The organism is Pseudomonas sp. KH_050, assembly GCF_057838875.1.
The window spans coordinates 3,417,172-3,474,842 of record NZ_CM174478.1; the positions used below are offsets into that span (position 1 = coordinate 3,417,172).

At 55.4% G+C, this 57,671-nt stretch carries 48 protein-coding genes and 3 pseudogenes (2 of these 51 only partly in view); 22 read left to right on the forward strand and 29 right to left on the reverse strand.

Annotation, left to right across the window (positions count from 1 at the left end):
* Nucleotides 1-284, forward strand: the final stretch of a protein-coding gene (locus AC3IUA_RS15655) for a HupE/UreJ family protein (protein WP_489355133.1). It extends 715 nt beyond the left edge of the window; the window shows 284 of its 999 coding nt (coding positions 716-999); the start codon falls outside the window, past its left edge; its stop codon occupies nt 282-284.
* Between the two features lie 39 nt (nt 285-323).
* A complete protein-coding gene (locus tag AC3IUA_RS15660) occupies nt 324-2,540 on the forward strand; it encodes a DUF3604 domain-containing protein (protein WP_489355135.1) in 2,217 nt (738 codons plus the stop codon).
* A 138-nt stretch (nt 2,541-2,678) separates the two neighbouring features.
* Here AC3IUA_RS15660 and AC3IUA_RS15665 read toward each other — a convergent pair whose 3' ends face one another.
* Both AC3IUA_RS15665 and AC3IUA_RS15670 read right to left on the reverse strand, forming a co-directional pair.
* Nucleotides 2,679-3,008: a hypothetical protein gene (locus AC3IUA_RS15665; protein WP_489355136.1), complete on the reverse strand. Its 330-nt coding sequence runs from the start codon at nt 3,006-3,008 to the stop codon at nt 2,679-2,681.
* 38 nt (nt 3,009-3,046) lie between these two features.
* A complete protein-coding gene (locus tag AC3IUA_RS15670; protein ID WP_489355138.1) occupies nt 3,047-3,793 on the reverse strand; it encodes a GntR family transcriptional regulator in 747 nt (248 codons plus the stop codon).
* A 117-nt stretch (nt 3,794-3,910) separates the two neighbouring features.
* Here AC3IUA_RS15670 and AC3IUA_RS15675 point away from each other — a divergent pair, with 117 nt between their 5' ends.
* The 4 genes from AC3IUA_RS15675 (at nt 3,911) to AC3IUA_RS15690 (ending at nt 7,766) form a co-directional block, all read left to right on the forward strand.
* The gene (locus AC3IUA_RS15675; protein ID WP_489355140.1) at nt 3,911-5,266 is read left to right on the forward strand and encodes a class-II fumarase/aspartase family protein; all 1,356 of its coding nucleotides are present in this window, start codon (nt 3,911-3,913) and stop codon (nt 5,264-5,266) included.
* A 73-nt stretch (nt 5,267-5,339) separates the two neighbouring features.
* The gene (dctA, locus tag AC3IUA_RS15680) at nt 5,340-6,641 is read left to right on the forward strand and encodes a C4-dicarboxylate transporter DctA (RefSeq protein WP_489355141.1); all 1,302 of its coding nucleotides are present in this window, start codon (nt 5,340-5,342) and stop codon (nt 6,639-6,641) included.
* Nucleotides 6,642-6,814: 173 nt separating this feature from the next.
* Nucleotides 6,815-7,024: a hypothetical protein gene (locus AC3IUA_RS15685; protein WP_489355143.1), complete on the forward strand. Its 210-nt coding sequence runs from the start codon at nt 6,815-6,817 to the stop codon at nt 7,022-7,024.
* Between the two features lie 133 nt (nt 7,025-7,157).
* The gene (locus tag AC3IUA_RS15690) at nt 7,158-7,766 is read left to right on the forward strand and encodes a trimeric intracellular cation channel family protein (RefSeq protein ID WP_489355145.1); all 609 of its coding nucleotides are present in this window, start codon (nt 7,158-7,160) and stop codon (nt 7,764-7,766) included.
* Nucleotides 7,767-7,854: 88 nt separating this feature from the next.
* Here AC3IUA_RS15690 and AC3IUA_RS15695 read toward each other — a convergent pair whose 3' ends face one another.
* The 13 genes from AC3IUA_RS15695 to AC3IUA_RS15755 all read right to left on the reverse strand — a co-directional run bounded on the left by AC3IUA_RS15695 (nt 7,855) and on the right by AC3IUA_RS15755 (nt 21,831).
* Nucleotides 7,855-8,781, reverse strand: coding sequence for a 2-hydroxyacid dehydrogenase (locus tag AC3IUA_RS15695; RefSeq protein ID WP_489355146.1), 927 nt, complete (start codon nt 8,779-8,781; stop codon nt 7,855-7,857).
* Nucleotides 8,782-9,071: 290 nt separating this feature from the next.
* Entirely contained in the window at nt 9,072-10,565 is a 1,494-nt protein-coding gene (locus AC3IUA_RS15700) for an aldehyde dehydrogenase (protein ID WP_489355148.1), read from the reverse strand.
* Nucleotides 10,562-11,467 carry a dihydrodipicolinate synthase family protein gene (locus AC3IUA_RS15705; RefSeq protein WP_489355150.1) on the reverse strand — a complete coding sequence of 302 codons (906 nt, stop codon included), beginning with the start codon at nt 11,465-11,467 and terminating at the stop codon, nt 10,562-10,564. The genes AC3IUA_RS15700 and AC3IUA_RS15705 overlap by 4 nt, the downstream gene beginning before the upstream one ends.
* Before the next feature lie 35 nt (nt 11,468-11,502).
* The gene (locus AC3IUA_RS15710; protein WP_489355152.1) at nt 11,503-12,834 is read right to left on the reverse strand and encodes an MFS transporter; all 1,332 of its coding nucleotides are present in this window, start codon (nt 12,832-12,834) and stop codon (nt 11,503-11,505) included.
* 180 nt (nt 12,835-13,014) lie between these two features.
* The gene (locus AC3IUA_RS15715) at nt 13,015-14,334 is read right to left on the reverse strand and encodes an NAD(P)/FAD-dependent oxidoreductase (RefSeq protein WP_489355154.1); all 1,320 of its coding nucleotides are present in this window, start codon (nt 14,332-14,334) and stop codon (nt 13,015-13,017) included.
* A 105-nt stretch (nt 14,335-14,439) separates the two neighbouring features.
* Nucleotides 14,440-15,162 (reverse strand): GntR family transcriptional regulator, encoded by a 723-nt coding sequence (locus tag AC3IUA_RS15720; RefSeq protein WP_489355156.1) that lies wholly within the window; start codon nt 15,160-15,162, stop codon nt 14,440-14,442.
* Between the two features lie 221 nt (nt 15,163-15,383).
* On the reverse strand, nt 15,384-16,367 hold the full coding sequence (locus AC3IUA_RS15725; RefSeq protein WP_489362368.1) for a GlxA family transcriptional regulator: 984 nt from the start codon (nt 16,365-16,367) through the stop codon (nt 15,384-15,386).
* Nucleotides 16,368-16,502: 135 nt separating this feature from the next.
* Complete coding sequence (locus AC3IUA_RS15730; protein WP_489355158.1) at nt 16,503-17,501, reverse strand: 4-hydroxyproline epimerase; 999 nt, start codon at nt 17,499-17,501, stop codon at nt 16,503-16,505.
* A gap of 12 nt (nt 17,502-17,513) precedes the next feature.
* Complete coding sequence (locus AC3IUA_RS15735; protein ID WP_489355159.1) at nt 17,514-18,362, reverse strand: ABC transporter permease; 849 nt, start codon at nt 18,360-18,362, stop codon at nt 17,514-17,516.
* The gene (locus AC3IUA_RS15740; RefSeq protein ID WP_489355161.1) at nt 18,359-19,207 is read right to left on the reverse strand and encodes an ABC transporter permease; all 849 of its coding nucleotides are present in this window, start codon (nt 19,205-19,207) and stop codon (nt 18,359-18,361) included. The genes AC3IUA_RS15735 and AC3IUA_RS15740 overlap by 4 nt, the downstream gene beginning before the upstream one ends.
* Nucleotides 19,204-20,322 carry a quaternary amine ABC transporter ATP-binding protein gene (locus AC3IUA_RS15745; protein ID WP_489355163.1) on the reverse strand — a complete coding sequence of 373 codons (1,119 nt, stop codon included), beginning with the start codon at nt 20,320-20,322 and terminating at the stop codon, nt 19,204-19,206. Before AC3IUA_RS15745 ends, AC3IUA_RS15740 begins: the two co-directional genes overlap by 4 nt.
* A gap of 76 nt (nt 20,323-20,398) precedes the next feature.
* The gene (locus AC3IUA_RS15750) at nt 20,399-21,247 is read right to left on the reverse strand and encodes a glycine betaine ABC transporter substrate-binding protein (protein WP_489355165.1); all 849 of its coding nucleotides are present in this window, start codon (nt 21,245-21,247) and stop codon (nt 20,399-20,401) included.
* A gap of 161 nt (nt 21,248-21,408) precedes the next feature.
* Entirely contained in the window at nt 21,409-21,831 is a 423-nt protein-coding gene (locus AC3IUA_RS15755) for an FCD domain-containing protein (protein ID WP_489355166.1), read from the reverse strand.
* A gap of 675 nt (nt 21,832-22,506) precedes the next feature.
* Between AC3IUA_RS15755 and AC3IUA_RS15760 the strand changes: the two are divergent.
* The 5 genes and pseudogenes from AC3IUA_RS15760 to AC3IUA_RS15780 all read left to right on the forward strand — a co-directional run.
* A pseudogene (locus tag AC3IUA_RS15760) lies at nt 22,507-22,861 on the forward strand (GntR family transcriptional regulator); the annotation flags it as partial.
* Nucleotides 22,862-23,032: 171 nt separating this feature from the next.
* Nucleotides 23,033-23,932 (forward strand): aromatic amino acid DMT transporter YddG, encoded by a 900-nt coding sequence (gene yddG, locus AC3IUA_RS15765; protein WP_489355168.1) that lies wholly within the window; start codon nt 23,033-23,035, stop codon nt 23,930-23,932.
* Nucleotides 23,933-24,089: 157 nt separating this feature from the next.
* The gene (locus AC3IUA_RS15770) at nt 24,090-25,028 is read left to right on the forward strand and encodes a LysR substrate-binding domain-containing protein (RefSeq protein WP_489362370.1); all 939 of its coding nucleotides are present in this window, start codon (nt 24,090-24,092) and stop codon (nt 25,026-25,028) included.
* A 149-nt stretch (nt 25,029-25,177) separates the two neighbouring features.
* A complete protein-coding gene (locus tag AC3IUA_RS15775) occupies nt 25,178-26,434 on the forward strand; it encodes an aromatic ring-hydroxylating oxygenase subunit alpha (RefSeq protein WP_489355170.1) in 1,257 nt (418 codons plus the stop codon).
* Between the two features lie 9 nt (nt 26,435-26,443).
* Complete coding sequence (locus AC3IUA_RS15780) at nt 26,444-27,586, forward strand: FAD-binding oxidoreductase (protein WP_489355171.1); 1,143 nt, start codon at nt 26,444-26,446, stop codon at nt 27,584-27,586.
* Between the two features lie 406 nt (nt 27,587-27,992).
* On the opposite strand, the gene AC3IUA_RS15785 is transcribed toward AC3IUA_RS15780, so the two are convergent.
* From AC3IUA_RS15785 to AC3IUA_RS15800, 4 genes are all read right to left on the reverse strand, one after another.
* Nucleotides 27,993-29,246, reverse strand: coding sequence for an OprD family porin (locus AC3IUA_RS15785; protein ID WP_489355173.1), 1,254 nt, complete (start codon nt 29,244-29,246; stop codon nt 27,993-27,995).
* Nucleotides 29,247-29,334: 88 nt separating this feature from the next.
* A complete protein-coding gene (locus AC3IUA_RS15790) occupies nt 29,335-30,639 on the reverse strand; it encodes a CitMHS family transporter (protein ID WP_489355174.1) in 1,305 nt (434 codons plus the stop codon).
* 142 nt (nt 30,640-30,781) lie between these two features.
* On the reverse strand, nt 30,782-32,101 hold the full coding sequence (dctA, locus tag AC3IUA_RS15795) for a C4-dicarboxylate transporter DctA (RefSeq protein WP_489355176.1): 1,320 nt from the start codon (nt 32,099-32,101) through the stop codon (nt 30,782-30,784).
* 48 nt (nt 32,102-32,149) lie between these two features.
* The gene (locus AC3IUA_RS15800; RefSeq protein WP_489355178.1) at nt 32,150-33,232 is read right to left on the reverse strand and encodes a 4-oxalomesaconate tautomerase; all 1,083 of its coding nucleotides are present in this window, start codon (nt 33,230-33,232) and stop codon (nt 32,150-32,152) included.
* Nucleotides 33,233-33,399: 167 nt separating this feature from the next.
* Between AC3IUA_RS15800 and AC3IUA_RS15805 the strand changes: the two genes are divergently transcribed.
* On the forward strand, nt 33,400-34,290 hold the full coding sequence (locus AC3IUA_RS15805; RefSeq protein ID WP_489355180.1) for a LysR family transcriptional regulator: 891 nt from the start codon (nt 33,400-33,402) through the stop codon (nt 34,288-34,290).
* Between the two features lie 582 nt (nt 34,291-34,872).
* Here AC3IUA_RS15805 and AC3IUA_RS15810 read toward each other — a convergent pair.
* Nucleotides 34,873-35,337 carry a hypothetical protein gene (locus tag AC3IUA_RS15810; RefSeq protein WP_489355182.1) on the reverse strand — a complete coding sequence of 155 codons (465 nt, stop codon included), beginning with the start codon at nt 35,335-35,337 and terminating at the stop codon, nt 34,873-34,875.
* On the opposite strand from AC3IUA_RS15810, the gene AC3IUA_RS15815 reads away from it, so the two are divergent.
* The 5 genes and pseudogenes from AC3IUA_RS15815 (at nt 35,336) to AC3IUA_RS15835 (ending at nt 39,661) form a co-directional block, all read left to right on the forward strand.
* Nucleotides 35,336-36,391 carry an AraC family transcriptional regulator gene (locus AC3IUA_RS15815; protein ID WP_489355184.1) on the forward strand — a complete coding sequence of 352 codons (1,056 nt, stop codon included), beginning with the start codon at nt 35,336-35,338 and terminating at the stop codon, nt 36,389-36,391. The genes AC3IUA_RS15810 and AC3IUA_RS15815 overlap by 2 nt on opposite strands.
* A 735-nt stretch (nt 36,392-37,126) precedes the next feature.
* On the forward strand, nt 37,127-37,402 hold the full coding sequence (locus AC3IUA_RS15820) for a hypothetical protein (protein WP_489355186.1): 276 nt from the start codon (nt 37,127-37,129) through the stop codon (nt 37,400-37,402).
* A 171-nt stretch (nt 37,403-37,573) separates the two neighbouring features.
* Nucleotides 37,574-38,347: a ParA family protein gene (locus AC3IUA_RS15825; RefSeq protein ID WP_489355188.1), complete on the forward strand. Its 774-nt coding sequence runs from the start codon at nt 37,574-37,576 to the stop codon at nt 38,345-38,347.
* Between the two features lie 258 nt (nt 38,348-38,605).
* Nucleotides 38,606-38,842 (forward strand): annotated as a pseudogene (locus AC3IUA_RS15830) (ATP-dependent Clp protease proteolytic subunit); the annotation flags it as partial.
* A 303-nt stretch (nt 38,843-39,145) separates the two neighbouring features.
* On the forward strand, nt 39,146-39,661 hold the full coding sequence (locus tag AC3IUA_RS15835) for a hypothetical protein (protein WP_489355190.1): 516 nt from the start codon (nt 39,146-39,148) through the stop codon (nt 39,659-39,661).
* 116 nt (nt 39,662-39,777) lie between these two features.
* Here AC3IUA_RS15835 and gfa read toward each other — a convergent pair whose 3' ends face one another.
* Together gfa and AC3IUA_RS15845 are read right to left on the reverse strand one after the other, a co-directional pair.
* Nucleotides 39,778-40,356 (reverse strand): S-(hydroxymethyl)glutathione synthase, encoded by a 579-nt coding sequence (gene gfa, locus AC3IUA_RS15840; protein ID WP_489355192.1) that lies wholly within the window; start codon nt 40,354-40,356, stop codon nt 39,778-39,780.
* A gap of 63 nt (nt 40,357-40,419) precedes the next feature.
* Nucleotides 40,420-40,661 (reverse strand): annotated as a pseudogene (locus AC3IUA_RS15845) (S-(hydroxymethyl)glutathione dehydrogenase); the annotation flags it as partial.
* A gap of 43 nt (nt 40,662-40,704) precedes the next feature.
* Here AC3IUA_RS15845 and AC3IUA_RS15850 point away from each other — a divergent pair.
* Nucleotides 40,705-41,352, forward strand: coding sequence for an MliC family protein (locus AC3IUA_RS15850; RefSeq protein WP_489355194.1), 648 nt, complete (start codon nt 40,705-40,707; stop codon nt 41,350-41,352).
* Here AC3IUA_RS15850 and AC3IUA_RS15855 read toward each other — a convergent pair.
* The 3 genes from AC3IUA_RS15855 to mexE are packed head-to-tail and all read right to left on the reverse strand — an operon-like array spanning nt 41,314 to nt 47,200.
* The gene (locus AC3IUA_RS15855) at nt 41,314-42,753 is read right to left on the reverse strand and encodes an efflux transporter outer membrane subunit (RefSeq protein ID WP_489355195.1); all 1,440 of its coding nucleotides are present in this window, start codon (nt 42,751-42,753) and stop codon (nt 41,314-41,316) included. The two genes, AC3IUA_RS15850 and AC3IUA_RS15855, sit on opposite strands and share 39 nt — an antisense overlap.
* Nucleotides 42,750-45,944, reverse strand: a complete 3,195-nt coding sequence (locus AC3IUA_RS15860; RefSeq protein ID WP_489355197.1) for an efflux RND transporter permease subunit — start codon at nt 45,942-45,944, stop codon at nt 42,750-42,752. The genes AC3IUA_RS15855 and AC3IUA_RS15860 overlap by 4 nt, the downstream gene beginning before the upstream one ends.
* An 11-nt stretch (nt 45,945-45,955) precedes the next feature.
* Nucleotides 45,956-47,200, reverse strand: a complete 1,245-nt coding sequence (mexE, locus tag AC3IUA_RS15865) for a multidrug efflux RND transporter periplasmic adaptor subunit MexE (RefSeq protein ID WP_489355198.1) — start codon at nt 47,198-47,200, stop codon at nt 45,956-45,958.
* Between the two features lie 332 nt (nt 47,201-47,532).
* On the opposite strand from mexE, the gene AC3IUA_RS15870 reads away from it, so the two are divergent.
* The gene (locus AC3IUA_RS15870; RefSeq protein WP_489355200.1) at nt 47,533-48,102 is read left to right on the forward strand and encodes a TetR/AcrR family transcriptional regulator; all 570 of its coding nucleotides are present in this window, start codon (nt 47,533-47,535) and stop codon (nt 48,100-48,102) included.
* Nucleotides 48,103-48,234: 132 nt separating this feature from the next.
* Here AC3IUA_RS15870 and AC3IUA_RS15875 read toward each other — a convergent pair whose 3' ends face one another.
* Nucleotides 48,235-48,693, reverse strand: coding sequence for a metallophosphoesterase family protein (locus AC3IUA_RS15875; RefSeq protein ID WP_489355201.1), 459 nt, complete (start codon nt 48,691-48,693; stop codon nt 48,235-48,237).
* Nucleotides 48,694-48,981: 288 nt separating this feature from the next.
* Here AC3IUA_RS15875 and AC3IUA_RS15880 point away from each other — a divergent pair, with 288 nt between their 5' ends.
* The 3 genes from AC3IUA_RS15880 to AC3IUA_RS15890 all read left to right on the forward strand — a co-directional run bounded on the left by AC3IUA_RS15880 (nt 48,982) and on the right by AC3IUA_RS15890 (nt 52,272).
* The gene (locus AC3IUA_RS15880; RefSeq protein ID WP_489355203.1) at nt 48,982-50,661 is read left to right on the forward strand and encodes a thiamine pyrophosphate-binding protein; all 1,680 of its coding nucleotides are present in this window, start codon (nt 48,982-48,984) and stop codon (nt 50,659-50,661) included.
* A 286-nt stretch (nt 50,662-50,947) separates the two neighbouring features.
* On the forward strand, nt 50,948-51,931 hold the full coding sequence (locus AC3IUA_RS15885; RefSeq protein ID WP_489355204.1) for a ribose-phosphate diphosphokinase: 984 nt from the start codon (nt 50,948-50,950) through the stop codon (nt 51,929-51,931).
* Nucleotides 51,932-52,029: 98 nt separating this feature from the next.
* Entirely contained in the window at nt 52,030-52,272 is a 243-nt protein-coding gene (locus AC3IUA_RS15890; RefSeq protein ID WP_489355206.1) for a hypothetical protein, read from the forward strand.
* A gap of 66 nt (nt 52,273-52,338) precedes the next feature.
* Here AC3IUA_RS15890 and ligD read toward each other — a convergent pair whose 3' ends face one another.
* The 3 genes from ligD to AC3IUA_RS15905 form a co-directional block, all read right to left on the reverse strand.
* Entirely contained in the window at nt 52,339-54,906 is a 2,568-nt protein-coding gene (ligD, locus tag AC3IUA_RS15895) for a DNA ligase D (RefSeq protein WP_489355208.1), read from the reverse strand.
* A gap of 515 nt (nt 54,907-55,421) precedes the next feature.
* A complete protein-coding gene (phaC, locus tag AC3IUA_RS15900; RefSeq protein ID WP_489355210.1) occupies nt 55,422-57,107 on the reverse strand; it encodes a class II poly(R)-hydroxyalkanoic acid synthase in 1,686 nt (561 codons plus the stop codon).
* 103 nt (nt 57,108-57,210) lie between these two features.
* Nucleotides 57,211-57,671 carry the 3' portion of an alpha/beta fold hydrolase gene (locus AC3IUA_RS15905; protein WP_489355212.1) on the reverse strand. 475 nt of this gene lie beyond the right edge of the window, so 461 of the gene's 936 nt are visible here — the last part of the coding sequence; the start codon falls outside the window, past its right edge; it ends in the stop codon at nt 57,211-57,213.

Consider the following 57,671-nt stretch of genomic DNA (forward strand, 5'->3'; position numbering starts at 1 on the left):
TGGCGTTCTGTTTTGGCTTGTTGCATGGCTTCGGTTTTGCCGGTGCGCTGGCGGAAATCGGTTTGCCGCAGCGCGACCTGCCGCTGGCGCTGCTCACCTTCAATGTCGGCGTCGAGATCGGCCAGCTGATGTTCGTCGCCGTCGTGTTGAGCCTGCGCGCACTGTTGCTGCGTTGTCGACTGCCACGGCCCGCAGTCCTGTATGCCCGACCGATTGCTTCTTACGGGTTGGGTACGCTGGCTGCCTTCTGGTTTTTCGAAAGAGTCTCAAGTTTCTTGTCCTGAGTTGCACCCTGTCATTGCCGTATTCCGGAGACGTGGAATATGAAAACCCCTACACACTTCACCGCGCCAACACTGCTCGGTTGCGCCGTGCTAACTGTCAGCACGCTGGCATTGGCAGAGGGCAACCCGGATCGCGAGGTTTACTTTGGCCAGACGCACTCGCACAGCTCCTGGTCGATTGATGCCTACCTGATCGGCAACCACCAGGTCGATCCCGAGCAGGCGTACCAATACTCACTTGGGATGCCGGTCAAGCATCCAATGGGGCTTGAAGTGCAACTCAAGGGTCGCCCGCTGGATTTCCATGGCGTGACCGACCACTCGGAATACGTGGGCGTGATCGCCCTGGCCAACGATCCGAAGTCAGACTTCAGCAAGCTGCCCATCGCGCAAAAGCTGATTGTCAAAAACCCGGAAGATTTCAACCGGGTGTTCAAATGGATCGCCGGCAGCTTAAGCCACCCGATCAAGGAGCTGATTGATCCGAAGGTTGCCGGCAATATCTGGCAGCAGAACATCGCCATCGCCGACAAGTACTACAAGCCCGGCAAGTTCACCACGTTTGTCGCCTATGAATGGACCTCAGCCCCCAATAATCAAAACATGCACCGCAATGTGTTTTTCCGCGACTCGAAGAAGGTGCCGGACCTGCCCTTCACGGCCCTCGATTCGGACAAACCGGAGGATTTGTGGGGCTGGATGGACGATCAACGCAAAAAAGGCAACGAGGTGCTGGCGATCTCCCACAATGCCAACCTCAGCAATGGCCTGATGTTTCCGGTGGACGTAGATGACCGTGGCCGCCCCATCGATGCCGCCTGGGCCGAAACGCGGATGCGCAATGAATCCCTCACCGAAATTCACCAGGTAAAGGGCACCTCGGAAACCCACCCCGAACTGTCGCCGACAGACGAATTTGCCAATTATGAAATCATGAGTTTCCTGATCGGCATCGACAATAGCACGTCGAAACTCAATGGCAGTTACATCAGGCAAGCCTGGCAAAACGGTATGGCTTTGCAGCAAACTCGTGGATACAACCCTTACAAAATGGGCGTGGTCGGCGCCAGCGACTCGCACAATGGGGTGATTCCTTATTTGCAGAGCAACAACTTCGGCTCCCACGGCTTTACCGACAGCACCCCGGCGGCGCGTCTTTCCGGCAAACAGGACTCGGGCTTGATAGCCTTGCAAACCAGCACATCCGGTTTGGCTGGTGTCTGGGCCGAAGAAAACACCCGTGAATCGATCTTTGATGCCATGAAACGTAAAGAAGTCTATGGCACCAGCGGCGTGCGCATCCCCGTGCGCATGTTTGGTGGCTGGGGCTTCGACAGCAGTTTGTGGAATGAAAAAGACTGGGTGCATGCCGCCTACGCCAAGGGCGTTCCCATGGGCGGCGACTTGCCGGCAAAACAGGGTCAACAGACTCCGTCCTTCGTGGTGTGGGCGGTCAAGGATGTCGACGATGGCAACCTCGACCGAATCCAGATCATCAAGGGCTGGACCAAAAACGGCCAGACCTTCGAGAAGATCTACGACGTCGCCTGGTCCGGTGATCGCCAACTGGACCAGGCCACCGGAAAAATCCCACCGGTGGGCTCCACGGTCGATGTTTCCAAGGCGACTTACACCAATACCATTGGTGCCACCGAGCTGAAAAAAGTCTGGGTCGATCCCGATTTCGATCTGGCCCAGCACGCGTTCTACTACGCCCGCGTGCTACAGATTCCGACCCCGCGCTGGAGCACCTATGACGCGGCCAAGCTGCAAGTACCGCCGCCGGCCGACGTCTCGGCCACCGTCCAGGAACGTGCGTGGACTTCGCCGATCTGGTACACGCCGACAGTTGAGGACAGCAAGCTTGTCGCTGCTGGCAAAACCATCGATCAGCTGAAAACCGAAGGCGCCAAAGCGCTCACTAACGAGCAGTTGCAAGCCTACGTGGTGGGCAAAACCATCAAGGTGCGCAATACCGTCACCGGCCAGACGTTCGAGATCGTCTATGGCACCGAAGGCCAACGCCTGGTTACCAGCGTCGATGGCAAGCCGCCTACGCAAGGGGAATACCTGAACATGCTGCATAACAGCCAGTTTGGCGTGCCGGCCAAATATGAAATCAAGGACGGGCATCTAGTGACAACACTCGGCGGCACACCCTTCGAGGCCACGGTATTCGAGCAAAACGGCAAATACATGGCGGCTCGCAGCAACGAGTTCGGCTATGTGAATTATGAGGTTGAGGAGGTCAAGTAGCGCTGCCTGTCACGACCGGACTGGCTTGGGTCGATTTCGGTCAGTTGTGGGGGTGAAAACCCGGCAGCACAACGCTCTCTTGCTTCTAGACCTGGCTCTGAGTCGATGCCCATGCGTACCCGCGTTCATGGCAATCAGCTATGAGACAGGTTTGACGGACACTAGCTCGAAATACCTGAATTTCTTCTTTCTAGCCTCATTCTTCGCCTCCTGTTCTGCGACAAGGGTGCTCAATGTATTCGCGTCATAAATGAACACCTCTACGTTGCCTTCAAATTCCTTTGTAACGTGCAGCACCACCCTGAGTTTCGGCGAGAGTGGTTTAGCAACCGATCGGGGCTTTGAGTCAGGTTGTGGCTTTGCCAGAGCCTCTGGCTCAACTCGTTTCGGTGGTAACTCGGGGGCGGGTTGGTTTGAGGAGCCAAATAGCGCCTGGCGCATCTCTTCCTCACTCAGTTCTGCGCTCATTCAGGATTTCTCGTCACTAAAAATGGATGTCCGGGTCATTAGGTTATTGCGACAGGATTCTTTTCTCTCTTCATCTGAGTCACCAGAGTAAACCTGTCCTGAGGGTGAGTGGTTTCCGACACGACCATCAGCGCGCCCTCTTCGTCACGGTACTGGCGAATGATGTTCAAGCCCGGGGAGCCAGCCTCTGCATTGAGGCTCTTCGAGATCTCGGGTGTCAGCAACACCGCCCTCACCTGCTGATCTACCACGTCAATGTGCCGACCGAAGTGTTGTTCGATGAGCGCCGCAATCAGCTCGTCCGGGTGTTGCTCGGCCAACTCGATCACCGCCGAATAAATGTCCTGGGCGTAGACATCCGTCCAGCACAGCGGCGCACGCAGGTTTTCCTGATCGACCCGAATGCTCGACACGCAAAAGTAGTGTTCACCAGGCTCCAGTCCCAAGCGTCGTGCCAGGGCAATGTCGGCCACGAAGTGATGCACGTTCTGAATGCTGCGGATCTGGGTTTCGGCCAGATGAACCAAGTCAGACACCGAGGCCAGAGATTGCGAATAGCCGCCCTTGGGCGATGACGCCTCAACCCGCGTACCGACCCTTTTACGCCGTGAGACCAGGCCTTGATTCTGCAATTGGGTAATGGCGGCGCGCACCGTATGTCGGCTCACGTCATAAAGATCGCACAGCTCGAATTCGGTGGGCAGCAGCGTTCCGACCGCATACCGCCCGCTGGCAATCCCCTCCATCAAGTCTTTTGCAACGATCGCATAGCGCGTCTGGTTCATACCTTTCATCAGTCCCGAACGTTTACCGAGTTGACAGTGTATCAGCCAGCACGTAAGAATTATGTACGGACATATTTAATATGTCCGATCAATAACGCACAAATTCGGGATTTCCTCATGTCCAGCACCGTTTTCGACTCCGCCCTCTTTCGCGACATGTTCGGCACTGCCGAGATGCGCGGCGTGTTTTCCGACAAAGCCCTGATCGAACGTTACATCGAAGTGGAAGTGGCCCTCGCCCGGGCCGAGGCACGCTGCGGCGTGATCCCAAGCGAGGCCGCCGAGCAAATCGCAGAACTCGCGACCTATGCCTCGCTCGACATGGTGCTCATGCAGCACGAGACCGAAATCGTCGGCTACCCGATTCTGCCGCTGGTTGAACAGTTGTCGAAAACCTGTGGCGAAGCCGGCCGCTACGTCCATTGGGGCGCAACCACCCAAGACATCATGGACACTGCCGTGGTGTTGCAAGTACGCGCTGCACTGGCGATCGTCGAGCGAGACATCCAGGCCGTGCGGGGCCTGCTCGCTGACCTTGCGAAACGCTATCGCGATACGCCGATGGCCGGCCGTACTCATCTGCAACACGCGCTGCCGATCACCTTCGGCTATAAATGCGCGGTCTGGCTAAGCATGTTCGACCGCCATGCCGAACGCCTGGTAGAACTCCGTCCGCGAGTGGAAATCGGCCAGTTCGCCGGCGCGGCGGGCACCCTGGCTTCGTTGGGTGACAAAGGCCTGGAGGTTCAGGAAGCACTAATGGCCGAACTGGGCCTGGGCGTGCCGCAAGCCACCTGGCACGTCGCCCGGGACGGCCTCGCCGAAACCCTTAACTTCCTCGGGCTGGTCACTGGTTCTCTGGGCAAGATCGCGCTGGACGTCATGATGATGATGACCAGCGAGTTGGGTGAGGTGTATGAACCCTTCGTCAAAGGTCGTGGCGCCAGCAGCACCATGCCGCAGAAGCGCAATCCGATTTCCTGTGAGTTGATGTACGCCGCTGCCAAAGGCGTGCGCCAGCATGCCGGCCTGATGCTCGACGCGATGATTCAGGATTTTGAACGTTCCACCGGCCCTTGGCAGGCGGAATGGATCGCCATTCCCGAAGCTTTCGCGTTGAGCGCTGCGTCCCTCGGTCAGGCGAAATTCATGCTTGCCGGACTGGAAGTGCGCACTAAACGAATGCGCAAAAACCTCGACATGACCCAAGGCCTGATCGTTGCAGAAGCCGTGATGATGGGCCTCGCCCCGGCGCTGGGCCGTCAGGTGGCCCATGACGTGGTGTATGCCGCCTGCCGCATGGCCAACGACGAAGGCATCAGCCTGCTCGATGCCTTGCTGGCTCAAGGCGAAGCCACCGCACAACTGGACGTCGAGGAACTCAAGCGCCTGACCGATCCGGCCAATTACCTGGGTCTGGCGCCGCAAATGGTCGACATCGCCCTGGCTCGAGAGGGTTCTGTCAAACGCTGATCTTCACAGGGGCTCGCCCACGCTCGCGCCCCTCTGCCCATTGCTCGCCAAAAACAACAACGAGATAGCAGACATGACCACAATCAACGAAAAACCCTTCTACAAGGATCTGACCTTTCAGGTCATCGCCGCCATGGTGCTGGGCATTGCCCTCGGCTTCCTGGCCCCGGAACTGGCCGCCAAGTTCAAGATCCTCGGCGATATCTTTCTCAAACTGATCAAGACTGCGGTCGCGCCGTTGGTATTCTTCACCGTGGTACATGGCATCGCCTCGGCCGGCGATATCAAACGGGTCGGCAAGGTCGGTTTACGAGCCCTTATCTACTTCGAAGTGGTGTCCACCGTTGCCTTGGCGATCGGCCTGCTTTGGGGCAACCTGCTGGACATCGGCTCCGGCATGCACGACGCACATCCCAGCAGCGCCACTGCGGCGGCGGCCAGCGCGGCGGTCGCCAAAGGCCACGCACCGGCATCAACGATGGATTTCATCTACGGGATATTCCCGGACAATTTCGTCGGCGCGTTTTCCGGTGGTCAATTACTGCAAGTGCTGGTTATCTCGGTGCTGTTCGGCTTCGCTTTGCTGGCCCTTAAACCGGAGCGCCGCTGCGTTATCGAAGACGGCTTGAATCGCATTTCCGAATGCTTTTTCGAGTTCATCAACCTGATCATGAAGTTCGCCCCGCTCGGTGCATTCGGCTCTGTCGCTTACGCGGTCGGCAGCAACGGTACCGCAGTGCTGATGTCGCTGGCCAACCTGGTGCTGATGTTCTACGTCTGTATCGCGTTCTTTATCTTCGTGGTGTTGGGCGTGGTCTGTCGCTTGTCCGGGTTCAGCCTGTGGCGGTTCCTGAAGTACATCAAGGATGAAATTTTCATCGTGCTCGGCACCGCCTCCTCGGAAAGTGCCTTGCCGCGACTGCTGCAAAAACTCGAGAAGTTCGGCTGCTCCAAACAAAGCGTCGGGCTGGTGTTGCCCACTGGCTACGCGTTCAACCTCGATGGCACCTCGATCTACATGTCGCTGTGCGTGCTGTTCATCGCTAATGCCTACGGCGTGCCGATGAGCTGGGAGCAACAACTGGGCACCATCGCCATCATGCTGGTGACCTCCAAAGGTGCAGCAGCTGTGTCCGGTGGCAGTTTCGTGGTGTTTGCCGCGACGGTGTCGGCGATCGGAATACTGCCAGTGGAAGGCCTGGCCTTGCTGTTTGGCGTGTACCGGTTCATGTCCATGGCCATCGCCACCTGCAACACGATTGGTAACAGCGTAGCAACGGTGGTGGTGTCCAAATGGTCGGGAGAATTTGCTGAACAGACCGCTAAAGCCGAATACACCCGGGTGTTCGGTCGTAATCCGGAGGCGGCCCTTTAACCGATAAGCTTGCCCCGGATTAATTCGGGGCAGTTGTTTTGACGGATAAGATCACCGGAAAGGTCGAGTGTCTGCTATGTGTTGAACGTGCTGAGTCGCTTTCAATCTCGTCCGCCAAACACGCCCGGAGGGTTTAAACTCCACGTGCAGCCCTCCCCTCAAGGTGCAGGACGATGACGAATTCCAGGCTTGAACAGTTTAAAGAACAGCAAAGGATGTTCTTTGAGCAACAACGCGTCCAACACGCCACGCTCAACGAGCCACTGAAGTACCCCTACGGGCCTTGGCGCGAGGTGTTTTTTTACCCTGTCGGATTGGCCATCGTCCTGGTATGCATCGGCGCAGTGCGCGGTTATGGATTTGCCAAATTTGTTTTGATCTGAAATTTCATCTTCAACCAGCCTGGTTACATCCATTGGTGTTCATCGCCATAGGCAGCTATGAAGGAGTTGCTACCCTTCGTGACAGTTCATTGACGACCAAAAGCGGATGGCTAACCTGAGAAAGGAATAGAAAATGCTTTATTTTCAGGAGATGCTAGGCATTGCGGTGTTTTCAATAACCGGTGTGTTGGCTATCCAAAAAGCCGATGTCGATTTATTCGGCGCTGTGGTGCTAGGCATCATCACCGCTATTGGTGGTGGCACGATAAGGGATCTGCTGCTGGATCTTCCGATCTTCTGGATTGCAGACTTCAATTACATTTGGGCCGCCTTGATTGCTGCACTGCTGGCGTTTTTTCTGACTAAAAAATTACAACGTCGTTATCGCCTGCTGCTCTATCTCGATGGTTTGGCGGCTGCACTGTTCGGATTGGCGGCTACGGAGAAAGTGCTGGCATTGCACCTTGCCGCGCCTTTGGCAGTGATGATGGGCGTGCTGACCAGCATTGGAGGCGGTATAGCACGCGATGTCCTGGCCGGAAGAGTCTCACTGTTGATGTCACGTGAGATATACGCCACGCCAATCTTGTTGGGGTGCACCCTGTATGTTGTGTTGCGCAACATATTTCCGTCGGTCTGGATTGCCGGTTGGATTGCTTTGATTTTCACCTTCGGCCTGAGGTTTTTGGCCATTTACAGGCATCTTCAAATGCCAGCGATTTTCTCTACCAAGCAGGGTTAATTCGTCGTGGATCACCGTACATCTCAAGAACAGAGGCGCGACAAACCAACAACTCGCGCACGCTTTTTCAGCCCCCGCAACGCGAGATCTAATAGCCTTTCGACCGATCAACCACATTCAACAGCGGCGTCCCCTCACCTTCTCTTCGAAGATTCTCGACTATCACCGCTACACCACCCTCAACCTGCACATCGCTAGCGATATGAGGGGTCAAGAGCACGCGGGGATGATTCCAAAAGGGGCTATCTTCAATGGGCGGCTCCTGGACCAGGACATCCAATACAGCACCACCCACACGGCCATCATCCAACGCAGAAAGCAGATCCTGCTCTACAACGTGTGCGCCACGCCCTACGTTAATTAGTCCAGCACCATGAGGCAGACAATCAAGTCTCGCCGCATTGAATATCCCGTCTGTTTCTGGAGTCAGCGGCAGCATGTTTACAAGGATGTCGCACTGCCCCAAAAACTCCTCTAATTCGTCTGGGCCGACGTAACAGTGTCCACCCGGAACCTCCTTCAAAGAACGATTCCAGCCACTGAGCTGAAAACCCAATGGTTGAAGACGATCAAGCGCGGCGCGTCCGAGGTTGCCAACCCCCATGACACCGACACGTCGCTGTGACGCCGGCACTAAAGGCAGTGGTTGCCATCGACCAGCGCGCTGATCCTCCCGGTAGACGAGGATGTCTCGATGCAAGGCTAGAACAGCAAACAGCACGTACTCGGCCATGATGTCAGCCATCGACCTATCAACCAGCCGAACGAGCGACACCTGACCAGGTAGCTGGGCCAAATCGAACTGATCGACACCGGCTCCTGCAGAGTAAAGGATTCGCAGGTTACAAAACTGCTCGGCGAGATTGCCTGGAGGCTCCCATGCCAAGAGGTATTGCACCTCTGCCGGGTTACCTACATCAGGCCACTCACGAAACTCTAGCGTAGGAGCGAGCCTTGACAGGCGATCCCGCCACTCATCCGCGCTGGACGAGTCCGCCATGTATAGGATGCACATTGAAAGCTCCTTGATCAGAAAGGGCTCTATCAGTGATATGCCACTCGCACTGCAGCTTCGCTCTTTAACGCTTCATTTAAAAAAGCTTGCGGATCGCTCCGCAAGCAAACTGCCGAACACGCAACGGTGGGTGACCAAACCGCAAGAAAACGACTGCTGTTTTTCAGCGTGAATTTTGCTTGCGTGTTCAAGCAGAGATAAATCTCGGAGACCAACACAAACACTCATCCCGACCTCCTCAATGGAAAATCGAGATGAATGCGTACACGTGTTTCTGCTGCAGGGACTTCCTACTCAGATACGTCAATCCAGATCGTCTTGATCTCGGTGTACTGATCGTGTGCCCAGATAGACTTGTCGCGCCCGCCAAAACCAGACTCTTTGTATCCGCCAAACGGTGTCGAGGCGTCGCCCTCACCGAAGCAATTGACCGTCACGATACCAGCGCGTATTTCACGCGAAAGCTTGATAGCGTTGCGCAAATTGTCGGTGTAGACCGATGCCGCCAAGCCATACACCGAGTCATTGGCCAGGGCGATGGCTTCGTCGATGGTGGTGAACGTCGTCACGGCGAGCACCGGGCCGAAGATCTCCTCCTGGAACAGCTTGCTATCAGCACCCACACCATCTACGACGGTAGGCTCAACAAAAATATCGCTCTCGGTGTTGCCGCCAAAGACAACCCGCAGCTTCTCGATGCCAGCCTGCTCAAGGTAGGAGCGGACTTTCTCGAAATGCGATTTGCTGACCATGGAACCGATACGGTTTTCCGGATCCAGTGGACTGCCCATTTTCCATTCCCGCATCTGGACGCCGATACGTTTCACAAGCTCGTCCTTAACATCGGCATGGACGATCAAGCGCGAGGAAGCCGAGCAGTTTTCACCCATGTTCCAGAATGCGCCATTGACCACATGGCTTGCGACCGAATCCAGATCTTCTACATCATTCATCACAACAGCCGGGTTCTTGCCGCCACACTCAAGCACAACGCGTTTGAGGTTCGAATCTGCCGCATAGTTAAGGAAGCGGCGACCGGTTGCTGTCGAACCGGTGAAGCTGACCATGGACACATCCATGTGCCGGCCAAGCGGCTCACCTACTTCACTGCCACCGCCCGACAGCACGTTGAAGACGCCAGCCGGTACACCGGCTTCATACGCAAGTTCGGCGACACGCAAGGCAGTCAGCGTGGTTTCCTTGGCTGGTTTGACGATGATCGAGCAGCCTGCTGCCAGCGAAGGGCCGATTTTCCAGGCCAACATCAGCAGCGGAAAATTCCACGGCAGAACCAGACCCACAACACCGATGGCTTCACGCACAACCAGCGTCAATGCGCCGGAACCGACCGGTGCAGTGTTGTCGTAGATCTTGTCGATCAGTTCCGCATGCCAACGTAGGGTGTGAATGGTTTCGGGAATATCCGTGAGTTGGCACTCACGAACGGGCTTGCCGCTATCCAGACTTTCCATGACAGAAAGCTCGTGGGAGTTCTGCTCCAGGAGGTCGGCAAAGCGCAACAACACCCTCTTGCGCTCGCCGGGGCTCAGCTTATGCCAGCGACCATCTTCGAAGGCCTCTTTGGCTTTCGCTACGGCGAAGTCAACGTCATTTGCGTCGCAAGCCGTGATCTCGGCCAGCACTTCATCGGTCGCCGGATTCGTTGTTGTAAACGTTTTGCCCGAACCGGACGTGTAGGACTCGCCGTTAACGAAGGACTGCGTTGGGAACTTCAGTTTTTTGGCAATGGCGGCATATTCTGCCGCGCTAAGAAGGCCAGTCATTTTGAACTCCCGGTCACCTGAGCGACGTCATGTTTCAGGGTGGTAATGATTTCCTGCAGGGCCTGTTTTTCATGGTCATACAGAGGTTGAAGCGGCGAACGAACACTGCCGGTACGAAGGCCATTCAATTCGCAACCAACCTTGATGGACTGGACAAACTTACCGCTTTCCAGGAAATCCATCAGAGGCATGAATGCACTCATGATCTTGCGACCTTTATCGAAGTCCTTTTCGACCACGCAAGCTTCATACAACGCAACGTGTTCGCGCGGGATGAAGTTCGATCCGGCACACACCCAGCTGCGGGCGCCCCAGGCGAAGAACTCAAGAGCCTGATCGTCCCAGCCGCAGGACAGGGCGATGTTTGGGTAGTTGCGAGCCAGGTTATGCACCTGCGCCATGTCACCGGAGCTTTCCTTGATGGCGACGATGTTTTTCGATTCGCAAACCGCCTCAAAAAACTCTTCACCCATGCTGACACCCATGCGCGCCGGGTAGTTGTAGAGCATGATCGGCAGGTCGGCGGCACGGTCGACAGTCAACGCGTGGATGGCGTTTTCTTTCTGAGTCGGCAGCGCATAGGGTGGCGACCCAACCAGGATGGCATCTGCCTTGATGGCGCGGGCTGCCTTGGCATACTCGACGGAATCTTCAGTGCGAATAGCACCGGTGCCGATGACCAGCGGCAGTCGTCCGCCAATGACATCCTTGGCCTGAGTCGCGAGATCGATGCGTTCTTGAGAGGTATGAGCGTAATACTCGCCGGTCGAACCACCGATGATGATGCCGTGCACCTTCGACTCGATCAGGTATTCGAGCACCTCAGCGAATGCAGGCTTGTCGATTGCCCCAGTTGGAGTCAGGGGAGTAATTGCCGGGGTATAAATGCCTTCGAACTTCATGATTGCCTCTCCATCAGTAAGGGATGTTTTTCAACTCAGCTGCTCAATGCCGCCGCATCGCGCAAGTTCAGCGAACGTGTTTCAGGTGCCATAGCCCATGCCGCCATCAGCCCGATAAAGGTGACGACCGCAGCCACGTACATGGTGTTGCCGATACCCAGTGTCTGCAGCGAAACAGGCACCAGGTAAGTGCCAACTGCCGCCCCTACACGGGACAGCGAGGTGCCGATGCCGACGGCAAAGGCGCGGATTTCTGTGGGGAAAAGTTCGTTCGGATAGACCAGTTGCAGAACCTGCGCCCCACCGATAAACACGGCATAGGCTCCGAAAAGAAAAAGAACAAGAATTTCATTACTGTTTGAGAAAATCGCCAGACCCAACAGCGCCAAACCAGACCATAGAAAACTGTGAATCAGCATGCAGCGACGGCCAATGGTGTTAATCAGTCTCGTCGCTAGAACACAACCCACGACAAACAGTAGCGTGATGGCCATAGAGCCGTATGAGGCCCACTCCCCTTTTAGATTCAGTGCCAGAAGAACTTTGGGGGCAAAGGCATACACAGCAAATACTGGAATAATCGAGCAAGACCAAAAGACCGAGACAAAGAACAAGCGCTTGCCGTAGCCGGAATGCAGCAAATCACGGAATGACATTTTCTGTGCGTCTGGTTCTTCAGGTAAGTCTCGTAGCGAATAGTGCTGGCCATACACTCGCTTGATTACAAAATCGGCTTCGTCATCACGTCCTTTGCTCAAAAGCCAACGAGCGGATTCCGGTGTACCAATGCGCAGCAAGAACAACACTAGCCCGATGACGGAGGCGCTTGCTAACGCATAGCGCCAGGCGTCGTCACCACCCGTATTCAGAATTGCGTTACCAACGACATAAGCGAATGCTGCGCCGGCAAACCACAGGATCGTCAGTGCTGCGAGTCTTGGGCCGCGTTGTTTCTTCGGCAAGAACTCTACCAACAGCGACGTAGCCACCGGGTACTCAATGCCCACTGCCAAACCGATAATGAACCTGAAGAGAAACAATGCCGCTGCCGATTCAACCCAGAACTGCGCCAGAGAACAGATGATAAACAGGGATGGCCCGATAAAATAAACGGTCTTGCGGCCTAATTTGTCAGTCAGCCAACCACCGATAAACCCGCCAAAAAAAACCCCCATCAATGCCGATGCCGCGATCATTCCCTGCCAGAACTCCGAGAGACTCAGAGCAGAGGTAATTTGCATCATCGCAATACCGATAATGCTTAACACATAACCGTCCACAAATGACCCGCCCCCAGAACGGGCGGTCAACAAGCGGTGAAAGTTATTGAGCGGAACATCCTCGATGGATGCGTTAGGACTTGTCATTATTGTCTCCTATTTCGCCTCGGTCATTTGAAAGGCTTAAGCGCAAAACCAAAACTCGGGTGAGCGAAAACCGTCTCGATCAGAAACAGTCAGCCTCCATGGGCGAGCCAATAGAACCAAAAACTTCCAATCAATCGTTTAAACGTTTAAATTCGTTGTTATCAGTAAATTGTTACTTGATCAGCTTTCCTTTCCTGCCCGGCACTGGCCCCATAGCAAGTTCATATTAACTCCCGCTGAAAGTATCGGCTCAGGTGGGTTCCTGTTTGGCCCTGGGGAGGACAGAAGAAAGTCAGTAAGATGGCTTTTCTTGCCCGCTAACCAATCGGCTAGCAATGATCCCGTAACCGTTCCTCGCGTAACACCTAGTCCATTGCAACACAGAGCACCATAGACGTTATTTGATAGCTGTCCGAAATGAGCCATGTGGTTTCTGGACAACGCTAACGAACCGCCCCAGGTGTACTCGAAATTGACCTCAGGAAGCATGGGGAAACGACGCTCAAATGAATCTTTATGCCGTTGGACAAACCGCTGAAGGTACTTAGGATGGCTGCGTCCATCGGCATTGAAGCTGAAGCTGTTTCGCACCAACAGACGATTGTCAGTTGTACGGCGCAAGGTAGTACCAAAAGGATCGGCGGGAATCACGCCCCAATAAGGCAGGCCACCCAGTCGTACCTGCTCTTCCTCCGTCAGCTGCCGGGTCAGGCTCGCATAAGTGAAAATCGGCAGCATGCGCCCTTTCAAAAAGCCGAAGCTCATGGCGAACGCGTTGTTGGTCAGGAGTAGCTTGTCCGCAACAATACGACCATTCTTGTGAGTTAGAACGGTTTTATCGCCGTACTCGACGCCAGTAATCGGCGTATTTTCGTAAAGCGTTACGTTCGCGGGCAGGCTATCGGCCAGGCCTTTGACCAGTGCCGCTGGTTGAATCAGGGCTGTGCCAGGTGTAAAAAGAGCCTTGCGATAGAAGTGCGTGCCAATGTGATTCGGCAAGTCTTGCTCTTCGATCATCTGGTAATCCTGGCCAAGCTTATCCAGGCCACGACGGTAGGCATCCAGAACCGCTATGCCTCTATTTTCTATGGCGGCTTGATACTTTCCGCACAGACGAAATTGGCAGTCGATCCGGTGTTTTTCGACCAGATCCTTCAGCATGGATTGACCGGCCAGGTTCAGTTCCATGCTGATTTTGGCAGTCTTGATATCACCGATATAGTCATCAGCACCGATATCGTGTGGCAGGTCAATGGCGAAGCCGGCGTTTCTTCCGGATGCGCCATAACCAACTTCCTGGGCCTCGATCAGAACAATCTCGTCATCAGGAAAATTCAGCGCCAGTTGACGCGCTGCTGCAAGCCCCGTGAAACCGGCACCCACCACAACCCAGCGGGCCGAGCGGATGCCAGAGTGGGATGGACGAGCCACTCTAGGCTGGCTAAGGTGAAACCAGCCGCAAGTAGAATCGTCTGCCGGTGTGTATCTGATCTTTGCCATTTTCGCGACCTGGGTTATTTATAGTTATAAGTTCTATAAGCTTCCCGTCTGCATCGACCTAATCACATTATGTGTAGTGCTTATGCAAGTAAAACCGGCTGCTTATTAATAATTAATTGCTACTTCCAACCCTTCTGGCGCTGCGTATTCGGACATTCTGCGGCGCGACAGTTCAAGGTGCGCGCGCACGATATCTCCCGCTAAAGCCGGGTCATGGTTTTCAATAGCACTGATCATTTCGTCATGCTGCTGGGTCGCCAACTTCAGGTCTGCCTGCATATCAACTGTCGTTGGGTGGCGATAAAAGATCTTCCCTAGACGCGCATGGTCGATCAGCAAACGCTGCAAGCTCGGCAACAAATAGGCGTTATGCGCCATCTTGCCGATCTGCAAATGGAATTCATCGTTATAAAGCACGCGTTTCTCGACATCTTTTTCCTCGATTGCCTCTCGGAAAAATTCTTGTATGCGCTTTAGCTCGGCAATCTCGGAGGGCGTCGCGTGCGTGGCGGCCAGTTGGGTTGTCGCGATGTATATCAATGGTGCAGCCAGAAAAAAGCTTCGCAGCGATTGATAGTTCATCGACGACACGCGGGCAGCCCGATTCGCCTCAAGGTCGATATAGCCTTCAGCAGCCATCTGCCGCATGAGCTCACGCACAGGTGGACGAGAAAGACCGAATTCGTCACACAAGGCCAGCTCATCAACGACGGCACCGGGAGCAAGCTCCATGCTCAGGATGCGGCGCCGTAGCGTCTCCCCCAGCACGGTTTTACGGTCAACAGGCAGCTCAGAGGAAGCCTGCGGTTCGAGTTCTTTCGTTGCCATTATGGAAACCTTCATACGGGTAAGTGAGCATGGTCTACTACCTGTATTATCACTATAAAACAACATTATTCTTTGTGTCTACAATTAATATACCCGATCCGTGAAGCATCGAATACCTGAATGACGGACGGCTGCCTGGGTGAGATTTTTCAATTCGGGTTGAAGGCAAAGAAAGCCATCAAGCCTGGAATGGGCGTTGGCGAAGAAACCTCCCGCGCACGCTATTTCACCAGCCTGACTTCCTTGGATGGCCGATATCCAAAATAGGAGCTGTAACACTTGCTGAAGTGACTGGGCGAAACAAAACCACAGGCAACCAGCACATCGACCTGAGACAACTCCGTGTGCTGGAGCAGCCGGCGCGCTTCGGTAATGCGCAATTCCATGTAATAACGCTGTGGCGTTGTGCCTAATTGCTCCCTGAAAAGGCGTTCGAGTTGTCGACGAGAACGACCTGCGTAAACCGCCAGTTGCTCCAGCTCCAGAGGCTCTTCGAGATTGGCGTCCATCAGCTTCACCACCTCACGCAATGGGGCACTCACACAAATATTTTCAGCGGGCTTTATGCGCCTGTACCGAGACTCCTCAAAAGCGAGGATGTCCTCAATCGCCTCGACCAGAGCTTTGTCATGCAAGCCTTTGATCCAGTCCAGCGCCATGTGGAAGGCCCCCGACGGGCTGGACGCCGTGAGCCGGTCTCGGTCAATCACGTAAGGCTCACTGCTGACCTGTGTTGCTTTACAGAACTCCGCAAGCGCTGGGCGATGTTCGGGGTGAACAGCGCAGCGATAACCCTCAAGCAATCCCGCGCGCCCTAAGAACCAAGCGCCATTCCACAACCCAGCCAGACTGACACACAAGTCGGAGGCTGCTCTAAGCAAGCCAATCAACTCATCCGTCGCCTTCAGTTCTGTCCGGTAGCCACCGCAAATAACCAGCAGATCCAGGTCTTTGATCGATGAACAATCGATACGGCCATCTGGCCGAATGACCAGGCCCAGATCACTGACAACCTCACCGTCGCTCATGCCGAGGGTTCGGGAGGAGAACAGCTTGGGTCGTAGAAGATTCGCAGTGACAATCGTATCCAGGACTTGAGTGAATGCGGGGAGCGAAAAGTGCTCAAGCAGCAGAAATCCTGCTCTAACCGTTTGAGCTGCTCCGTCGGGGTTGTCATTTAAATAGCGAAGATTTTTCCCCTTCATGCCTCCGCTAAACTGGCGTCGTTCGATCACTGGTCGATCTACTCTTTTACGTACGAGAACACGTCGGTTGGTGCGTGAATACATCGCATCGCCAAGCGCAAGAAATCATTTTTTCCTGACGCCATGCGGGACCCATCAAGCAAGCTGAAAGCCGTGGCGAAGTGGGTCTCTATCATCCACAAAAATGGTGTTGTGTCCGGTGATCTGCGCCCAGCCACCGATGCTTGGCCGGATGCCATCGAACGTTCCGACTTTGACCGACGCTTCGACTTTCCCTTCGAAGATCGTCCCTATCAAGCTTTCATTGCGGTACGTATCCCCTACGTTTAAACGGCCCTTGCCAAACAGTTGAGCCATTCGTGCAGAAGTACCCGTGCCACCGGGAGACCGATCAATGGCCTTGTCCCCGTAGAACACTGCGCCGCGTCCATCGGCTGCCGTTGTGTGTCCGTCGTCGCACCATATGACATGGTGAACGCCGCTGATTCTGCTGTTCTCGGGATGGACAGGGTCACTTGCTTCAGCCAGGGCCGTGCGCAGCTTCTGGCTCAGGCTAACGATGTCTGCGGTGGTCAAGCCTTCCAATCCGGCCCAGTTTTCCTGCGGCTCGACTACCGCATAGAAATTGCCGCCGTAAGCGATGTCCACGACGAGCTCACCTACACCGGGCACATCTACCACCACATCGGCACTGTGTAGATAACTGGCCACGTTGAACAGGCGAATCGAGTCAACATATTCGCCGTTCATGGTGTAGTCGACATCGACTCGCCCAGCAGGCGTTTCGATGGCCAGCGTGCCAGGCTCGCGAGGTGTGACCAGGCCTTCCTCAATCACGACAGTAGACATTCCGATAGTGCCGGCCCCACACATCGGCAGACACCCACTGACTTCAATAAACAATGCGCCGAAGTCACAGTCATCACGCGTGGATGGGTAGATGATCGCCCCAGACATAACGTCATGTCCTCTGGGCTCGAACATCAACGCGGTTCGAATCCAGTCATGATCACGAACGAAGAGTTCGCGTCGTTCAGCCATCGAAACGGAGGGCAACAGAGGCCCACCGCCGGTCACTACCCGAACCGGATTCCCGCACGCATGTGAGTCAACACAAAAAAAGCTACGTCTCATTCTGAAGATCTCTCAAATCAGTTTGCGTGGGGAGTGACGCTGCAACGCGCCGCGTGACAGTCGATCCAGAAGCAGTGCCACAGCGACAATCGCCAGGCCTGCACGAAGACCTAATCCCATCTCCATCCTTGTGAGGCCACGGGTCACTTCAGCGCCAAGTCCGCCAGCACCCACCAGACCTGCCAGAACCACCATCGCCAAAGAAAGAAGAATGCATTGATTGAGTCCGACCAGCAGCGTCGGTGCGGCAGTCGGCAATTCGATCTTGAAGAGAATCGACCTCGGCGAAGCACCGATAGCCTGCCCAAGTTCAAGGAACTCCTTGGGCAGCTGCTTGAAGGCCAGGGTCGTCAGCCTGAGCATCGGAGGGATACCGTAGACGATGGTCGCGATGATTGCCGGTACGCGACCAAGGCTGAACAGCATGACGGCGGGAATCAGATAAACCCAAGGCGGAACGGTCTGCATGATGTTGAGGATCGGCAAAAATGCGTCATCAACCTTCTTTACGCGCGCGGCGAGAACACCGAGCGGAAAAGCGATTGCAACGGAGATCAGCACTGCCACAGACACCAGCGCGATGGTTTGCATCGACGCAACCCAAAGCCCGGAGAACAAGCAAAATGACAACATCAACGCGGCAAACACCGCCACTTTCTTATTGGCAAAAAAGAAAGCCAGCAACGCCACACCGCCGATCATGGCGTAAGGATGCGGCGCAAGCAGCGCACCTTCAACTCCGCCAAGTACGGCTTCGATTACCTGGCTGATCACCTTGAACAACCCATGCAAATTAGCGTTTAGCCAATCGACTGCGGGCGCCAGGAACTCACCTGGAGAAAAATGGATGTCTGAAGTCATTGGGTTTCTCCCATCCGGGAACGCGCAGCGCTCTGCGCCAATCGATCCAGAATCATGGTCAAAATCACGATGGCAATTGCCGCGTTGATCGATTTGGCGATATCCAGTGTGCGAACGGCGCCGTAGATCGATTCACCAAGGCCACCGGAACCAACGATGCCAGCGATCACCACCATGCCAAAGGCCATCATCAGGCTTTGATTCACCCCTGCCATGATGCTTGGCATGGCGAACGGTAAGCGGATCTTGAAGAACATCTGCCACCCGGTGACGCCGCTGGCCTCCCCTAGCTCGATAAACTCTTTGGGAGTCATTCGAATCCCTAGAGAGGTCAGGCGCATGGCGGGTGGCACAGCAACGATAAAGGTCGCCAAAAGTGCCGTGGCCGTGCCATACCCAAGCAGCGCAATGGCGGGAAGCAGGTAGATGTAGGGAGGCATGGTTTGAACCAGATCCAGGCAGGGATCCACGACTCGATCAAATGACGGAGCGAGGCCGGCCAGCACACCCAGTGGTATTGCTACCACCAACGCGAGCACGGTGGCGGTCAGCACCAACGCGAGGGTACTGACCGTCTCTGGCCATAAGCCAATGACGTCACAGAACAACAACGCCAGACCTGTAAGAATCGCGAAGCGAACACCAACCGCCCGCCAGCCAATCAGGGCCATGACAATCGCGATGACGTAATACGGGGGATAGGCGATACACCATTGCACGCCTTCAAAAATCCCCTTCAACACCCTATTAGCCGTGTCGAACACAAACTCGCCGTTATCCATGAGCCATTCCAGGCTCGAGTCGATGACTGCGTCGAATTGATTGGAAAAGTCAGGAATGCTCATGTCGACGCCTCCAGAAGTGTACCGGCAGGTGAAGCCGCGAATTCGTTTGGAATGCCTTGAACGCCACGAAGCAGGTCACGGGGTGTAATGATCCCTACTACCGTACCGTTATCCAATACGGCGAGTGCATCGCGCTCAGACTTCATCGTCAATCCGATGAGCTCATTGATATCGGCGTCGAGCGTGGTTTTGGGAAGGCGAGAGATGTCACAGCTTGGGTTTGCCGCCTTGAATGGCTCGACAGGTGTCATGACTGAATGAGCCCTGACCAAATGCAACCTGGAAATGCCTGCCACAAACTCCGCGACGTAGTCATCGGCTGGATTGAGAACGATCTCCTCAGCCGTACCCACCTGAATGATCGCGCCGTCTTTCATGATCGCGATACGATCTCCGATACGAATCGCTTCGTCCAGGTCGTGGGTGATAAATACAGCCGACTTACCAAGCTCCTTCGTCAGCTGCCGGAATTCATCCTGCAACTGTCTACGAATCAATGGGTCAAGCGCACTGAACGGCTCATCCATCAAGATCACTTCAGGATCCGCAGTGATCGCCCGAGCAAGGCCTACCCGTTGTTGCATGCCACCAGAAAGCTCGCTCGGGTAACGCGATATCCAATCGCTCAAGCCAACCTTGGCCAAGGCCTGCTCGGCCACCTTGTAACGCTCGGCTTTGCCCACGCCTTGCACTTCCAAGCCAAACGCCGTGTTCTCCAAAACCGTTCGGTTAGGCAGCAGCGCGACGCTTTGGAAGACCATGCCGATATGGCGCGCTCTCACCTCTCGCAGCTGTGCTGCATTCAAGGACGAGAGGTCTTTGCCTTTGACGACGATCTTGCCAGCGCTAGGTGCGATGAGCTTGTTCAAAAGCCTTATCAGGGTAGATTTGCCACTGCCGGACAAACCCATGATGCAAAAGATCTCTCCTCGGCGAACCTGGAGACTGACGTCGGAGACTCCGACCACGCAGCCGTAGTTTTGCAGAATCTGAGTCTTGGTTAGCCCCTGCTGAACGACAGCATTCATTGCTGCAGGTGCGGCTTTACCGAAGATTTTCCAGACTGACTGGCAATCTATCAGCACTTCGTTGGTGTCAATTTTGGCCGTTGTCATTTTCGTAACCCGTGAACCAGTTTTCTGGTTTCTCTATTGAATCAAAGGGCGGCAGTGGCGAAGAAAGAGACGCTCGTTATTTCTTTATGTTTTCCCAACGCTTTAACAGCTCGGTATTTTTAGCTGTCCAGCCTTGAATGGCCTGCTCCATGGTCTTGCCGTCCTTTACCTCGCCGTTAATAGCGGTGATGTCGGCCAGGGGCACGAATACGCTGGCGATGACTTCACGCGCATGCGGATATTCCGCGGCGAAGCCTTTATGGCCAATCCAGTAGTAAGCCTGGGGTGGAGGGAAAATACCTTTTGGATCTTTCAGGAACTTCATGTCGAACTTTTGAACCATCCACGACGGTTCCCAAATCGTTACAACCACCGGTTCTTTACGATCTACAGCCGATTTCAATGCGGCGGTCATGGCAGCGGTACTGCCTTCCAGCAGCTTGAGCTTCAGGCCGTAGCCGCTGACGGCGTTGGTCGCGTCGCTCATCAAGCCAGAGCCTGGCTCAATGCCGATGATTTTGCCGCCCAGCTTGTCCGCGTTGTCATTCAGTTGGTCGACCGAGTCGATATCAACATACTTGGGAACGGCAAAACCCTGGTAAAGCCCGAAAGACACAGGGGACAGCTTTTCCAGACGGTTTTTGTTCTTGTTCCAGTAGTCGTGCGACGCATAGTCAGTTTGGGAGGCGATTATCTGAATGTCGCCTTTGCTCAGTGCAGCGTAAGCAATACCCCACTCGGAAAACTCAATGACTTTCACCGTGTAACCAGAGTCTTCAAGCACCTTTTTTGTGATACCCGTAATAGGCGTCAAGTCTTCCCACGACAATGTGCCCATCGTGATGGTTTTTTCTTCTGCGTGAACAGGCAGCATTACCATGCCCATCAATGCAATTGCGCAGACTGCCTTCCAAATCTTCTTCATGGCCTTCCTCATTCTCAGTTTGTACTTATTATAGAACTTCCAGAAACAGAAGCCCGTGATGCAACAGTAAGCTCACCCTCTAACTCAGGTAAATTCGTGCCCATCCATGACGGGTTGAAACTCATCGCCTTCAGAATTTCCGGCATCATATTTATTGACCCTCAGCGTGAGTAAGCCAAGATCAATATTATTAAAGACTGGATCGGCAGATCTGCCCTCGCTGCAAGAGGAGCAAACTTTTCCATGGTTTGGCGAGAACACTCCGAACATTTGAAAACCAGCTCGACTACCGCACACTTATCACGACGCTCAATGGCGGCAATAAAAGAATCGTGCTGATCAGCTGAACGCTGAAAATACCGTTCCGCATCCTGATCAAGAGGTCGAAAAAGGGAGTGTCCGATACGAGCAAGATCAATAAGCAACCTTTTCAAGCTGAGCTCCAGGTATTGGTTACCTGCCCTCTCACCCATCACTGCGTGGAATCGGTTTTTTTGTTCGACCATCACCCGAGCATCACGCGATTGAGTAGCGAGGATCTGACGCTTCAGGTCGTTGTAAAGAGTACTCTTGCTGTTCTTCACTACGTTCTCCTAAGGTCGCCTTTACAGCGCCTCCGGCTTGGTGTGGAGTCCAGACTCGCATGCGGTGATGGCATCGTCAACGCTTAGTATTCTCTATGTATACAGAGAGAATACTGTAAAAATTCACATAGAATTATCAACTATTCCTTGAAAAACAATAGGTTAGCTTTTCACTGTCAATTCTTATGGTCGCTAATAGGAATGTTTGTTGTCGCAAATTGAACGCTTTTGTCGTCTCGAATCCAGGCAGTCGCTTGATTAGGCAGTCTGAGGGCGCCACTCTGACGACCGTCTGCGACATGCCGCTCCCAAGCTGAAACGCCTGTGAAGGTGCGATCACCTAAAGCCCCCTTCCCTTTTCGTTCATAGCCACCGCGTTCAGGGTCGACTCCAAAGGCTCCGTAGTGACAACCTGATGCCCGTCACGCGGGCGAAGTCGAAACACGGCATACCTCATAGCGATGACTTTCATGCCTAAATACGACTAGAGAACGTTTTTAAGCCGTGGTCTAACCCTTTGAAACTTATAGAATATTTTATCAAAAGCTTCGTTTTTTCTGTGTATTCACACAGTATACAGTCTGAATACTCATTGTTGACCCGTCGTTTTTGCCGTGCGAATCTGAGCTCATCCACTTACCGTCAATCGTGTTGGCACTACTTTGGAGGGTCGCTATGAGCAACGGCAAAAGTGCACTCTACGAAGACCTGAAGCGCCAAATTTCGACCATGGAACTTGACCCTGGCGAAGTCCTGGACGAAGTGATTCTTTGCGAGCGCTACGGGCTTTCTCGCACTCCTGTTCGCGAAATCGGAAACCAATATCTTCAACCCAAGCCTGGAAAGACTATTGATTGATCATGCCCGCATTGGCGTCTACCGACCTCACAATGAGGAGATGGAAAAGCATCTCCAATTGTCTGTGGATCAGCATGACTTATTCATAGAAGCCATTGAACTGCGCGATGAAGAAGCAGTAGCAACTCTGGTTTATGCGCACTGGGAACCCTCCAGAGAAAAAATGGGAATGTTGGCGGGCGGAATCAGCCAGGAGCAAATTGAAGGCGATTTGTTCGACCTCTGTCAAAACAGTTCGTTTTCAAGGTCTGCCGAAGAAATCACTGTGTACAAAAACGCAGTCAGCCCGAAAATGACCCCGGTAGGCCGAGTAGAGTCACCGCTATTTTGAGCGAGAGGGATAATGCAAATTAGAGGCGACAGGGCCGCCACGGCGTGTGGATTAGTGGCGATTATTTTGTGGAGCACCGCCGCCGGACTTATCAGAAGCATCAGCGAAATCTTCGGCCCATTGGGAGGCGCGGCAATGATCTATTCATTGGGCGCGATCATGCTTGCAGGCCTCCTGGGACGTCCGCGCCTTCGTTCTACGTCAAAGCTCTATTTGGTACTGGGAAGCGCCCTTTTCGTAGCTTACGAGGTGTGCCTATCGCTGGCGTTGGGTTTTGCCAGTAGCCGCACCCAAGCAATTGAGCTGGGTGTCGTGAACTATCTGTGGCCCTGTCTTACTGTCGTGCTCGCTATCATCATGAATGGCCAACGGACACGCTGGTTTATTGTTCCAGGCACGGCGCTCGCTCTCTTTGGCATTTTGTGGGTCGTCAGTGGTGACGGGTTGTCATTACCAGGCATCGTCGCCAATGTGCAATCCAATCCTCTCAGCTACAGTCTCGCACTAGCCTGTGCGATCACTTTCGCTTTGTATTGCAATGTCACTCGCCTGTATGCGGGTGGGCAAAATCTTGTGGTTCTGTTCTTTGTCCTGACGTCAGGCGTACTTTGGTTGAAGTACGCCTTCAGCACTGAGGTGATTTCCTCATTTACCTTGAGTAGCAGCCTGGAGCTGCTTGCCGCAGGTACCGCAATGGCCGCAGGTTACGCTCTCTGGAACATTGGCATCTTGCGTGGAAATCTCACTTTGTTGGCTACCGCTTCATACTCCGCACCCGTGCTATCGTCGGCATTTGCTGCAGTATGGCTGGGTGCTGACTTGAATGCGCAGTTTTGGCAGGGGGCAGTGCTGGTTACTGCGGGATCGCTAGTCTGCTGGCATGCTACTCGACAGCGTACTGATTCAGTCTGACTTGTGTGGGAATCCCATACCGTTCGCGGGGGCAGACACACGCCCTAACCCCGCGTCTGAGGGAGGGGGTGCTGATGACATCGATTGATGGCACTCATCGAATCGCCCTATGTTGCAAGCTGTTGCGACGCCCGTTCTTCTTTCAGGATCAACCATGATGGGTAGCGAAGAAACCAGCAAAAAGATTAAGGGATATCGCCGACTGATCCCTTCCATGACGGCAATGATGGAGTTCGAGGCAGTAGCGCGGCTGAGCAGTTTCACACTGGCGGCTCAGGAACTGGGAGTGAGTCAGGCCGCAGTCAGCAAACAGGTCAAATACCTGGAAGAAACCCTGGGTACCCGGTTATTCCACCGCCTGCACCGCGCCATAAAATTAACCAGCGACGGGTACCTGCTGTATTCGGTGGTCGCCGAATCCATGCAGCGCATGGCAAGCGTCTTCGACAAGATTTCCGAGGGCATTCCCGAACAGGAGCTGGTGCTCGCCTGTACGGCGGCGTTTTCACAATTACGCATATTGCCCAGGTTGGCAGCATTGCGCCTGTTACAGCCCACCCTTCATCTGCGCTTGATTACTCACCTACTCAATCCTGAGGTGAGCCGACAGGATGTCGATATCGCCATTCGATTCGGCAATGGAAAATGGGACGACGGCACGGCAATTTTCCTGTTTGACGAAGAAGTTTTTCCCGTGTGTTCGCCATCCTGGTTGGGCACTCACGCCGTCCCCATGTGTGTCGACGACTTCCTGCATATTGATCTCATCGATTCGGACACCACACTCGAAGGCTGGATGACCTGGAACAGCTGGTTCAAGGAACTGGGAGAGAGTCGTCCCAAGATGAGTTACAGCCTGCGCTGCAGCAGCTACAACGACACGGTGCAGGCCGCGCTAAAGGGATATGGCATTGCCCTGGGCTGGAACAGGTTACTCGGCCCGCTGCTGCTCAGTGGAGAACTGGTTCGAATTACCTCCTTTGCGGTCAAACCCAAGGATGCTTATTACCTGATTGTCCCGAATGGTCGGGAAATAACGCCGTTAGTTCAAAGCCTGGTTGAGTGGTTACGAGAAGAATCCGTATTAGCGCACTGAATAAGTTGATCAAAACCGTGGTTTTAACATCGCATAACTTTTAGATATACCAAGGTGAAAATAAAGCGCATTGACGCAAATCCTGACCATTTCAATACTGGCCCTCACCGTCACTCGCTGATGATTCAGATCGACCCCGTGAGGCCACAATGACAACAACCCTCGTTAAATCCCAACAAGAATTAGTCACCGCACGCACACCGGGCCACGGCATGCCGGGTGCGTTATTTGGTCGCCAGGATGTTTTCGAAACCGACGTCGATATCTTTTTCACCAGACACTGGATACTGGTTGGCGTCACCTGTGACGTCCCCGAGCCTGGGGATGTTTCGACCATCGACATCGGGAAATCCTCGATCATCCTGGTACGAGACGACGACGAGCAGGTGCAAGCATTTCGCAACGTATGCCGTCATCGCGGAGCGCGTCTGAAGCAGGCCGGCAAGTCAACTGTTGGCATGCTGGTCTGCCCTTACCATCAGTGGACTTATGATCTTGATGGCAGCCTGAAACACACCGCTCACATGGGCAAGGATTTCGATCCAACGTGTAAAAGCCTGATACCTGTTCATACCAAGGTTGTTGGCACGCATGTGTTTGTTTGCCTTGGAGGTCAGCCTCCCGAAGATATCGCCTACCTGCAGGAAACAATGGCTCCTCGGCTGGCTCCCTACAACATTGCCTATTCGAAGATTGCCCATGAGGCGGAAATCATTGAAGACGGTAACTGGAAGTTAGTCATCGAAAACAATCGCGAGTGCTATCACTGTTCAGCAACGCATCCCGAGTTGACGGCCTCTTTCCTCCCGGAAGATTTCGGTTTCTGCGCTGATGGTCTTAGCGAAGAATCGCTTCAGACGCTGGATGAATATGAAGAACGCAATGCGACTGCAAAACAGAGCTGGGAAAACGAGGGGTTTATCTGCGACGCCGTAGAGCACCTGGAAGTTGATGCAGTCACCCAGTTTCGCACGCAGCGACTGGTCATCGCCGGCAATGGTGAGTCCCAAACGCTCGACACACGGGTTGCTTGTACGCGACTGTTCGGTGATCTCACCCGACGCGATCTTGGCGACGTCCACCTGTGGACTCACAACTCCTGGACGCACGTGATGAGCGATCATGCAGTCATTTCGTACATCATCCCTCTCGCACCTGACAAAACCTTGGTGCGCACCAAATGGCTCGTGAATGCAGAAGCCATTGAGGGCGTGGATTACGACATCGACAAGCTGACCGAAGTGTGGAAAGCGACCAATCAGCAGGACGCAAACCTTGTCGCAATTACCCACAGTGGTACGCAGGATCCCGGCTACTCGCCCGGGCCATTCTCGGCGTTTACTGAATCCTACGTCGATCAATTCTCTCGCTGGTACGCCGCGCGGCTTGCCGCACATGGTGTGTGAGGAATGACTATGACAACCTTTGAACAGCCGCCCGTTACCGCAAGCGCCGACTCCGCGCAGATAGCATTCGCACATCCCGACACCTGGAGCAGCTACGGCGCGCAGTGGAACAGCGGTGAACAGAAAGCACTGCAATGCTGTGGTGTGCGCGACGAAACCCACGACGTAAAGACCTTCATTTTTCGTAGTGCGGATTTCAGCGCAATCAGTTTTGAGCCAGGGCAGTTCATTACTGTGTCGCCGATCATTTCGGGGCAAAGCGTGTCGCGCTGCTATACGGTGTCCTCATCCCCCACTCGCCCCTTCGCGCTGTCGATTACTGTCAAACGCGTTCCAGGCGGGACAGTGTCGAATTGGCTGCACGATAATTTGCGTGAAGGCGATAAGCTTCTCGCTTCCGGCCCCGCAGGCAGCTTCACGCCGGTAGGTCGTCCAGCTACCAGGCTGCTTTATCTGTCGGCAGGCTCCGGAGTGACACCTCTGATGTCCATGACTCGGGCGGGGTTCGACATGTCGGCCAGTTTGGATATCGTCTTCGTGCACAGTGCGCGAGCGCCAATCGACATTATTTTCCATGACGAACTGACTCGGATGCAGGCCTGCATGCCTGGGCTGCGTGTCGTGAATATCTGCGAAGGACGCGGTGCTGACACGGTGTGGGCCGGGCCGATTGGCCGTCTGAATTTGGCCATGCTCAGCGAGCTGGTGCCGGATTTCAAGGATCGCGAAGTCTTCACCTGTGGGCCGCCAGGCTACATGGACGCGGTCAAGTCGCTACTCAAGCAGGGAGGCTTTGATTTTCAGCACTATCACCAAGAAAGCTTCGATATTGCGGTGATGGACGACGAACCTCTCCTCGAGCAGGCGTTTGTGCTCAATCAACAACAGGGCTTTTTTACGGTCACGCTGTCTCGCTCAGGCAAAACCTTCAGCATGCCAGGCAACCAGACGATTCTGTCAGCGGCAAAAAAGGCCGGCGCTATCGTGCCCTCCTCTTGCAGCCAAGGGGTCTGCGGTACATGTAAAACAGCCTTGCTACAAGGTACAGTGGAGATGAACCACAACGGCGGCATCCGTCAACGTGAAATCGACAAGGGGCTGCGTTTACTCTGCTGCAGTAAACCTACGTCAGACCTAGTAATCGATTTGTAAGCCCATCTCTTTTTCCAACAATGCCCCCAAACAAGCTATTCATCTATCCGATAAAAAAGGGCCTCATGGCCAATGCCGGTCAGTTAAGCGTAGATACGCCGAACATAAAACCCTGTGGCGATGTTCATCTCAAACTCCTTAACTGACTGGCATGGGCCTCATGGCCCTTTTTTTGTACTCAAACCAAACTCACTTGCTCAGCCACGACTCTCAGGAACAGCTGGGTGCGTCATTCTAGGGCAATCTCAAAAAATGCGAAGTCATGGAAATCCCTGCTTTTTGTTTGGTATCAAATAGTAGGCCGCCCGGGCGCCGCTGGCGTTGAGCCGGGCGCGGCTTTCATCTCCCAGGCGTTGGAGGCGGTGGTTGAACAAGCGGCACGCATCGGCGTACAGCAATCATCGCCCTACCAAAGCGCAATATCGTAGGTAACGTAGATGCGGTTACTATCCCGCCCTCGGGCATAATCCGAACGATATACGTAGTTGCGTAGCTTCACGCCTAATCCCTTGAACGTGCCGCTTTGCAGTACATAAGCCAATTCTGCGTCCCGCTCCCACTCGTGCAACCGCGCGGAACCAGACTTACCGTTGTCTGCGCTCAGATAGCGGGTTGAAAACGTCAGGCCCGGTACACCGACCCTCGCAAAGTCATAGCCGTAGCTAAGCATCCAGGTCTTTTCGTCCTCCTCAATAAACTTGCCGATCCCGACATTGCTGAACGAATAGACCGTCGCACCGCTGATGTACGGCAACCCGGCGTCACCACTCAGCACTTGATAACCACCGCCAAAACTGTGCCCTGCTAGCGAGTAGATCAACTGACCACTGAGCATATCGTTATCGATTTCGCCGGCCCGCCCCGTCCCGGCATCAACACTGTGGAAATAGCGCAGGTCGCTGGTTAGCACTCCGGCACCCAGTGAAAGGTCGTGCTGTATCGACGCGAACTGCTGGCGGTAAAATTCCTCCAGTTCTGCGTAGAAATAGCTAAGCCGAATATTCTTACCCAGCCTGTAATCGCCACCTACGTATGAGAAATCTGACCCCCTGCCGGTGAAGCCATCGGGAACGATCGAACGACTGTCCGAAGAATCCCTTAACTTGAATTGATCCAGATGACCGCCGGTGAGTGTCAAGTTATCGATGTCGGTACTGGTGAACTGTGTGCCCTGATAGGTCTGGGGTAACAGGCGCGCATCGTTGTAGATCAACACCGGCGTCCTGGGCAATAAAGAGCCGAGCTTCACGGTGGTTTTCGCCAGGCGGACTTTGCCCGCTACCCCAAGGCTGGCGAATTCATCGGCGGCGCGTCCGTCATCGTGCACCGCAAGCAGACCTGTACCACTACGACCCTTTCCGGAGTCCAGTTTGACGCCAACGAGACCCAGCGCATCCACACCAAAGCCCAACGTCCCTTGGGTAAACCCGGACTGGTAATCCAGCAGAAATCCCTGCGCCCACTCGGTGCGCTCGCTCTTGGCAGTCTGCGCCGCACGGGCACTCAATCCGTTTTCATCACGGAAATTTTCGTTGAAGTACACGTTGCGCAGTTGAAGCTTCAACTTGCTGTCTTCGATAAATCCCGCCGCGCTGGTACTGGCCAACGGTAGAACGCTCAACAAAGAAAGAACGGCCCCGCGCGTTAAAAACATGCTCATGCTCAATACTCATTGTTGTTATTGGAGATGCACTGATCCGCGCGCCCTTCTCGGGGCACGTGAGTAGTCTTGGTACGGAATTAAGCGATCAGACGAAAAGCGTCAGGGCACCTGTCAACAGGGCCAGAGCGGTCACCACAAGAGAAGTCAGTACCGCCCACTTAAAGGCCGCTTTCTGGAAGTCACCGATGTCGCGGTCGATCATGCCCATTAGCAGCAGAGTAGAGGCTACTAGAGGACTCATCAGATGCACTGGCTGGCCCAGAATCGAAGCCCGTGCAATTTCCAGGGGACTGATACCGTAAGCAGCTGCGGCATTGGCAAGGATGGGGACAACGCCAAAGTAATAGGCGTCGTTCGACAACACAAAGGTCAATGGCATGCTGGTGATGGCCACGACCAGTGGAAACAGATGTCCCCACGCCGGCGGAATCCATTCCACTAGCGTTTGCGCCAAGGCATCAACCATCTTGGTACCGGAGAAGATTCCGGCAAAAATCCCGGCAGCAAACACCAGCAGCACCACGGTCATGGCGTTGCCAGAATGGGCGAGGATCCGTTCTTTCTGAATATCAAGTTGCGGGTAATTGATCATCAGCGCGAGCACAAACCCGATCAGAAACAGGATCGCCGAGTGCATCAGGCCCATCACCAACGCGACCATCACCGCGATCACCAGCAGCAAGTTGACATATGCCAGCTTTGGGCGTTTGTGCGGAGTATCGCTAAGGATCGCCTCGATGTAGCAATTGCCCCCACCGCTTTGCAGTAAGACATTGCCAATGCGCTTGCGCTCGGCGCGGCCCAGCATAAATGCGGTGAAAACCACCCAGGCCGCACCACCAATCATGGTGGGCAGTAACGGAATAAAGTATTCCCCCGCATCCAGTCCTAGCGCGGCAATGGCTCGTGTGGCCGGGCCGCCCCAAGGGCTCATACCGCTCATGATGCTCAGCGACAGCATCGCCACAATGCCGAGGATCATCGGGTTCATGCCGATACGTTTGTACAGCGGCAACATCGCCGCGCAGGTGATCATGTAAGTGGTGGTGCCGTCACCATCCAGAGCAACGGTCAATGACAGCAGCGCCGTGCCAACGGCGATCTTCATCGGGTCGCCATTGACCCGCTTTAGAATTTTGCGGATCAGCGGATCGAACAGTCCGGAGTCGATCATCAGGCCGAAAAACAGAATCGCGAACAACAATAACGCGGCAGAGGGCGCGACCATCTTCAGGCCGTCGAGCATCATTTTGCCTGTTGTCCCGCCGAAACCGCCGATCACCGCAAAGACGATTGGAACAACAGTCAACGCAACGATCGGTGAAAGACGTTTGGTCATGATCAGGACAGTGAACACAACCACCATGGCCAGGCCGAGTAAGGCGAGCATAGGGCAATTCTCTTGTTGTTATATATGAAGAGGCCGACGCCTGAGCGAACGATCCCGAGCCTTCCAGACGACGCAAAAAACGACGCCCGGCGTCAGGCAGCAATTAACGGTTGGGTTGAACCGATGAGTCAGTCAAGCGGTATTAAATGTGCCTGGTAGCCGTGACGGGATCCCAGGTTGATTCCTCGGCTGAGACCGCAGACTTTTTACCGTCAAGGGTATCGAGCAGCACTTGACGGTCACAGGCATTCTCGGAAATCGAAATCACCACGGTCGCCACCGCATTACTTGCCAGGCTGGTGAGGGCTCGTGCTTCGGACATGAAACGGTCGATACCGATCAACAACGCAAGACCCGCCAGCGGAATGTCGTGGATCACCGTCAGTGTGGACGCCAGTGCTACAAAACCGCTGCCGGTTACTCCTGCCGCGCCCTTGGACGACAGCAGCATGATCGCCAGCATGGTCAAGACTTGAGTGATGGAAAGATCAATATTGCAAGCTTGGGCAATGAAGATCGCAGCCAGAGACAGGTATATCGCTGTGCCATCAAGGTTGAAGGAATATCCAGTCGGCAACACAAGACCTACAACACCTTTTTTGCAACCTAAGGCCTGGAGCTTTTCCAGCATGCGTGGCATGACTGGCTCGGTGGATGACGTCCCCAACACCACCAGGAATTCTTCGCGCAGATAACGCAGCAACTTCCAGAGGCTGAAGCCATGGGCCCGGCAAATACTGCCAAGTACCACAAAGACGAAGAAACCACATGCGATGTACAGGGTCATGATCAATTTCGCCAGCGAGCCCAGTGAGGTAATGCCGTACTGCCCGACAGTGAACGCCAGCGCCCCGAATGCACCCATTGGTGCAAAACGCATCAGGTAGGAAAAAATCTTGAAAACCATTTGCGATGCCGCTTCCAGCACATCAAGCACTGGCTTGCCGCGCTCGCCCAGGGAGGACAAGGCGAAACCGCACAGCACCGCGATAAACAGCACGGGTAGAACTTCGCCTTTACTGAACGCACCGATGAAGGTTTCAGGGATGATGTGCATGAAAAACTCGACTACACCAAGCTTCGCTGCCGAATCGGTGTACTGGGACAATCCTGCGGTGCTCAATTGGGTCGGGTCGATGTTCATACCTGCCCCTGGTTTGAACACATAAACAGCCACCAGACCAATAATCAAGCTGATTACGGTCAGTCCGAGAAACAGCAGCATGGTCTTGCTCAGTAAGCGACCGAGAGAGCGTTTATCACTCATCCCTGCTATGCCGGTAACGATGGTGCAGAACACTACAGGTGCGATCATCATCTTGATCAACTTGATGAAAGCATCACCCAACGGTTTGAGTGCGATAGCTTGCTGCGCCCAGAAGTGACCGACCACGACACCCAGCAACACCGCGCAGAGAATCTGGAAGTAGAGCGATTTAACGACTTTCATGGCATCACCCATTGTTAGAGTTGTTCTGATGCAAAAAACTAAAGTAACTGTTCGGGAGATCTATCCGGCAAGTCGCTGAGAAACCGGGGCATACACAAATCCCGAAAACAACCTTCGAGCGGTACGCACAACAGAGGCGCGGATTGTTTCACCGTTATCTCCGGTGTATGACAACACCACGTCGATACCGCCGCCCGGGTGTTCGATCCGCACGTGTTGCAGGCGTGGTTCGCCGGTATCGCCAAGCATTTGCGCGACCACACTGCCTTTGCTGACACAAGCGGTCGCCAAGCCGATCGAGCCGGTGATGGCCAATGCGCGATGACAGCTGTGCGGCATGAAGTAACGAACCTGGAGGGTGCCACCCGCCTTGGCCGGTGCAACCAGCACCGGCTTGGGAATGACCATGCCGCTGACGTCGCCCAAGCCCATGGCCACACCGGCACGCAGCCGCAAGCCTTCAAGGCGACACAGAAAATCTTTGTCGGCGTCCAGTTCTGCAGGCGTTTCATCGCCGCGCTTGCCAAGATAGCGTGCTTCGATGATCACCATCGGCATGGCCATGTCGATGCAGGTCACTGGAGTATCGTTAAAGACGTCTTGGGTGTTGCCCGTCGGAAAGAGCTTGCCGGTCTTACTGCCAGCGGCGTCGAGGAAGGTCAGTTGAACCGGTGCCGCACTACCCGGCACGCCATCAATGGCGGTGTCCCCTTCATAGCTGACCTTTCCTTCCGGCGTTTGCACTTCAGAAGTGACGAAGGTGCCCGTATTGAGGTTGCGGATGCGCACGCTGGTCATTTTGCTTTTCGCCTTGACCAGGCCTTGCTCAATTGCGAATGGCCCGACAGCACAGAGCATATTGCCGCAGTTTGGTGCCGTATCCACCCGGCGCGAGGAGACCATGACCTGAACAAACAGGTAATCAACATCGGCATCGGGATGCAACGAAGGACTGACGATGGCGACCTTGCTGGTCTGCGGGCTGCCGCCACCGATCCCGTCAATCTCCAATTCGTGACCGGAACCCATCAACGAGAGCAGCAATTCATCTCGCTCCTCAATTGACACAGGCAGATCCCAGGCGAGGAATACAGGCCCCTTTGAGGTGCCACCGCGCATCAGTACACAAGGAATTCGTTGCATGGCTACTAGCTCTTGTTAATCAATCAAGGTAATTGATGTCTTGCAAACAAGAGTGACAGGGATGCAATGGTGTTTCCAATGCAAAGATTTGCGCTATTATTGCGTTTGGCGAAAGAGTTTTCTCACCTGCCTCTGGGTATATCGCGCTTTTTTCGTGAGCAACAAATATGGAATACGAGCTTCAAGACATCAGATCTTTCGTGAAAATCGCCGAACTTGGCAGCTTTCACGAAGCCGCAGATGCTCTGCATCTTTCTCAACCAGCTCTAAGCCGGCGGATAAAGAAACTGGAAGAGGGCTTAGGAACTACGCTGCTTGATCGCACAACGCGTAAGGTAAGCCTGACCAGTGTCGGGCGTGATTTTTTGCCGAAGGCGCGTCGGTTGCTGGACGATTTCGACGACTCGATCCTCAACATTCGAGAGCTGGCAGAGCGGCAGATCGGTCGGGTAACCCTCGCCTGTATCCCCACCGCCGCATTTTACTTCCTGCCGTCGGTAATCCGCCTCTACAACGAACGCTACCCTAAAATCCGGATTCGCCTGCTAGACCTAAGCGCGAATGAAGGCCTGGAAGCAGTACTGCGCGGCGAAGCGGACTTCGGCATCAATATGATGAGCGGCCAACACCCAGACATTGAGTTCGTGCCCCTGGTAAACGAGCCATTTGTTTTGGCGTGCCGGCGCGACCATGAGTTGGCCAAACGCGAGTCCGTAACCTGGTCGGAACTCAGTGACTATCGTTTAATCGGGGTGGGTCGCCTGAGCGGGAATCGCATGCTTTTAGATCACGCCTTGTCGGGCTTGAGTTGGCGTCCACAGTGGTTCTATGAAGTGCAGCATCTCTCTACATCACTGGGATTAGTCGAAGCTGGCCTTGGAGTGTCAGCGATGCCAAGTCTTGCGATGCCTGCGAGCGATCATCCAACATTGGTCAGCGTCCCACTTATTGAACCGGTGGTGAACCGCTCGTTGGGGCTGGTTTACCGTCGAGGCGCATCCCTCTCCCCGGCAGCCGAGAAATTCGTCTCAATTCTGCTGGAACAGTGGCCCCAATGATGTGCCCACAACGCAGTCCATGAGCTGATCGCCCGGAATTGGTGAGAGCTTTTCAGTTTGATCGTTCTGCCACGTTTGCCCATTCACCGGACTGTGGACAAGCAGAGCGGTGTCATACCCCATGGACGACTTGGATTTCCATATGCAAAAAGGTTTGATCGTGACTACAGAAAAGCCCTCCCAAAAAGGAAGGAAAGTATTAATATCGCGCATAAGAACGCCGGTTTGTTAGATGTGTTTGCTCGCACGAACATCATCAATCAAATCGGCGTTCTTGTTTCTGTGTTTCCCGGGATTCCGTGAAGAACCCCTTGTCGGGCAATGCCGGTCAGTTAAGCACTGGATTCCCCCAAAAGATCGCAGCCTGCGGCAGCTCCTACAGGTTTTGCGCACACCTGTTATTACAAGGGTGAATCGGCTCGGCGTAGGAGCTGCCGCGATCTTGTCGATATTACATTCGCCGAAAGGCTCTGGTTTATGTCGAAGTACTGTGCATTTCTCTTAACTGACAGGCATTGCCCCTTGTCGGGCCTTTTTTGTACTCGCTGCAGTACCTGCCACCTTCCTCGTTACACAAATAGTTCACAAAGACAGGTCATCATTGTCAGGAACGATCACCCACACAGTGCGTTTTTTGACACTCGATGCCTGCCTGCCAACGCCACAGAGCAGGTTGAGCCCAAAAAATAAAAACAGATCAATCAAAAGGGTACTGCAATGACCGACACGCGAGAGTCCCATCAACCCATAACCTGCCTGAACCTGGCTCTTCAACGTAACAACCAGCTTTTCAGCGAAGCCCAAAGCTTGAGCTGCGCCGCCCTGGATTTTCTTGATCGGCCTTACCTGGACACGGAAGCTTTCAGCCAGTACCAGGAAAAGCGACGACATGCCGATATTAAATATGATGACGCCATCGAGCACCTGCGATTGCTCATGACGCAAAACCACCTTCCCCGGCTCACCCGACATTTCCGTTAACATAAGGCCGCCGAATTCGCTTGAGCGGCTATGGATGTCTGATTCAACAGGGAGATGGGTCGTCATGTATAAAATATGTGCAGGCTATGCCAGCGTGGTGGTCAATACACTTTCGGCGCAAGGACTGGATGTCAAAGGTCTGTGCCAGGAGGCAGGGCTTGATGTCAAGCTCGTAGAAATACCGGGATCATTCTGCGAACGAAGCACTATCTACCGCCTATGGGATCTGGCGGCTCAGGCATCCAGTGATCCGAACATTGGTTTGAAGGCCTACGAGAACTTCCATCCGGGGATTTTTCAGATCGTCAGCTATACCATGGTGTCCAGTTTGAACCTGAAAAAGGCATTCGAACGGCTGATTCATTTCAGCCCGTTGATCGGTAATGGATTCAACCTGTTTGTTGTCCAGGAACAACAGCATTACCGCCTCGCCGCGTTCGATCATCATCAGCGCGGTTCGATCAAGCCCCGGCAGTACACTGATGCCAGCCTCGGAACCCTGTTAGGTGTCTATCGCTGGCTGAGCGGTGGCAAATCGCTGAAACCGCTGAGTGTGGAGTTTAGCTATCCCCAACCGGAAGACATCTACGAGCATCAGCAGCTGTTTGGTTGCGAGCTGCGTTTCGGGGCGGACTATGACAGCATCCTGTTCGATGGTGAGGAGCTGCTGCGTCCGTTGAGCATGGCCAATGAGACGTTGGCCAAGCTCCATGACAGCTATGCCAAGGCTCAGCTTCACCTGTTGGATGACTTCACCATTGTCTGCAGGATTCGCGCATTGATCACCGAACGCCTGAGTCTGGGGCAAAGCCAGGCCCAGTGTGATATGGAGTCGATTGCGGCCGCGTTGAATATCTGCAAGCGAACGTTGCAACGGGCACTGGAGAAGGCGGGCACGCAGTTCACGGATGTCCTGAACTGTGTGCGTCAGCAGCTGGCCGACTTCTACCTGCGTCATTCCCATTTCAATATGAAGCACGTGACTTACCTTCTCGGTTTTCACGACCACAGCAGTTTTCACAAGGCTTGCCTTCGCTGGTTCGGCATGACCCCCGGTCGGTATCGAGCCAAAGAATCATCGCTTAAGGCCAAGGAAACCAAAATCATTCTAGCCGGCTAAGGTAGGCGTAATACCTTGGGTAGAACGCCCTTCTGCTCATTTGGGGCTTTCAGATCGTCCCTGGTGACCTCGCACTCGAGAGCAGAGTCGCCGGGTTCGGATGCAGAACATCGATTTTTTATGGTTGGCGGACAAGACCCTGGACGATGGTCAACGCCGTTCTCAGATCACCCATCGATGGAGCGCCGAGACACATCCTTGCACCTCCAAAGCACCCTGCGGGTTCACTGCCGTGGAGGATGGCAGGGTGATCAATACACCCCATTCATGGACTGCGCGTTCCAGTTCATGCGCTCGCGACATCGGCATGGGAAGCCAGATGTGATACCCCTGATCCGCTGGCTCGTGCATGGCGCTCCCAAGGATCGACTGAGCCATTTCAAGCCTCATCCTGTTCGGAGCGCATCCGATCCATCAATCAGCATTTGGCGACGAGAGAAGGTTTGAAAAATCGCAAATACGAAACTTTGCTGCAATGGCGCCGCTTCCAAGTCTGGTTTGCGGAACGGAACTGTGAGCGACGGTGTCATTTGTATTAGACACCTTGGTGTCGCAATCCTGTTGAGATCGAGAGGTCGTTTTCATGAACAATATCATCTACATCGTCGGGGCAGTTGTGATCGTCCTGGTTATCCTGTCGTTTGTCGGTCTTGTATAGACTGTCAGCTGAGAGTCGTTTTTGTGACCGGGTGCGGTCTAGTACGAACCAAGCCACGGCATTTGGAATAACAAGGCATGTATCCGACGCCCCCTGATGGTCGCTACTTTGTAGTCAAAGGGCAGCTGTGGCGTTGCACCAACCTGGCACTAAGTGAGGATGTGCGGCAGCGCCTCGTTGACGAACTCATGGCAGCGCGACGTGAGGTGAAGGCAGCGAAAGCTTCTGGCGATCCTGGGCAACTGAAGGTGGCCAGGGCGCGCGTCCAAACGGCGAAGGTGGCGCTGGGGGAGCGCGGGCCGGTTTGGTGGGACGATGGCAGCGAATTTGTACATCGCTTGCCTACAGACTAGAGGCCCTGGGGAATCCAGCACTCCCCCTGCCAAACTGGGCACCCGATTCTTGGCCAGCCCTTCAACGCTGATCCGATAGACTGTCTTAAAACTGAAACCTAATGGTCATATATTGAATCAACTGTTTTCATAATCCTGGCTTCAGGCCTTCTTCACGGATGAACTACCCTCATGCGTCGTGTCGTCTTCAATCAAAAAGGTGGTGTTGGCAAATCCAGCATCGCCTGCAATCTTGCCGCTGTGAGTGCAGCCCAAGGCTACCGAACACTGCTGGTTGATCTCGATCCCCAAGCGAATTCGACTCATTACCTCACCGGCCTGCTCAAAGACGACATTCCCACGGGCATTGCCGACTTCTTCAGACAAACACTGTCTGGTGGCTTTGCCAGCAAAAGGAGTCGAGTGGCCATAACCGAGACCTCTTACGAGAACCTCCATCTCGTGACGGCAAGTCCAGATCTTTCAGATCTCCAGTCAAAGCTTGAGAGCAAATTCAAGATCAATAAACTGCGCAGGTTGCTGGTGGAGCTCTCAGAGGACTACGAGCGTATTTACATTGACACCCCTCCCTCGCTCAACTTCTTCACCTTCAGCGCCTTGGTCGCAGCTGATCGGTTGTTGATTCCATACGATTGCGACGCTTTTTCTCGGCAGTCCTTGTACAGCGTCATAGCTCAAGTAGAAGACTTGCGTCTGGATCACAATGAATCACTGCAGGTAGAGGGCGTGGTGGTGAATCAGTTTGTCGGGCACACCGGCTTACACCAGAAGCTCGTAGACGAAATGCTCGCAGAGGGTCTTCCAGTGCTACCGGTTTACCTCAGTAGCTCCGTCAAAATGCGCGAGTCTCACGAAGCATTTGTACCCCTTATCCATCTGGCACCGCGCCATAAGCTCTCGATGGAATTTGTTGATTTGCTGGATGCACTGGAGCGAGCAGCTTAGACAGTGTAAAAACGGCGTCTATGGGATGATGAACAAGTGCGCGCCAAGGGTTTGGATCGTGGGTTAAAGATTGCAGTCAATCACGAGCGGCAGCTATCGGGCCAAAATCCGTCGATGTTCTCTGCCGGCTAAACTTCTTCCAGTTTCAGCCTGAAATGCCAATGCGAAGCAGAAAATCAAGCCCCAAAAAAAAGCACGGGGCTTGATGTGAATCACACGGCATCAGGATTTACGTCCGCCCCCCTGGCTATATTCACCGACCATCAACGCCTGCGCGAGTACCTGTCGAGCCTCGACAATGACCTCGCGCGCTATGTGCAAATTTTCACACTCGAAACGGCTGACGCGGGGACCAAGCTCGATATTTTCCATTGCCTTTCAGCGGAAGAAAAAGTCATCGCTGCACACGAGTCCCTCTCGTACGGCATTGCTCATGAGATGAAGCAAATGATGTTCGCTGATGACGTCAAACATTGGAAAGTCAGCGGCGGATGAAACCAGTGCGTGACCTGGAGCAAGCGTCGAAACCCTCATGCGCCGCTGCACATGTGGCGTTACTGTAACTACAGCTTTACAACTTCGGTCATTCATTGTTGTTTGTTCTTAACAACCTATAGCTGGCAAAATACTTTTACCGATCACGCGCACCACTATCTGGCAACCGTTTGCCAATACGATTGTGCAATTAACGGCCTTGCGGCAATCGACAGAAAACGAAGGTACTTCAATCTGGCAAGGTGCAGATTTCCAGCTAATGTATGAAGTACCGAGGCGTTTGAATATTCTGGAGGTCTATCAATGACCACCGAGCCGCTAAATCCAGTCGAACCTCTACCGATGGAGCTTGCGAATCGGCAATTGACTTCCTCGCCCACGGACGTCTCGCTTAAAGAAGCGTTTGACATATACCAGAAACAAAGCGATACCATTCACAAGCTTTGGGCGTACTTTCAAATTGTGTCGTTTGCCGTGCTCGGTTACACCGTGGGCACCGACAAAACACTCTGGCAGACTCATACCTATATACTCATAGGCCTTAGCTACCTGTTTTTCGCGATAGCCAATCAATGGGTGCTGATCATTTCCCAAGTAGAACTTAATCGATTTTCGACTGCTGTCCAGGAAGCGGCAAATAACAGCGGTCCCGTTGGGAATAAACTTTCGATAAAGGCTGTCGCTCCTTGGAAAATCTGTTTATTCCACAGCATTTCTGCCTTGATTGTACTAGGAGCCTTGTACGCAACCTGGCACGGGAAATGCTTCAATCATTGGTCATGCCTGAAGACAGAAGTAACAGCAACCAAAGAGCCATGAGCAATAAAAGTCCGAGAGCTGTGGGCTTTGGCGAGCTGCGGAGAAACAACCTCAAGCAGGACACATCTACGGGACGTCGACAAGCTGCTCATCGACGCCCCGAGCACAAATGGGCTTTAACGGGATGCGAGAACACCATTCAACCTCGCCACTTGCGTAGCCAATGCGTCCATCAGATCTGGCGACAAGCAATCATAAGGTTCCAAACCGAGCGCGCGCAGTTTTTCGCGAATTTCCTTCATGTCCTCCGGTGGGGTGCCGGTTTCGATGATCGACGAAACGAAGGCTGCAAAGCCTGGTGCAGCCCAGCCCTTTTGCGGAGATAGCTCGGTATGCACGAAGTCCAGCCCATAGAACGCATGGTCTTTATTTTCGATGCGGCCGTACATATGTGCATGGCACTCTTTGCAGGCATGTCGTTGAATAGCCGCGCGCTCGTCGACGATAACCAGCTTCTCTGCGTGCGCGATGACGCTGACTTTATCGCGGGGAACAACTGCAATAACCGCAAATTTCGCCCCTGCGGGCTTCCAGCATTTGCTACAGCCACAGGCGTGATTGTGCAGGGTCTGGGCGTCAATCCTGATTTCAACCTTATCGGTCGGACACAGGCATTGCAGGGTACCGCCAGAGAAGTTTGCAGCGCTTGGCTCTATTCCGTTATCCAACGAAGGATGAAGTTTCAAGTTGCTCATGATAAACCTCCAGTATCAGGGAGTATTCGAACTGAATCTGGAGGCTCGGCTCCAGGGTGCGGATCAGTTTTTGAAAACGGTGCGGATCGATTGCCTTCATATATTAGATCGAAGGCCTCATTGATACATTCAAGTGGCATGGAATGAGTGACGAAGGGAGCTGGATCGATTTCACCGCTCATGGCATCCTTAATTCTCTTTGGCAATTGAAAGCGTCCCTTGACGCCACCGAACGCAGAGCCTTTCCACGTGCGCCCTGTTACGAGCTGGAATGGACGCGTGGAGATTTCCTGACCTGCGCCGGCACGCCAATCCCGGGCATCACATAATGATCTGGGTGAAGCCAACATGAAAACGGTCACCGCCCTTTTCACCTGTCTGCTCGCTGCCAGCCTGTGCGCGGCGACGAGCACCTGTGCAAATGCTGCGTCCTTCAAGACCAGCTTCGACTGCGCCAAGACAAGGGAATCTGTCGAAAAGCTCATCTGTCGCGATCCGCAACTGGCGCAGATGGATATCGAACTGACGCGTCTTTATCGCCTGGCGCTCACGGATGAACGCTCAGTACCGCGTCCGGATAAAGTCCTGATCGATCAGCAGTTCTGGATCGATGCCCGCAATCAGTGTGCCTCCACACCTACGCCCAAGGCGTGCACGATCCAACGTTATGCCGAGCGCGCGCACCAGCTACGCCAAGGCTCGGCAATTGTGAGAACCAAGGATCCAGACAGGCTCACCGAAGGTCCCCTGGCTTTTCGTTGTACAGGGTTTAACGCGCTGATTGCCGCCACCTTCTTTAGCACGCAGCCTGGTGTCGTGTACCTTAAATGGGCGAACACCTCGATCACCCTGAGCCAGGTGCAGAGTGATTCAGGAACCCGATACACTGGCAAGGATTACCAGGGGAACTACAGCTTCTGGCAATACGGCAACGTGGTCCTTTTCCAGAAGCCAGGCTCAGGAGAAATGAGTTGTACGGCCGAGCCGGTCGGCTGATTTCTCTGGCGTGCTATCCCAGCCTCCCCCCAACGCTTTATAGATCGCGACTATTCCTCGGTACTGATCAATTTCACCCAGTGCCTGAGCATCCTCGGCGTTCAGCCGCTCACGCTGTGCGTCCAGCAAAACCAGATAATCCACCGTCCCTTCTTTGTACTGGATAGCCGCCAGGTCTGCCGCTGCACGACTCGACTCGCTTTGCCTGATCAACGACAGCAGCCGCTGTTGGCGTTTGCTATAGTCGCTGAATGCGTTTTCCGACTCCTCCAGAGCGAGCAACACGTGCTGCTCATAGGTCGCCAACGCGCCTTCAGCTTCGGCATTCGCACCACGGATGCGCGCCCGCACGCTGCCCAGGTCAAATGCCGCCCAGGTAATGCTCGGTCCCAACCCCCATGCTCTGGCAGCACTAGAACCTATCTGCGAACCGCGGCCCGCGGTGAATCCCAGGAACCCGCTCAAGCTCACTCTCGGGAACAGGTCTGCGGTGGCCACGCCGATATCCGCTGTGGCGGATGCCAGTCTGCGCTCGGCGGCGAGCACATCAGGGCGTCGGCGCAACAACTCGGCGGGATCACCGATAGGCAGTGCTTTAACGATGGCAGGCAACTCGGCGGGGCTCAACGACACACTCAATTTATCCGGGCGTTCCCCCAACAGCGTGGCGATGCGGTTTTTCTGCCGCACCTGCTCCGCTTGAAGTTGCGGAACCGTGGCCTCGACAGCCGCCAATCGCGCATCGGCACGCACAACGTCGAGTTCATTGCCCACACCAGCAGCGCGCAGGCTGACCGTCACGTTGCGCGAGTCCTGCTGATTCTGCAGGTTCGCCAAGGCTATTTTTTCCCGCAGTTGCGCGCCCCGTAATTGGCCATAGGCATCAACCAACTCGGCAATCATCGTGACACGAAGCTGATACAGGTCTGCCGCCGCAGCGTCTTCCTGGGCGTTGCTGGATTCCAGTTGACGCTGGATCCGGCCAAACAGATCGACTTCCCACGCCATGTCCAGGCCCAGATCGTAACGCTCGATGTTGACTCGGCTTTCGGTCTGACCGGGCACCTGGCCCCGCCCCTGCTGGCTGCTCACGCGACTGGTGACGACTGGCAGATTGTCATTGCTGATGTCATCACGAATCGCGCGGGCCGCTTTCCAGCGGGCAAACGCCACGCGCAAGTCGCGGTTGCCTTCCAGGGATTTGCTCACCAACTGATTGAGCGTTGGGTCATCAAACTGTTGCCACCACACCGTTTCAAACCGCGATTGATCGTAGTGGCCGGTTTGGGCCGACACGACATTTGCAGGCGCTGTATCGGGCGTTTTGTAGTCGGGGCCCACCGTGCAGGCGCAGAGCGCGGCGACCAGAAGGCTGACTGAAAAAAGCTTCAAAGCGTTCATGAGTGTGCCTGCGAATTCAATGCGTTTACCTGATGAGCCTTGGTGGCGTCGCGCGCGTTTTTGCGCTCGATATAGCGACGAATCAGAACGAAGAACACCGGCGTCAACAGCAACCCGAAGAAGGTCACACCGAGCATCCCGGAGAACACCGCGACTCCCATCGCACGACGCATTTCCGAGCCTGCACCGGTGGACGTCACCAGTGGAATCACACCCATGATGAAGGCAAAGGAGGTCATCAGAATCGGCCGTAGACGCATGCGGCATGCTTCCAGCACCGCATCCAGCGGGGACATGCCCTGGTCCTGTTTGTCCTTGGCGAACTCGACGATCAGAATCGCGTTCTTGCAGGCCAGGCCGACCAGCACAATCAAGCCGATCTGGGTAAAGATGTTGTTGTCTCCCTTGAAAATGATCACCCCGGCAATCGCCGACAGCAGGGTCATCGGCACGATCAGAATCACCGCCAATGGCAGGCTCCAGCTTTCATACAGCGCGGCCAGTACCAGGAAGGCGAGCAGCACGCAAAGCGGGAACACCAACAGGGCGGTGTTGCCGGACAAAATCTGCTGGTAGGTCAAGTCGGTCCACTCGTACGTCATGCCATTGGGCAGCTCTGCTTTCAGCAGTTTTTCAATGGCGGCCTGTGCCTGGCCGGAGCTGTAGCCGGGGGCTGCGCTGCCGTTGATTTCTGCGGTGATGAAACCGTTGTAGTGCATGACCCGATCAGGGCCCGAGGTCGGGCTGACCTTGACGAACGTGGCCAGCGGGATCATTTCGCCGCGGTCATTGCGCACCTTCAACTGGCCGATCTGCTCGGGCTCCTGACGGAACCGTTGCTCGGCCTGAACGTTGACTTGATAGGTCCGGCCGAAACGGTTGAAGTCGTTGGCATACAGCGAGCCCAGGTAAATCTGCAGCGTGTCGAAGATGTCGTTGATCGCGACGCCATGGGTCTTGGCTTTCTCGCGATCGATGGCGGCCTCGACCTGCGGCACGTTTACCGTGTAGCTGGTGAACAGCTTGGCCAGTTCAGGAACATCGCGACTCTTGTTGATGACGTTCATGGTTTCTTTGTAGAGCGCTTCGTAGCCAAGGTTGCCGCGATCTTCGATCTGCAAACGGAACCCGCCGATGGTGCCCAGGCCTTGAACAGGCGGTGGCGGAAACACGGCGATATAGGCGTCCTGGATGCCACCGAACTTGGCGTTCAGCGAGGCGGAAATCGCACCGGCCGACAGACTGGAATCCTTGCGTTCACCGAAAGGCCGCAAGCCGATAAAAGCAACACCGGCGTTCGGGCTGTTGGTGAAGCCGTTGATCGACAGTCCGGGGAATCCAACGGCGCTGTCAAAGCCCGGCTCGTGCATGGCAATGTCGCTCATCCGGCGGATGACCGATTCAGTGCGATCAAGGCTCGCCGCATCCGGCAACTGCGCGAAGGTCACCAGGTACTGTTTGTCCTGGCTTGGCACGAAACCGGTCGGCGTGGTACTGAAGCCCAGCCAGGTCATGACAATCAAGCCGCCGTAAACCACCAGCGCGATGCCGCTGCTGCGGATGACGCGCGCAACCGTGGCGACATAGCCATGACTGGCCTTGTCGAATAAACGGTTGAACGGTTTGAACAACCAGCCACCCAGCAACCGGTCCAGTACTTTGGAAAAGCGATCTTTCGGCGCACCGTGAGCCTTGAGCAGAACCGCTGCCAGGGCTGGCGACAAGGTCAACGAGTTGAACGCCGAAATCACCGTCGAGATGGCGATGGTCAACGCGAACTGCTTATAAAACTGCCCGGTCAGGCCCGAGATGAACGCGGCGGGCACGAATACGGCGCATAACACCAATGCCGTGGCGATGATCGGACCGGTCACCTCCCCCATGGCTTTTTGGGTGGCCTCGACGGGCTCAAGGCCCGACTCGATGTTTCGTTCGACGTTCTCCACCACCACGATCGCATCGTCGACCACGATCCCGATGGCCAATACCAGGCCGAACAGCGACAGCGCGTTGAGCGAGAACCCCAGCAAGTGCATCACGGCAAAGGTACCGACCAGTGACACCGGCACAGCGACCAGCGGAATGATCGACGCACGCCAGGTTTGCAGGAACAGAATCACCACCAGCACCACCAGAATCAGTGCTTCAAGGAGCGTATGCACCACCGCTTCGATCGAGCTGCGCACGAAGACTGTCGGGTCGTAGACGATCTCGAAATCCATGCCTTCCGGGAAGTTTTTCTTCAGCTGCGCCATCTTCGCCCGTACCTGGTCGGAGATGTCGATGGCGTTGGAACCCGGACGCTGGAAGATCGGCATCGCCACCGCTTCCTGATTGTTGAGCAAGGCGCGCAGAGCGTACTGGTTGGAACCCAATTCCACCCGGGCAATGTCTTTGAGGCGAGTGATCTCGCCGTTCGGACCGCTGCGGATCACCACGTTCTCGAATTCTTCCTCGCTGACCAGACGCCCTTGGGAATTGATCGACATTTGGAAGCTCGTCGCGTTTGGCGACGGTGGTGCACCCAGTTGGCCGGCCGCAACTTGACGGTTTTGCTCGCGTACGGCGTTGACCACGTCAGTTGCGGTCAGGTTACGGGATGCAGTTTTTTCCGGGTCGAGCCAGATACGCAGCGAGTAGTCACCTATGCCGAACAACTTCACATCGCCGATACCATCCAGGCGGGCCAGCTCATCCTTGACGTTGAGGATGGCGTAGTTGGACAGGTACAGCATGTCGTAGCGCTTGTCGGGCGAGACCAAATGCACCAGCAGCGTCAGCTCCGGAGACGCTTTGTCGACGGTGATACCGATACGCGTCACTTCTTCGGGCAGCTTGGGTTCGGTGCGGGTCACACGGTTCTGAACTTGAACCTGGGCGTTGTCCAGGTCAGTGCCCAAGGCAAAGGTAATGGTCAGGGTGAGTCTGCCGTCAGCCGTGGAGTGCGAGGACATGTAAAGCATGTTCTCGACGCCGGTGATGGCTTGCTCCAGCGGAGCTGCCACGGTTTCACCGATGACTTTTGGGTTGGCGCCCGGGAAGTTGGCACGGACCACAACGGTCGGCGGAACCACTTCCGGGTATTCACTGATCGGCAGCTGGAACAGCGAGATGGCGCCGGCGATCAGGATCAGCAGCGACAGCACCGCTGCGAAGATCGGTCGCGTGATAAAGAACTGGGAAAACTTCATCTCGGTACTCCTTATCCGCGAGGTGCGACGGCAGCTTCCGTCTTCACCAGAGCGGGTGACTTAGCGGAAGCCGGCTGATGGGAGGCTTCGATCGCCTGACGCTGACGGGCCAGTGTGGCGACCGTTTCCGGGCTGGCCATCGGTGCATCCTGAGGATCGATCACCGCGCCGGGCCGAACGCGCTGCAGACCGTTGATGATGATGCGATCATCTTTTTGCAAACCACCACGCACGATGCGCAAGCCCTCAAGCTTCGGCCCCAGATCAACACTGCGATAGACGGCTTTGTTGTCCTGGTCGACCACCAGCACGAATTTTTTGCCGAGGTCGGTACCCACCGCTTCATCTTTGATCAGCAGGCCGGGATAAGCGGCGCTGCCCACCAGTTTCAACCGGGCATACAGACCTGGGGTGTACTGACCGTCAGCGTTGTCGAACACCGCGCGACCACGGATGGTGCCGGTTTTCGGATTGACCTGGTTGTCGACAAAGTTCATCTGCCCGAGGTGGCTGTTGCCCTCCTCGTTGGACAGTCCCATGTACACCGGCGTGGTTTGACCGCGCTGCCCCTGGCGGGAAAGCAGGCTGTATTTGAGGAACATGCGTTCGTCCGCATCGAAATAGGCGTAAACCTTGTCGGTGGAGACCACGCTGGTCAGCGGTGTGGTGTCGGCGGTCACGATGTTGCCAGCGGTGATTTCCGCACGGCTGACCCGGCCAGTGATCGGTGCGGTGACGCGGGTGAAGCTGAGGTTCAAACGCGCAAGATCCAGTTGCGCTTGAATGGCATCGACACCGGCCCTGGCTTCCTGAGCGGTGGTGGTGCGGGTGTCGGCCAGCTCGGCGGAGATCGCGTTGCTGCTCAGCAGACGCTGGCCGCGCTGCGCTTCGTTGCCGGTGCGGACCCGTGTGGCGCGTGCCTGTTGCAGCTGCGCCTCGATGCGATGCACTTCATGCTCGAACGGACGTGGATCAATCTGGAACAGCAAATCGCCCTTCTTCACCAGCACACCATCGGTAAACGCCACACGTTCGATCTGGCCCGAAACCCGTGGACGAACCTCTACGGTTTCCGGCGCTTCCAGGCGAGCGGTAACTTCATCCCATTCGGTAATGGGCTGCTCAAGCACTTTGGCGACGGTGACGTGTGGCGCCCTCGGAGCCTGAGCGGCATTGGGTGTCCGATCACACGCGCCAAGCACCATCAGTGCCAGCGCAGCAAGGGGATAACGCAAAGGTTTGAGTGACTGTTCCATGGGTAGTGTCCGCCAGACGGTTTAGGAATTTCCGGATTCTCGACCTCGCGCGAGGTCACGACGAATTGAACGGAGTGAAGTTGGCTATCATCAATAATGATGACCATCATGTTTAATGGCAAAAAAAGGGACCGCCCCGGTTACACCCTTGTGTTGGTGATCGCAGTACAAACGTAGAGATTTTTGACTTGAGCCTCAGGCTCGGGATCCGCCAGACTGGCGTCGATACGGACAAAGCCATTGCAGCAACTTTATATGACGATCATCATCAATACCAGCCTCTCAGCGAAGCTTTGCGCAAGCAAAGCCAAACGGGATACAGGAGCAGTCTCATGAAAGTCACGAAAGACCAGGCCGCGGCGAACAAAGAGGCGATCCTCACTGCCGCGTCCCGGCTGTACCGGGAAAAAGGAATCGATGGAATCGGCATTGGTGAACTGTCGCGTTCTGTGGGCCTGACCCATGGCGGCTTTTACGGACAGTTTCCGGGCGGCAAGGAACAGCTGGCTTCAGAGGCGGTCTCCCGGACGTTCGAGTCCAATATCCATAATTGGCAAGACGCCAAATCCATTCCCGAACTCATTCAGGGCTACCTGACACAAGGGCATCTGGATAACTGGACCGAGGGCTGCCCCATCCCTGCACTGGGCGCAGATGTTGCCCGCACAGGTGGTGCCGTCAGCAGTTCCTTCACCAGAGGCGTCGAGCGTTTGATCGAAACGCTGATGGCGCTTGTCGAGGGGGAAAACCACGACGAGAAGTATCAGGAGTCGCTGCGCATACTGTCATCGATAGCGGGTGCGGTGCTGATTGCCAGAGCGCTGGACAACCCTGAGTTGTCTGAGCAGTTCCTACAGTCGGTCATCAGTGCCTGGCCTGCCGCTCCCGAAAAAAAACATTGATGTCGCCCTGATTCATGACGTTGACGTGTATACCCATCATGGATGTTCTGCTCTACCGAAGGAGTGAATCTGGCGCAAGTACGGGGGGCGGCTACGTTGAAGAAGCCGTTTGCCAAGACAGTCCAGGGAAGGTCATTCCAGTAACGAGACCAGATGAGGCTCGATCGAGGTCGCAAGTACCTCAAGCAAAGCCAGCGTCACCGGCAGCTTGAAGCGTCGCCGTCCCGCGCTGCCGGGATTGAGGTATAGCTGTTCGCCGCGCCACTCTATGCGTGGCTTGTGTGAGTGGCCGGTGATCACCAGCTTGATGCCTGCATCGAGCACATCCGGGACATCGGCGATGTCATGCACCAGCAAAGTCTCCCATCCGTTGAGGTCGAAACGTAGACAGTCGGCGAGATTTTCTGCCCAAGGGGCGCCCAGATCATTGTTCCCGCGTACTACGTGCAGTGGGGCGATAGACTCCAGTTGATCGAGAATTTCGAGGTTGCCGATGTCACCCGCGTGAATGATCCGCTCACAACCCTCCAGGGCGGCACGGGCTTCTGGGCGGAGCAAGCCATGGGTATCGGAAATCACGCCAACTTTCATGCAAAGCTCCAGACCTGGCTCATGAATCGGAACCCAGTGATAGTAATCTCGTGCTAACGCTTTGCCGAGCGGCTCGACTGCCTTTTTGGCAGCACGCACTTGCAATGTCACTCCCGCCCTGCCGCGTGTATCGAAGGAGATGCCCACCCTGGCTGCGTGAAAACACGCTCACTTTGATGCTTCAGGAGTTTAAGGAATGACGCTGTCATTTCTTTTCGCTTGTCGTGATCAGGTATTCCTCGCTACATAGAAAAAACCTATGCCGTCAGGAACATCAAGGAGATAACCATGAATAAAGCCATTTCTCGTCGTAGCGGAGGTCAAATATTAGTGGATGCCTTACGCATCCATGGCGTCAAAAGAGCTTTCTGTGTTCCGGGAGAAAGCTACCTGGCGGTTCTCGACGCATTGCATGACGTGCAGGAAGAAATCGATCTGGTCGTATGCCGTCAGGAAGGTGGTGCGGCCTACATGGCTGAAGCCTACGGCAAGCTCACTGGAGAGCCTGGCATCTGCTTCGTTACCCGAGGCCCGGGGGCAACAAACGCCTCTGTCGGCGTTCACACGGCGTACCAGGATTCCTCGCCGATGATCCTGTTCATTGGCCAGGTCGCTCGCGATCAACAGTATCGCGAAGCCTTTCAGGAAATTGATTTTCGCCAGATGTTTGGCCCCTTGGCGAAATGGGTCGTACAAATAGACGACACAAGCAGAATTCCCGAGCTGATAAGCCAGGCGTTTCACCGAGCGGTCAATGGCAGGCCAGGGCCGGTGGTGGTCGCTCTGCCAGAGGACATGTTGACTGAAATGGCGGAAGTCAGTGATGCGGGACCTTTCAAACGTGTCTTGATGACTCCCGCCGCCGAGCAAATGGCCGCCATGCAGCAACTGCTCGAGCGATCAGAGCGTCCATTGATGGTGCTGGGTGGCAGCGGCTGGGATAGCGAATCAGTCCATGACATTCGGCTTTTTGCTGAGCAGCAAGGTCTCCCGGTTGCAGCCTCCTTTCGCTGCCAGGACCTGTTCGACAATCGACATCCCAACTATGCAGGAGATCTTGGATTCGCCGCTTCCGCGCAGTTGTCATCAGCGGTGAAAGACGCCGACCTGCTCTTGGTAGTGGGCTCGCGAATGGGAGAGGTTTCGACAGGTGGCTACGCTGCTTTGAATATCCCGGTACCCAGGCAAACCTTGATTCACATTCACCAGGGGATCGAGGAGCTGGGGCGGGTGTACCAGGCTGCACTAGCTATAAACAGCAGCATGTCGAGCTTTGCTAAATCAGCGGCAAAAATTCCTGCAGCGGCCAACCATGGAAAGAGCGAGTGGACGCGCACGTTGAACAACAACTATCAGCAGAACCTGGAGCGGTCACCCTCCCCCGGGCCTGTCCAGCTGGCAGAAATTATCGAGTGGTTGAATCGTAGGCTGCCAGACGATGCGATCCTGACGAATGGTGCTGGAAACTATGCCGTTTGGCTTCAACGCTTCTACCAGTTCCGTCAATACCGCACCCAGCTAGGCCCAACCAACGGTTCCATGGGCTACGGCGTTCCCGCTGCTGTGGCCGCCAAACTGACGTGCCCGGACCGAGTGGTGGTTTCATTCTCAGGTGATGGCTGCTTCCTGATGAATGGCCAGGAGATAGCGACTGCAGCGCAATATGGGGCCAATGTGATTTTCGTTGTGATCAACAATGGGATGTACGGAACAATCAGAATGCATCAGGAGCGCAACTACCCTGGGCGCGTTTCAGGAACTGATTTGCACAACCCGGATTTCGCAGCCCTTGCCCAAGCCTATGGACTCCATGGCGAGGTGGTCACAACGACGTCGGAATTTGCCCCGGCGTTTGAACGTTGCCTAGAAATGTCCCTACCCTCCTTGATTGAGGTCAGAGTCGACCCTGAAGCGTTGACACCTCGACTTAGCCTGACTCAGATCAGAGAGCAATCAAGCAAAAAGTGAGCGGCAACCCGATTTCTTCTGTTAAGGGCGCCTGATTCACGATTTAAAAGGCGCTTTTTTGGTTCTTCCCTCGCGGGCAATTGTTCGCAGCCGCCAAGCCCCCAGCCGGTGAAACCGCCAGCATGTTCTATGGTTAAACAGACAGTCACCGACGGGACACTTCTATGCCAACCACGCCTGCGTAGCGGCGGTTGGCCTTGGTACGATAGCGATGAACTCAATGACGTTCATGCCGTAAAACCGAATACCGAGGCGCTCTCCCTGACAGCCTCCGAGGAGCCCGAGCATGCTCACCCAACGCCCTCTTTTGTTCGCTCTGCAAGGCAGTGAGCACTACGCGAACCGCGTGGCACAACGGCTTGGCTGTCAACTGGCGCTCCATGAGGAACGCAACTATGAGGATGGCGAACAGAAATGCCGACCGCTGGAGCCGGTCAACGGCCGCGAGGTCGTAGTGTTTCATGCACTGTATGGCGATGATCGGCAGAGCGCGAACGATAAGCTGTGTCGCCTGCTCTTCTTCTGCGGTGCACTCAAGGATGCCGGTGCTCGCCAGGTCCAGGTGGTGGCTCCTTACCTCTGCTACGGGCGCAAGGATCGCCGCGCCCAACATCAGGATCCAACCATCACTCGTTATCTGGCGGCCATACTCGAAACCTGTGGCGTGGATCGTCTGGTCGCACTGGATGTGCATAACCCGGCGGCGTTCGACAATGCCTTTCGCATTCCCACATGGAATCTGCAGTGCGCGGAATTGTTCGCCCAGTATTTCGCCGGGCTGGTCGGTGACACCGAGGTGGTTGCGGTTTCTCCCGACACCGGTGGTGCCAAGCGCGCCGAACACTTTCGCCAGGCCCTGGAGCGGCGACTGGGCCGCCCGGTGGGCGGTGCGCTGATGGAGAAGCACCGGGATCAAGCCACGCTCACCGGCACCCTGCTGGTCGGCGAAGTCCTGGGCAAGACCGCCATCATTGTCGACGATCTGATCAGCACCGGTAGTACGCTGATGCACGCTGGCCGTGCCTGCCAGAAGGCAGGTGCCGTTCGCTTGCTTGCTGCAGCCACCCATGGTCTGTTCACCGGTGGCAGTGATCTGCTCGACAGCCCGCTGTTTGAACGGATCATCATCTGTGACAGTGTGCCGCCGTTTCGCCTGCCACCCGAACAGGTGACGCAGCGCTTGCACGTGCTCGACAGTACGGCCATGGTTGCCACGCTATTGGCTGAAAATGCAGCCTGGGTGTCAGAGGACCTGCCCCTGCCCCTCTGAACCCAGGCTCGACTTTCGCGGCGGCCATAATGATCCGCGAAGCGACCGTATTATCATGACCCGATTGGTGAGCAACAGAACATATCAGGAGTCCCACCATGAGCTATCGCGAGAACAAAGCGCAGGCCCTTGCTGACCTGGATGAAGCGACAGATGACATACGCCGGACTGACAATCATGCCGAGCGCCTGGAAGCGTTGTACAAGGCTCAGGGCATGCTGTACATGCTATGGCGTATTGATTGGGTGAACAGCGAAGACTTCGAAAAACTGAAGCTCAAGCTTCTCCAGGCTGATGCGCAGGCAGTGCGCCAGATAGAAGATAAAGTGAAGCCCGCGTGAGCGCGAGTCAGCAAGCATTCGACTGCAATAGATCCCCTGTTTGGGTAGTTCGGACAAATACCTGGGTCAGCAAACGTTTCGCATCCCTATCCGCCGACGCATGTCTGCGGTGATGGACTGTCGAGTTTTCTTCAGCTCGGCCCAGGGTCCGTCACCGACGTCGACCAGGCGTTCGTACACGTTGTGCAGATTCCATTGATTGGCCCCTTTCAGTTCCGCGACCTCTTCGCGAAAGATCGGTACCGACACCGGCAACCCTTCGCGAGTGCGCACGGCATAGGCACAGATCGTGGTAGCGCCCAGGCCATTGCGCAGGTAGTCGATGAAAATTCGCCCCACCCGATTTTTGGGTCCGGATACCGCGGAAAAACGCTCCGGTAACAGTTTGGCCATGTGGCTGACTATCGCGTGGCTGAAATCCTTGACCTCGTCCCAGCCGAGTTTTCGGGTGAGCGGCACAACCAGATGGATGCCCTTCCCACCACTGGTCTTGAGGAATGCCTTGAGTCCCAGTTCATCGAGTACCGAGAGGGTCAACTGCGTCGCTTCGACCATGCTTTTCCAGGGCAATGCGGGGTCGGGGTCGAGATCAAGGACAAACCGGTCGGGTTTATCCAGGTTGTCAGACGTGGCGTTCCAGGTGTGCAACTCCACCGTGCTCATCTGCACCGCCCCGACCAGGGCTTCGAGGTTATTGATCATCATCACGGGCTGCCCGGTGACGTCCTTGTCCAGGGTGGCGATCCCCGGAATAGCCAGACGCTCGGCGTTTTTCTGAAAGAACAACTCCCCGGCAATGCCTTCAGGTGCCCGAACCAGCGCCACCGGCCGGTCCTTGAGCTGAGGCAGGATCCACTCGGCGACGCTGGCATAGTATTGTGCCAGTTGCACTTTGGTGGTGCCGCTGGTGGCATCGATGATTCGGTCAGGGTGAGTGATGCGCACTTTGCCGGTTCCCGACACAGCTTGGGTTGATGCGCCCTTGGCAGGTGGTTTTTTCGCAGCGCTGGCTGATTTTTTCATGTCCTTCGGGCGCTCCTCAGTAATATCCCTGGCAGGTTTATCGTCACGCAGCCCATGAAATACCGCATGGCGTACCGACCCATCCTTGGTCATTTCGGCATAGGCGACTTCCGCCAACAATTTCGGCTTCAGCCAATGCACGCCTTTAGCCTCAAAACCGCTCGGTGGATTGGCCACCGCCGGTTTTTTCGCCTCCAGAGGTTTGAGTTGTTGGTAAATGCTCTTGAGGGTCCCTTCGTTAAAGCCGGTCCCCACCTTCCCCGCATAGCGCAGTTCGCCGCTGTCGATGTCATGCAAGCCTAGAAGCAACGCCCCAAAGGCACTGCGCGAACCCTTCGGTTCGGTGTAACCGACCACTACAAACTCCTGTCGATTTTTGCACTTGAGTTTGATCCAGTCACTGCTGCGCCGGGACACGTAAGGCGACCCAAGACGTTTGCCGATCAACCCCTCCATCTGCATCTCGCAGGCACTGTCAAGCAAGGCTTCCGGGCCCTCGCCAAATGCCTCGGAGAAGCGCAGAAGCGGTTCTTCGTTAAGGTTAAGCACCGTCGCCAGGGCGGCCCTTCGTTCCTCGACGGGCACCTCTCGCAGGTCAACGCCATTGAGGTAGGGCAAGTCGAACAGGTAGTAAACGATGTTGCCGCTGCGACCCGAGTCAAAGGCGTTTTGCAGGGCCTGAAAATCCGGGACTCCCTGCTCGTCGGCCACCACCATTTCACCGTCAAGCCAGGCTGACGCCAGACCAAGAGCAGCCAGGGCCTCTGCCTGCTTGGGTAGCTTGTGAGTCCAGTCGTGCCCATTACGGGTGAACAGCTGGATTTTGTCGTGATCGACGCGGGCCATGATTCGATAACCGTCGAACTTGATCTCATAGCTCCAGTCGCCGTCCGGCGCGCTGTCGACCAGTGTCGCCAGTTCCGGCTTGAGCAGTTCCGGCAGTTTGGCCTTGCGCGCACCGGTCAATGGCGGCGCTTTGTGTTTTTGCGCGCGGGCGGGCTTTTTTTCGCTGGGCTTGGATTTGTCCGTGCCCCGCGTCCTGGGGACAATCGTGCGGTCGCTAAGGACGCTGTCCGGCTCGGCCTTGACCACGTCATACTCTGCCTCGGGCTTCGCCGCACTGTCCTGATGCTTGATCAGAAACCATTGCTCTTGCTTGCCCGGCATGTGGGTGCGCACCAGATTCCACAGGCCGCTGAGTTTTTCGCCCTGCAACTCGAACTTCAAACGACCCTTTTCATAGGCTTTGGCAGGGTCTTCCTGGGGTATCCACACACCGCGGTCCCAGACAATCACATCGCCGGCGCCGTAATGACCTTCGGGAATACTGCCCTCGAACGTGGCGTAATCGATCGGATGATCTTCGACGTGCACCGCCAGTCGCTTTACCTTGGGGTCCAGAGACGGCCCCTTTGGCACCGCCCAACTCTTGAGCGCGCCATCGAGCTCGAGGCGAAAGTCGTAGTGCAGTCGAGAGGCATCGTGCTTTTGAATACAGAACTGCAAGGCGTGCGCCGTTTTTTTCGAGCGCTTTGCAGATGTGCCCGCCGCAGGTTCGGGCGTGGCGGCAAAGTCTCGTATGCGGTTGTAGTCGTCCAGATTTTTGCTCATGGCTCACCTGCGACTCGGGCTGCTCCGGTGGGCACCGTGATAAGTCATTGCGCTCATGGCTCAGCACTCCTCTTATATACAGCCCTTTATTGTTAAGGGAGGCAGAAAGAGACGTGCCAGTTCATTTCTTGTTGTGCAAGACCGGATAAGCGGTGGGAATCGTGGTCAATTTGGGAAAACGGGCACATCGGCAAGATCAGTTGGTTCAGCACGCCCAGGCTTTAATCAAAACACCCTTCGGTCCCTGGACCGGGTCGGCAACCGGCAAAGGCACCTTGGCAATGCGAGCTACCAATTCCGTTTGCCCAAAAGTGCTTGAAGGGTCAGGGCATCGCCCAACGCAAAACCACTGGCGGTAGAACGAACTGTTGATTTCAACGACCGTCAGTGCGTCGCACCGCCAGGCTGCGATCTTATGATCCGGCCTTTTCGGTGCCCCCAAAAAGATCGCAGCCTGCGGCAGCTCCTGCGCGCTGACCGGATACACCCGCAATGGGTAATACAATGTTCAAGGTTTAACGCACATGCACGTAGGTGCCGGGTGCGGCCTCCATTGGCGGGTGGTTCTGGTTGCCCAGCGCCTGCTGAGCTTCGGTTTGCTCGCCAGAGCGCGCCTGAATCCAGGCCAGCCAATCCGGCCACCAACTGCCATCGTGCTTCTGCGTGTCGAAATACCAGGCACGCGGGTCGGACGGCAGCTGGTCATTCTCCAGGTAGCTAGCCTTGGGATTACCTGGCGGGTTGAGGATGCTCTGGATATGCCCGCTGTTGGATAGCACGAAGCGTCGTTCGCCACCGAGCAGTTGGGTCGAGCGATAGACCGCGTCCCAGGGCGTGATGTGGTCGTTGATCCCGGCGATGCTGAAGCTGTCGACCGTGACTTTCTGCAGGTTGACCGGCCTGCCGCAGACCTCCAGGCCGCCAGGGTGCGTGAGTGGGTTGTGCTTGAAGAAGTCCAGCAGATCGCCATGCAGGGCGGCCGGCAGGCGGGTGTTGTCGTTGTTCCAGTAGAGAATGTCGAAGGCCGGAGGTTGCTTGCCGAGCAGGTAGTTATTGATCCAGTAGTTCCAGATCAGGTCATTCGGACGCATCCAGGCGAAGACCTTGGCCGTGTCGCGACCATCCAGCACCCCTTTGCGACAGGAACGGCGCCTGGCGGCTTCCAGGGTTCGCTCATTGACAAACAACATGGCTGAGCTGTCGATCTGACTGTCCAGCAGGCTGACCAGGTACGTTGCGCTGGCGACTTTACGCAGTTGTCGTTTGGCTTGCAGGTAGCCTTGCAGCGCGGCGATGCTCAGGCCGCCGGCGCAGGCGCCCATCAGGTGGGCCTCTTTGCTGCCGCTGACGGCGCGGGTCACATCGAGGGCTTTGTCGATGGCCTGGACGTAATTCGATAGACCCCAGTCGCGATGGCTAGTGTTCGGATTGCGCCAGCTGATGATGAACACCTGCAAGCCGTTCTTCAACGCGTACTGAACGAAGCTCTTCTGCGTACTGAGATCGAAGATGTAGTACTTGTTGATCTGCGGCGGCACGATCAACAGCGGGCGGGCATAGTGTTTTTCGCTCATTGGCTGGTACTGGATCAGTTCCAGCATCTCGTTGCGAAACACCACGGCGCCAGGGGTGCTGGCGATATTCCGGCCGACCTCGAAGGCCTGTTTGCTGACCTGGCTGGGCATGCCGCCATTGTGCCGCAGGTCGTCGAGCAAATGCCCGATCCCCTTGAGCAGGCTGGCGCCGCCAGTGTCGAACAGCTCCTTGACCGCCAGCGGGTTGAGCGGGCTGTTGGACGGTGACAGCGCATCGCCGAGCTGGGCCAAAATGAAACGCGCCCGGGCTTGATCGTCGGTCGCCAGCTGACTCTCGTCGATCCAGGCGCTCAGTTGCTTCTGACAAGCCAGATAGGCCTGCAGTCTACGGCGGTAGAGGGGGTTGAGACGCCAGGAGGGGTCCTGGAAGCGTGCATCCTCGACGAGGGGTTGGTGCGATGTATTGCCCAATAGCACGCGGCCCAGTTGACCGCCGAGGGCTAGTGCATGGCGGGCGCTGTGGATCGGCTGTTTGATGCCCTGCAGCGCCAGGGTACGCAACGTGGGCAATAGATTGCGGCCCCGCAGGCTGAGGGGCGCGCCTGGTTTTGCCTTCACAAAGGACGCAGGTTCGGGCACGACGCCCGCCACTGGTTTCTTTCCCATGGACCAAACTCCATCGTCTTATTGTCAAAGAGCCAGGCAGAAAGGACTGGTACCAACGCACGCCAAACCGCCGTGCGAAGCATTGATCCAGAGCCAGGCCTCTCTAGCGGGGCAAGTGGCTATGCGCCGCACTGTGACTAAAGATACGGTCACTGGCTACGTAACGGTGCCGGCCGCCCAGCGGTGGCATGCACTTCGGATTGATCGGGCTGGAGGCTGGCTGCAGAAAGCCGAGCAAGGCCTGCTGGGTGTCCTGCCAGGCTGCTTTGTGTTCCATATCGAGGAAGTGCCCGGTGTTCTTGATTGTGCTGAACTGGCACTGCCGAACATGGCCGGCGAACTGACGGGCGTCTTGCGCCGAGGTGTACTCGTCCCATTCGCCGTTGATGAACAGCAGCGGAACCTCAATGGCATCGGCACAGTCGACGTAGCACCAGGTGTCCTGGGTCAGCACCTCATTGATGTGGAAATGCATCTGCCGGTATTCGTGCTCGGCCAGGCTACTGATATGGCGGTGATTGAAACGCTTGAACAGCGACGGCAGGTGCTTGCCGATGGTGTTAT

Bases quoted from the DNA above. Each gene is read 5' to 3' on its own strand.
- AC3IUA_RS15660 (WP_489355135.1), top strand. From the start codon at position 324: ATGAAAACCCCTACACACTTCACCGCGCCAACACTGCTCGGTTGCGCC.
- AC3IUA_RS15665 (WP_489355136.1), bottom strand. From the start codon at position 3,008: ATGAGCGCAGAACTGAGTGAGGAAGAGATGCGCCAGGCGCTATTTGGC.
- AC3IUA_RS15670 (WP_489355138.1), bottom strand. From the start codon at position 3,793: ATGAACCAGACGCGCTATGCGATCGTTGCAAAAGACTTGATGGAGGGG.
- AC3IUA_RS15675 (WP_489355140.1), top strand. From the start codon at position 3,911: ATGTCCAGCACCGTTTTCGACTCCGCCCTCTTTCGCGACATGTTCGGC.
- dctA (WP_489355141.1), top strand. From the start codon at position 5,340: ATGACCACAATCAACGAAAAACCCTTCTACAAGGATCTGACCTTTCAG.
- AC3IUA_RS15685 (WP_489355143.1), top strand. From the start codon at position 6,815: ATGACGAATTCCAGGCTTGAACAGTTTAAAGAACAGCAAAGGATGTTC.
- AC3IUA_RS15690 (WP_489355145.1), top strand. From the start codon at position 7,158: ATGCTTTATTTTCAGGAGATGCTAGGCATTGCGGTGTTTTCAATAACC.
- AC3IUA_RS15695 (WP_489355146.1), bottom strand. From the start codon at position 8,781: ATGTGCATCCTATACATGGCGGACTCGTCCAGCGCGGATGAGTGGCGG.
- AC3IUA_RS15700 (WP_489355148.1), bottom strand. From the start codon at position 10,565: ATGACTGGCCTTCTTAGCGCGGCAGAATATGCCGCCATTGCCAAAAAA.
- AC3IUA_RS15705 (WP_489355150.1), bottom strand. From the start codon at position 11,467: ATGAAGTTCGAAGGCATTTATACCCCGGCAATTACTCCCCTGACTCCA.
- AC3IUA_RS15710 (WP_489355152.1), bottom strand. From the start codon at position 12,834: ATGACAAGTCCTAACGCATCCATCGAGGATGTTCCGCTCAATAACTTT.
- AC3IUA_RS15715 (WP_489355154.1), bottom strand. From the start codon at position 14,334: ATGGCAAAGATCAGATACACACCGGCAGACGATTCTACTTGCGGCTGG.
- AC3IUA_RS15720 (WP_489355156.1), bottom strand. From the start codon at position 15,162: ATGGCAACGAAAGAACTCGAACCGCAGGCTTCCTCTGAGCTGCCTGTT.
- AC3IUA_RS15725 (WP_489362368.1), bottom strand. From the start codon at position 16,367: ATGAAGGGGAAAAATCTTCGCTATTTAAATGACAACCCCGACGGAGCA.
- AC3IUA_RS15730 (WP_489355158.1), bottom strand. From the start codon at position 17,501: ATGAGACGTAGCTTTTTTTGTGTTGACTCACATGCGTGCGGGAATCCG.
- AC3IUA_RS15735 (WP_489355159.1), bottom strand. From the start codon at position 18,362: ATGACTTCAGACATCCATTTTTCTCCAGGTGAGTTCCTGGCGCCCGCA.
- AC3IUA_RS15740 (WP_489355161.1), bottom strand. From the start codon at position 19,207: ATGAGCATTCCTGACTTTTCCAATCAATTCGACGCAGTCATCGACTCG.
- AC3IUA_RS15745 (WP_489355163.1), bottom strand. From the start codon at position 20,322: ATGACAACGGCCAAAATTGACACCAACGAAGTGCTGATAGATTGCCAG.
- AC3IUA_RS15750 (WP_489355165.1), bottom strand. From the start codon at position 21,247: ATGAAGAAGATTTGGAAGGCAGTCTGCGCAATTGCATTGATGGGCATG.
- yddG (WP_489355168.1), top strand. From the start codon at position 23,033: ATGCAAATTAGAGGCGACAGGGCCGCCACGGCGTGTGGATTAGTGGCG.
- AC3IUA_RS15770 (WP_489362370.1), top strand. From the start codon at position 24,090: ATGGGTAGCGAAGAAACCAGCAAAAAGATTAAGGGATATCGCCGACTG.
- AC3IUA_RS15775 (WP_489355170.1), top strand. From the start codon at position 25,178: ATGACAACAACCCTCGTTAAATCCCAACAAGAATTAGTCACCGCACGC.
- AC3IUA_RS15780 (WP_489355171.1), top strand. From the start codon at position 26,444: ATGACAACCTTTGAACAGCCGCCCGTTACCGCAAGCGCCGACTCCGCG.
- AC3IUA_RS15785 (WP_489355173.1), bottom strand. From the start codon at position 29,246: ATGAGCATGTTTTTAACGCGCGGGGCCGTTCTTTCTTTGTTGAGCGTT.
- AC3IUA_RS15790 (WP_489355174.1), bottom strand. From the start codon at position 30,639: ATGCTCGCCTTACTCGGCCTGGCCATGGTGGTTGTGTTCACTGTCCTG.
- dctA (WP_489355176.1), bottom strand. From the start codon at position 32,101: ATGGGTGATGCCATGAAAGTCGTTAAATCGCTCTACTTCCAGATTCTC.
- AC3IUA_RS15800 (WP_489355178.1), bottom strand. From the start codon at position 33,232: ATGCAACGAATTCCTTGTGTACTGATGCGCGGTGGCACCTCAAAGGGG.
- AC3IUA_RS15805 (WP_489355180.1), top strand. From the start codon at position 33,400: ATGGAATACGAGCTTCAAGACATCAGATCTTTCGTGAAAATCGCCGAA.
- AC3IUA_RS15815 (WP_489355184.1), top strand. From the start codon at position 35,336: ATGTATAAAATATGTGCAGGCTATGCCAGCGTGGTGGTCAATACACTT.
- AC3IUA_RS15810 (WP_489355182.1), bottom strand. From the start codon at position 35,337: ATGACGACCCATCTCCCTGTTGAATCAGACATCCATAGCCGCTCAAGC.
- AC3IUA_RS15820 (WP_489355186.1), top strand. From the start codon at position 37,127: ATGTATCCGACGCCCCCTGATGGTCGCTACTTTGTAGTCAAAGGGCAG.
- AC3IUA_RS15825 (WP_489355188.1), top strand. From the start codon at position 37,574: ATGCGTCGTGTCGTCTTCAATCAAAAAGGTGGTGTTGGCAAATCCAGC.
- AC3IUA_RS15835 (WP_489355190.1), top strand. From the start codon at position 39,146: ATGACCACCGAGCCGCTAAATCCAGTCGAACCTCTACCGATGGAGCTT.
- gfa (WP_489355192.1), bottom strand. From the start codon at position 40,356: ATGAGCAACTTGAAACTTCATCCTTCGTTGGATAACGGAATAGAGCCA.
- AC3IUA_RS15850 (WP_489355194.1), top strand. From the start codon at position 40,705: ATGAAAACGGTCACCGCCCTTTTCACCTGTCTGCTCGCTGCCAGCCTG.
- AC3IUA_RS15855 (WP_489355195.1), bottom strand. From the start codon at position 42,753: ATGAACGCTTTGAAGCTTTTTTCAGTCAGCCTTCTGGTCGCCGCGCTC.
- AC3IUA_RS15860 (WP_489355197.1), bottom strand. From the start codon at position 45,944: ATGAAGTTTTCCCAGTTCTTTATCACGCGACCGATCTTCGCAGCGGTG.
- mexE (WP_489355198.1), bottom strand. From the start codon at position 47,200: ATGGAACAGTCACTCAAACCTTTGCGTTATCCCCTTGCTGCGCTGGCA.
- AC3IUA_RS15870 (WP_489355200.1), top strand. From the start codon at position 47,533: ATGAAAGTCACGAAAGACCAGGCCGCGGCGAACAAAGAGGCGATCCTC.
- AC3IUA_RS15875 (WP_489355201.1), bottom strand. From the start codon at position 48,693: ATGAAAGTTGGCGTGATTTCCGATACCCATGGCTTGCTCCGCCCAGAA.
- AC3IUA_RS15880 (WP_489355203.1), top strand. From the start codon at position 48,982: ATGAATAAAGCCATTTCTCGTCGTAGCGGAGGTCAAATATTAGTGGAT.
- AC3IUA_RS15885 (WP_489355204.1), top strand. From the start codon at position 50,948: ATGCTCACCCAACGCCCTCTTTTGTTCGCTCTGCAAGGCAGTGAGCAC.
- AC3IUA_RS15890 (WP_489355206.1), top strand. From the start codon at position 52,030: ATGAGCTATCGCGAGAACAAAGCGCAGGCCCTTGCTGACCTGGATGAA.
- ligD (WP_489355208.1), bottom strand. From the start codon at position 54,906: ATGAGCAAAAATCTGGACGACTACAACCGCATACGAGACTTTGCCGCC.
- phaC (WP_489355210.1), bottom strand. From the start codon at position 57,107: ATGGGAAAGAAACCAGTGGCGGGCGTCGTGCCCGAACCTGCGTCCTTT.